The 57,671-nt window shown below is 65.0% G+C and carries 50 protein-coding genes (1 of these 50 running past the window's edge); 32 read left to right on the plus strand and 18 right to left on the minus strand.

Going from position 1 to position 57,671, the window contains the following annotated elements:
- On the minus strand, positions 1–1,419 hold a 1,419-nt coding region (gene xseA, locus AX703_RS02220), incomplete at its 3' end, for an exodeoxyribonuclease VII large subunit (RefSeq protein ID WP_062342346.1).
- Here xseA and purD point away from each other — a divergent pair.
- Together purD and AX703_RS02230 are read left to right on the plus strand one after the other, a co-directional pair.
- On the plus strand, positions 1,418–2,704 hold the full coding sequence (purD, locus tag AX703_RS02225) for a phosphoribosylamine--glycine ligase (RefSeq protein WP_039333108.1): 1,287 nt from the start codon (positions 1,418–1,420) through the stop codon (positions 2,702–2,704). The two genes, xseA and purD, sit on opposite strands and share 2 nt — an antisense overlap.
- A 101-nt stretch (positions 2,705–2,805) precedes the next feature.
- Positions 2,806–3,768 carry a sugar phosphate isomerase/epimerase gene (locus tag AX703_RS02230; protein WP_062342349.1) on the plus strand — a complete coding sequence of 321 codons (963 nt, stop codon included), beginning with the start codon at positions 2,806–2,808 and terminating at the stop codon, positions 3,766–3,768.
- 17 nt (positions 3,769–3,785) lie between these two features.
- Here the strand turns inward: AX703_RS02230 and AX703_RS02235 are convergent, their stop codons facing one another.
- From AX703_RS02235 to AX703_RS02250, 4 genes are read right to left on the minus strand one after another with little or no spacing between them, the layout of a single operon-like run.
- Complete coding sequence (locus AX703_RS02235; protein ID WP_082734353.1) at positions 3,786–4,988, minus strand: CaiB/BaiF CoA-transferase family protein; 1,203 nt, start codon at positions 4,986–4,988, stop codon at positions 3,786–3,788.
- The gene (locus AX703_RS02240; protein ID WP_062342351.1) at positions 4,985–6,871 is read right to left on the minus strand and encodes a hydantoinase B/oxoprolinase family protein; all 1,887 of its coding nucleotides are present in this window, start codon (positions 6,869–6,871) and stop codon (positions 4,985–4,987) included. Before AX703_RS02240 ends, AX703_RS02235 begins: the two co-directional genes overlap by 4 nt.
- A 13-nt stretch (positions 6,872–6,884) precedes the next feature.
- Positions 6,885–8,933, minus strand: a complete 2,049-nt coding sequence (locus AX703_RS02245) for a hydantoinase/oxoprolinase family protein (RefSeq protein WP_062342353.1) — start codon at positions 8,931–8,933, stop codon at positions 6,885–6,887.
- A gap of 7 nt (positions 8,934–8,940) precedes the next feature.
- The gene (locus AX703_RS02250) at positions 8,941–9,855 is read right to left on the minus strand and encodes a hydroxymethylglutaryl-CoA lyase (RefSeq protein WP_062342355.1); all 915 of its coding nucleotides are present in this window, start codon (positions 9,853–9,855) and stop codon (positions 8,941–8,943) included.
- A gap of 255 nt (positions 9,856–10,110) precedes the next feature.
- Here AX703_RS02250 and AX703_RS02255 point away from each other — a divergent pair, with 255 nt between their 5' ends.
- Positions 10,111–12,651 (plus strand): TonB-dependent receptor, encoded by a 2,541-nt coding sequence (locus tag AX703_RS02255; protein WP_062342357.1) that lies wholly within the window; start codon positions 10,111–10,113, stop codon positions 12,649–12,651.
- Between the two features lie 97 nt (positions 12,652–12,748).
- On the plus strand, positions 12,749–13,417 hold the full coding sequence (locus AX703_RS02260) for a GntR family transcriptional regulator (protein WP_039333097.1): 669 nt from the start codon (positions 12,749–12,751) through the stop codon (positions 13,415–13,417).
- Here AX703_RS02260 and AX703_RS02265 read toward each other — a convergent pair.
- On the minus strand, positions 13,402–13,908 hold the full coding sequence (locus AX703_RS02265; RefSeq protein WP_039333096.1) for a hemerythrin domain-containing protein: 507 nt from the start codon (positions 13,906–13,908) through the stop codon (positions 13,402–13,404). The two genes, AX703_RS02260 and AX703_RS02265, sit on opposite strands and share 16 nt — an antisense overlap.
- Before the next feature lie 97 nt (positions 13,909–14,005).
- On the opposite strand from AX703_RS02265, the gene AX703_RS02270 reads away from it, so the two are divergent.
- Both AX703_RS02270 and AX703_RS02275 read left to right on the plus strand, forming a co-directional pair.
- Entirely contained in the window at positions 14,006–14,797 is a 792-nt protein-coding gene (locus tag AX703_RS02270) for a histidine phosphatase family protein (RefSeq protein WP_062342359.1), read from the plus strand.
- Positions 14,790–15,671 (plus strand): NAD(P)H-hydrate dehydratase, encoded by an 882-nt coding sequence (locus AX703_RS02275; protein WP_062342361.1) that lies wholly within the window; start codon positions 14,790–14,792, stop codon positions 15,669–15,671. The genes AX703_RS02270 and AX703_RS02275 overlap by 8 nt, the downstream gene beginning before the upstream one ends.
- Here the strand turns inward: AX703_RS02275 and AX703_RS02280 are convergent.
- Genes AX703_RS02280 through AX703_RS02300 form a run of 5 tightly spaced genes read right to left on the minus strand, consistent with a single transcriptional unit; the run spans position 15,640 to position 20,695 of the window.
- On the minus strand, positions 15,640–16,026 hold the full coding sequence (locus AX703_RS02280; protein WP_039333092.1) for a ferredoxin: 387 nt from the start codon (positions 16,024–16,026) through the stop codon (positions 15,640–15,642). The two genes, AX703_RS02275 and AX703_RS02280, sit on opposite strands and share 32 nt — an antisense overlap.
- Complete coding sequence (locus AX703_RS02285) at positions 16,023–18,131, minus strand: S9 family peptidase (RefSeq protein ID WP_062342363.1); 2,109 nt, start codon at positions 18,129–18,131, stop codon at positions 16,023–16,025. The genes AX703_RS02280 and AX703_RS02285 overlap by 4 nt, the downstream gene beginning before the upstream one ends.
- Before the next feature lie 58 nt (positions 18,132–18,189).
- Entirely contained in the window at positions 18,190–18,600 is a 411-nt protein-coding gene (locus AX703_RS02290; RefSeq protein ID WP_039333087.1) for a DUF2497 domain-containing protein, read from the minus strand.
- A gap of 41 nt (positions 18,601–18,641) precedes the next feature.
- A complete protein-coding gene (locus tag AX703_RS02295) occupies positions 18,642–20,096 on the minus strand; it encodes a TolC family outer membrane protein (protein ID WP_062342365.1) in 1,455 nt (484 codons plus the stop codon).
- A gap of 5 nt (positions 20,097–20,101) precedes the next feature.
- Positions 20,102–20,695, minus strand: a complete 594-nt coding sequence (locus tag AX703_RS02300; RefSeq protein ID WP_062342367.1) for a protein-L-isoaspartate O-methyltransferase — start codon at positions 20,693–20,695, stop codon at positions 20,102–20,104.
- Positions 20,696–20,860: 165 nt separating this feature from the next.
- On the opposite strand from AX703_RS02300, the gene AX703_RS02305 reads away from it, so the two are divergent.
- The 3 genes from AX703_RS02305 to AX703_RS02315 all read left to right on the plus strand — a co-directional run bounded on the left by AX703_RS02305 (position 20,861) and on the right by AX703_RS02315 (position 25,244).
- Complete coding sequence (locus tag AX703_RS02305) at positions 20,861–22,384, plus strand: fumarate hydratase (protein ID WP_369820979.1); 1,524 nt, start codon at positions 20,861–20,863, stop codon at positions 22,382–22,384.
- A 218-nt stretch (positions 22,385–22,602) separates the two neighbouring features.
- Entirely contained in the window at positions 22,603–24,498 is a 1,896-nt protein-coding gene (locus AX703_RS28785) for a histidine kinase (RefSeq protein WP_369820980.1), read from the plus strand.
- Between the two features lie 56 nt (positions 24,499–24,554).
- Positions 24,555–25,244, plus strand: coding sequence for a LytTR family DNA-binding domain-containing protein (locus tag AX703_RS02315; RefSeq protein WP_230487868.1), 690 nt, complete (start codon positions 24,555–24,557; stop codon positions 25,242–25,244).
- Between the two features lie 4 nt (positions 25,245–25,248).
- On the opposite strand, the gene AX703_RS02320 is transcribed toward AX703_RS02315, so the two are convergent.
- The 3 genes from AX703_RS02320 to AX703_RS02330 all read right to left on the minus strand — a co-directional run bounded on the left by AX703_RS02320 (position 25,249) and on the right by AX703_RS02330 (position 30,030).
- Positions 25,249–27,066, minus strand: a complete 1,818-nt coding sequence (locus AX703_RS02320; RefSeq protein WP_039333081.1) for a long-chain fatty acid--CoA ligase — start codon at positions 27,064–27,066, stop codon at positions 25,249–25,251.
- A 138-nt stretch (positions 27,067–27,204) separates the two neighbouring features.
- On the minus strand, positions 27,205–28,971 hold the full coding sequence (gene ggt, locus AX703_RS02325) for a gamma-glutamyltransferase (RefSeq protein ID WP_039333078.1): 1,767 nt from the start codon (positions 28,969–28,971) through the stop codon (positions 27,205–27,207).
- A 9-nt stretch (positions 28,972–28,980) separates the two neighbouring features.
- A complete protein-coding gene (locus AX703_RS02330; protein WP_039333077.1) occupies positions 28,981–30,030 on the minus strand; it encodes a quinone-dependent dihydroorotate dehydrogenase in 1,050 nt (349 codons plus the stop codon).
- Positions 30,031–30,475: 445 nt separating this feature from the next.
- Between AX703_RS02330 and AX703_RS02335 the strand changes: the two genes are divergently transcribed.
- From AX703_RS02335 to AX703_RS02375, 9 genes are all read left to right on the plus strand, one after another.
- A complete protein-coding gene (locus AX703_RS02335) occupies positions 30,476–30,907 on the plus strand; it encodes an SUF system Fe-S cluster assembly regulator (protein ID WP_039333076.1) in 432 nt (143 codons plus the stop codon).
- A complete protein-coding gene (gene sufB, locus AX703_RS02340) occupies positions 30,904–32,385 on the plus strand; it encodes a Fe-S cluster assembly protein SufB (protein WP_039333074.1) in 1,482 nt (493 codons plus the stop codon). Before AX703_RS02335 ends, sufB begins: the two co-directional genes overlap by 4 nt.
- A 161-nt stretch (positions 32,386–32,546) precedes the next feature.
- Positions 32,547–33,158, plus strand: a complete 612-nt coding sequence (locus AX703_RS02345) for an endonuclease NucS domain-containing protein (protein WP_197423583.1) — start codon at positions 32,547–32,549, stop codon at positions 33,156–33,158.
- A gap of 63 nt (positions 33,159–33,221) precedes the next feature.
- A complete protein-coding gene (locus AX703_RS02350; protein WP_062342495.1) occupies positions 33,222–33,743 on the plus strand; it encodes an endonuclease domain-containing protein in 522 nt (173 codons plus the stop codon).
- An 11-nt stretch (positions 33,744–33,754) separates the two neighbouring features.
- The gene (sufC, locus tag AX703_RS02355; protein WP_062342371.1) at positions 33,755–34,498 is read left to right on the plus strand and encodes a Fe-S cluster assembly ATPase SufC; all 744 of its coding nucleotides are present in this window, start codon (positions 33,755–33,757) and stop codon (positions 34,496–34,498) included.
- Positions 34,495–35,223 (plus strand): SufD family Fe-S cluster assembly protein, encoded by a 729-nt coding sequence (locus tag AX703_RS02360; RefSeq protein WP_062342373.1) that lies wholly within the window; start codon positions 34,495–34,497, stop codon positions 35,221–35,223. The genes sufC and AX703_RS02360 overlap by 4 nt, the downstream gene beginning before the upstream one ends.
- Positions 35,220–36,431, plus strand: coding sequence for a cysteine desulfurase (locus AX703_RS02365; RefSeq protein ID WP_062342375.1), 1,212 nt, complete (start codon positions 35,220–35,222; stop codon positions 36,429–36,431). Before AX703_RS02360 ends, AX703_RS02365 begins: the two co-directional genes overlap by 4 nt.
- A complete protein-coding gene (locus AX703_RS02370) occupies positions 36,428–36,928 on the plus strand; it encodes an SUF system Fe-S cluster assembly protein (RefSeq protein ID WP_062342377.1) in 501 nt (166 codons plus the stop codon). Before AX703_RS02365 ends, AX703_RS02370 begins: the two co-directional genes overlap by 4 nt.
- 23 nt (positions 36,929–36,951) lie before the next feature.
- Positions 36,952–37,320 (plus strand): iron-sulfur cluster assembly accessory protein, encoded by a 369-nt coding sequence (locus tag AX703_RS02375; RefSeq protein WP_039333062.1) that lies wholly within the window; start codon positions 36,952–36,954, stop codon positions 37,318–37,320.
- Here the strand turns inward: AX703_RS02375 and AX703_RS02380 are convergent.
- From AX703_RS02380 to thrS, 3 genes are read right to left on the minus strand one after another with little or no spacing between them, the layout of a single operon-like run.
- Positions 37,317–38,258, minus strand: a complete 942-nt coding sequence (locus tag AX703_RS02380) for a hypothetical protein (protein WP_062342379.1) — start codon at positions 38,256–38,258, stop codon at positions 37,317–37,319. The genes AX703_RS02375 and AX703_RS02380 overlap by 4 nt on opposite strands.
- A 52-nt stretch (positions 38,259–38,310) precedes the next feature.
- The gene (locus tag AX703_RS02385; RefSeq protein WP_062342382.1) at positions 38,311–39,060 is read right to left on the minus strand and encodes a sulfite exporter TauE/SafE family protein; all 750 of its coding nucleotides are present in this window, start codon (positions 39,058–39,060) and stop codon (positions 38,311–38,313) included.
- Complete coding sequence (gene thrS / locus AX703_RS02390; RefSeq protein WP_062342384.1) at positions 39,057–41,051, minus strand: threonine--tRNA ligase; 1,995 nt, start codon at positions 41,049–41,051, stop codon at positions 39,057–39,059. Before thrS ends, AX703_RS02385 begins: the two co-directional genes overlap by 4 nt.
- A gap of 348 nt (positions 41,052–41,399) precedes the next feature.
- Here thrS and AX703_RS27155 point away from each other — a divergent pair, with 348 nt between their 5' ends.
- The 11 genes from AX703_RS27155 to AX703_RS02440 all read left to right on the plus strand — a co-directional run bounded on the left by AX703_RS27155 (position 41,400) and on the right by AX703_RS02440 (position 53,298).
- Positions 41,400–41,570 (plus strand): hypothetical protein, encoded by a 171-nt coding sequence (locus AX703_RS27155; RefSeq protein WP_156135734.1) that lies wholly within the window; start codon positions 41,400–41,402, stop codon positions 41,568–41,570.
- A 3-nt stretch (positions 41,571–41,573) separates the two neighbouring features.
- Entirely contained in the window at positions 41,574–41,990 is a 417-nt protein-coding gene (locus AX703_RS02395; RefSeq protein ID WP_062342386.1) for a hypothetical protein, read from the plus strand.
- A complete protein-coding gene (locus tag AX703_RS02400; RefSeq protein ID WP_039333055.1) occupies positions 41,987–42,181 on the plus strand; it encodes a helix-turn-helix transcriptional regulator in 195 nt (64 codons plus the stop codon). The genes AX703_RS02395 and AX703_RS02400 overlap by 4 nt, the downstream gene beginning before the upstream one ends.
- 83 nt (positions 42,182–42,264) lie before the next feature.
- Positions 42,265–43,011 (plus strand): alpha/beta fold hydrolase, encoded by a 747-nt coding sequence (locus AX703_RS02405; RefSeq protein WP_039333053.1) that lies wholly within the window; start codon positions 42,265–42,267, stop codon positions 43,009–43,011.
- Between the two features lie 22 nt (positions 43,012–43,033).
- Positions 43,034–43,960 carry a tetratricopeptide repeat protein gene (locus AX703_RS02410; RefSeq protein ID WP_156451873.1) on the plus strand — a complete coding sequence of 309 codons (927 nt, stop codon included), beginning with the start codon at positions 43,034–43,036 and terminating at the stop codon, positions 43,958–43,960.
- Positions 43,957–44,949, plus strand: coding sequence for an LLM class flavin-dependent oxidoreductase (locus AX703_RS02415; protein WP_062342390.1), 993 nt, complete (start codon positions 43,957–43,959; stop codon positions 44,947–44,949). Before AX703_RS02410 ends, AX703_RS02415 begins: the two co-directional genes overlap by 4 nt.
- 196 nt (positions 44,950–45,145) lie before the next feature.
- The gene (locus AX703_RS02420) at positions 45,146–49,843 is read left to right on the plus strand and encodes an NAD-glutamate dehydrogenase domain-containing protein (protein ID WP_062342392.1); all 4,698 of its coding nucleotides are present in this window, start codon (positions 45,146–45,148) and stop codon (positions 49,841–49,843) included.
- 73 nt (positions 49,844–49,916) lie between these two features.
- Complete coding sequence (modA, locus tag AX703_RS02425) at positions 49,917–50,690, plus strand: molybdate ABC transporter substrate-binding protein (RefSeq protein WP_062342394.1); 774 nt, start codon at positions 49,917–49,919, stop codon at positions 50,688–50,690.
- The gene (gene modB / locus AX703_RS02430; RefSeq protein ID WP_062342396.1) at positions 50,687–51,373 is read left to right on the plus strand and encodes a molybdate ABC transporter permease subunit; all 687 of its coding nucleotides are present in this window, start codon (positions 50,687–50,689) and stop codon (positions 51,371–51,373) included. Before modA ends, modB begins: the two co-directional genes overlap by 4 nt.
- A complete protein-coding gene (locus tag AX703_RS02435; protein ID WP_062342398.1) occupies positions 51,363–51,971 on the plus strand; it encodes a molybdenum ABC transporter ATP-binding protein in 609 nt (202 codons plus the stop codon). Before modB ends, AX703_RS02435 begins: the two co-directional genes overlap by 11 nt.
- Before the next feature lie 100 nt (positions 51,972–52,071).
- Complete coding sequence (locus AX703_RS02440; protein ID WP_062342401.1) at positions 52,072–53,298, plus strand: NAD(P)/FAD-dependent oxidoreductase; 1,227 nt, start codon at positions 52,072–52,074, stop codon at positions 53,296–53,298.
- On the opposite strand, the gene queG is transcribed toward AX703_RS02440, so the two are convergent.
- Positions 53,295–54,326 (minus strand): tRNA epoxyqueuosine(34) reductase QueG, encoded by a 1,032-nt coding sequence (gene queG / locus AX703_RS02445; RefSeq protein WP_062342496.1) that lies wholly within the window; start codon positions 54,324–54,326, stop codon positions 53,295–53,297. The two genes, AX703_RS02440 and queG, sit on opposite strands and share 4 nt — an antisense overlap.
- Before the next feature lie 124 nt (positions 54,327–54,450).
- Here queG and AX703_RS02450 point away from each other — a divergent pair, with 124 nt between their 5' ends.
- The 3 genes from AX703_RS02450 to AX703_RS02460 form a co-directional block, all read left to right on the plus strand.
- Positions 54,451–55,440, plus strand: a complete 990-nt coding sequence (locus AX703_RS02450) for an ABC transporter ATP-binding protein (RefSeq protein WP_062342404.1) — start codon at positions 54,451–54,453, stop codon at positions 55,438–55,440.
- Positions 55,437–56,666 (plus strand): ABC transporter permease, encoded by a 1,230-nt coding sequence (locus tag AX703_RS02455; RefSeq protein ID WP_062342406.1) that lies wholly within the window; start codon positions 55,437–55,439, stop codon positions 56,664–56,666. The genes AX703_RS02450 and AX703_RS02455 overlap by 4 nt, the downstream gene beginning before the upstream one ends.
- A 77-nt stretch (positions 56,667–56,743) precedes the next feature.
- Positions 56,744–57,671, plus strand: the 5' portion of a protein-coding gene (locus AX703_RS02460; protein ID WP_062342408.1) for a cytochrome P450. 410 nt of this gene lie beyond the right edge of the window; only the first 928 of its 1,338 coding nucleotides appear in the window; it begins with the start codon at positions 56,744–56,746; its stop codon lies off the right edge, out of view.

The raw sequence follows: 57,671 nt of genomic DNA on the forward strand, positions 1-57,671 counted from the left end.
GGACGGGGGCGGCGCAGCGATGCCGGTGCTGACGTCGAGCGTGCCGTCGGCGAATTCGAGCCGCAACGCCGGACGTGCCTGCGCATCCTCGCGCATCCGCACGACATGGCCGTCTGGCGCAGTAACCAGCACGTAGCCGCGCTGGAGAGGAGCTTTGGGGTCAAGCGAGCGGCGCAGGCGATCAAGCGCCTCCACCTTGCCGCGCGCGTGCTCGATGCGCTGCAGCAGCATTTCGGGGCGCAGCCGCCGGGCGGCAAGGCGCTCCGCTTCGCGTTCGACCCGCGCCATCAACAAGGCAGGGCGCAAGGCTCCTGCATGGCGGGCGAGGACCGATCCGGCGATCTCGGTGCGGTGGACGAGGGCGCGGCGCAAGCGCTCCCCAAGATCATCGACGCGCTGGGTCTGGCCCTGAAGGAGCGCCTGCGGTTGGGGCAGGCGCTGGCTGCGGGCTTCGAGGCGTTCCTTGGCCTGGGCGAGCTGGCGGGCGAGGGCGCGTCGCTGGCGGGCGTTGAGATCGGCTACAAAGGCGGCAAGTTCCGCCTGCACCGGCACCGCAAGTTCAGCGGCGGCAGTGGGCGTCGGAGCGCGCAGGTCGGCGGCGAAGTCACACAGGGTGGTGTCGGTCTCGTGACCAACTGCGCTGATGATCGGGATGGTGCAATCCGCCACGGCGCGGACGACCTCTTCCTCGTTGAACGACCACAGGTCTTCGATCGATCCGCCACCGCGCGCCACGATGACGAGGTCCGGGCGCGGGATCGGTCCGTCGGGCATCATATCGCTGAACCCGCGCACGGCGTTGGCGACCTGCGTTGCCGCACCCTGACCCTGGACCAGCACCGGCCACACGATGACGCGGCTGGGAAAGCGATCTGACAGGCGGTGGAGGATGTCGCGGATCACGGCGCCAGTGGGCGAGGTGACGACGCCAATGGTGCGCGGCAGGAACGGCAAGGGCTTCTTGCGGGCGGGATCGAACAATCCTTCGCCTTCCAGCCGGGCTTTCAGCTTGGCGAGGAGCGCGAGCAGCGCGCCTTCGCCGGCGATCTCCATCCGCTCGATCACGATCTGGTAGTTCGAGCGGCCCGGGTAAGTCGTCAGCTTGCCGGTGGCGATGACCTCGACGCCGTCCTCGGGCCGGAAGTTCAGGCGCTGCACGCCGCCGCGCCACATCACGCCATCCAGCCGCGCGTTCTCGTCCTTGAGGCAGAGGTAGAGGTGGCCCGAGGCCGCGCGCTTCACGCCTGAAAGCTCGCCACGCACCCGGACGAAGCCGAAGCGATCCTCGACGGTGCGCTTGAGCAGGGCGGAAATCTCGGAGATCGAGAGGGCCGGGGCGTTGTCGCCTGCCGATTCCCTCGCTAGGAGCCCGCCCGAGCCGTTGTTATCGTCGTCATAAGGCGCGGAAGGGAAAGCCATGAATATCCTGCTGCTGGGATCGGGTGGGCGCGAACATGCCCTCAGCTGGAAACTGGCCCAATCGCCGCTTCTGGACAAGCTCTATGCGGCACCCGGGAATCCGGGCATTGCGGAAAACGCCGAGCTGGTGGCGCTGGATCTGACCGATCACGCCAGTGTGGTGACCTTCTGCGAAACAAACCGCATCGGCCTCATCGTGGTGGGGCCGGAAGCGCCGCTGGTCGACGGCCTGACGGATTCACTGCGTGCAGCAGGCTTTTCCGTGTTCGGGCCGAGCCGTGCGGCAGCGCAGCTCGAAGGGTCGAAAGGTTTTACCAAGGATCTGTGCGCACGGGCCAACATCCCGACCGCCGGCTATGTTCGCGCCAAGTCGCTCGAGGAGGCCCGCACCGCGCTCAAGGACTTCGGTGCGCCGGTGGTGATCAAGGCCGATGGCCTTGCTGCGGGCAAGGGCGTCGTCGTGGCGATGACGATGGCAGAGGCCGAGGCCGCGGTTGACGACATGTTTGACGGCGCCTTCGGCTCTGCCGGTGCGGAGGTGGTCGTCGAGGAGTTCCTCACCGGAGAAGAGGCGAGCTTTTTCGCCCTGACCGATGGCGCAACTATCGTGCCGTTCGGATCGGCACAGGACCACAAGCGCGTCGGCGATGGCGATACCGGCCCCAATACGGGCGGCATGGGCGCCTACAGCCCGGCGCGCGTGCTGACGCCTGAACTCGAGGCGCAGGCGCTCTCGCAGATCATAGCGCCGACGGTGAAGGCCATGGCCGATGAGGGCATGCCCTATTCCGGCGTGCTTTATGCAGGTCTCATGCTGACCGAGCAGGGGCCGAAGCTGATCGAATACAATGCCCGCTTCGGCGATCCCGAATGCCAGGTGCTGATGCTGCGGCTGGAAAGCGACCTGGTAGAGCTGCTGCTGGCCTGCGCCGACAACAAGTTGTCGAGCATCCAGCCGCCGCGCTTTTCCAGCGACGTGGCGATGACCGTGGTCATGGCTGCCGAGGGTTATCCCGGTACGCCGAAGAAGGGGGGGCGCATTGACCATATCCCTGCCGCCGAGGCAGGTGGGGCAAAGGTATTCCACGCGGGCACTGCCCTCTCGGCAGACGGCGTGCTTTCGGCAAATGGCGGGCGCGTGCTCAACGTGACTGCCAGGGGGGGCAGCGTGAAGGCTGCGCGGGATGCGGCCTATGCTGCAGTGGACGCGATCGTCTTTCCGGAAGGGTTCTGCCGTCGCGATATCGGCTGGCGCGAGATCGAGCGGGAAGAAGCGGACGCCTGACGGCACCGCTTTTCGCTCGACAGGTCTTGACCGCATCGGCAAAGCGGGCACAAAGTTGTGTGACAGCGCAGGACAAGACGCGCTGAACCGGGAGCCGATGCATGAACCGCCGCACTTTCATCACCACCGCCGGAACCGCAACGATGGCGGGGCTGGCTCTGGCCAATGCTCCCTTGCGGGCGCTCGACAGCAAGCGCCGGTTCGGCATCCAGTTGTGGTCCGTTGCCAAAATGCTGAGCGAGGACTTCTCCGGAACCATCGCCCTGCTGGCAAAGCTGGGTTACCGCGAGATTGAGACCTACGGGCCTTATACCTTCAGCGACCAGCGCCAGATCGATGGCTGGAAGAACACGGCCAAGATGCTGGGCTTCTCAGGCAGCGGCTTCTTTGGGCAGAGCGCCGCGCAGATCAAGGCCGTGTTCGATTCGCATGGAATGACAGTGCCCTCGATGCACACCGACCTGTTCACACTGCAGACCCGGATGGGCGAACTGGCCGAGGCCACGCGCGCCTTGGGGGCGACCTATGTCACCTTGCCTGCGATTCCGGCCGAGGAGCGCAAGACGCTCGACGATTACAAGCGCATGGCCGACGTCTTCAACGCTATAGGGCAGAGCGCCACGCGACATGGGGTTCGCTTTGCCTATCACAACCATGGCTACGGCTTCGCACCGATGGACGGCAAGGTGCCGATCGACACGCTGCTGGACGCGACCGATCCTGCGCACGTGTTCCTCGAGATGGACACCTACTGGACTACGGCGGGCGGCGCCGATCCGAAGGAGTATCTGGCGCGGTACAAGGGCCGCTACCGGATGATGCACCTCAAGGACATGAAGGGTCAGCAGCGTTTCGCCGGAGACGGTGGCGCTCCGGCTGACTGGATCGCGCTGTTCCCTTACCTGACCTGGCTTGGTGACGGCTCGCTCGACATGGCCGGCATCATCGAGGCGGCCAAGGCTTCGGGGGTAGAGCATTTCTTCGTGGAGCAGGACCGGGCTGACGACCTCAAGGTCGCCATTGCCGGCAGCGCCGCCTACATGAAGAAGATCGGCTTCGAGTAAGCCGCCAAGGCAGGGCGTCAGATGACGCCCTGCTCTGCCATCTGCGCCAGTTCGGCTTCGCCAAGCCCAAGCAGTTCGCCGTACACTTCGGCATTGTGCTGCCCGACCTTTGACGGTGCCGGGCGGCGCACCGATCCGGGTGTGGCGGACAGCTTGGGGAAGCTGGACTGCATCTTGAGCGGACCGAAGCGCTCGGTCTCGACTTCGATGATGGCTTCGCGTGCCTGGAAATGCGGATCGGCAAGCATGTCGGGGGCTCGGTAGACGCGGCCTGCGGGGATCGAATGCTCGATCATCAGCGCGTCGACCTCGTCCACGGTCAGCGTGCGGGTCCACTGGTTGATCAAGTCATCGAGCTCGTCCTGGTTCTCGCCGCGGGCAAGATGCGTGGCATAGCGCGGATCGTCGCCCAGTTCTGGCCTGCCCATCGCTGTCGCGAGACGCTTCCACAGCGAATCCTTGTTCGCGCCAATCATGAACTCGCCGTCCTTGCACTTGTAGACGTTGGACGGTGCGATGCCCTTGAGGACCGAGCCCGAGCGTTCGCGGATGTAGCCGGTGCGGTCGTACTCCGGGACGAGGCCTTCCATGACCTGCAGGACGGATTCGTAGAGCGCCGCATCGATCACCTGGCCGCGCCCGGTGCGCTCGCGCTCGTGCAGAGCCGCCAGAACGCCCATGCAGCCGTAAGTGGCCGTCAGGGTGTCGCCGATGGAAATGCCCATGCGGCTGGGTGCACGGTCGGGCTCGCCGACGATGTAGCGCCAGCCACCCATTGCCTCGCCGATGCCGCCAAATCCTGCGCGGTCGGAATAGGGTCCGGTCTGGCCGTATCCCGACATGCGGGCGATGATCAGGCTGGGCTTTTCGGCAAGGAGCACGTCAGGGCCAAGGCCCCACTTCTCCATCGTGCCCGGCTTGAAGTTCTCGATCACCACGTCGGCATGGGCGATCAGGCGCTTTACCAACGCCTGCCCCTCGGGCACGCGCAAGTTGGCGCTGACCGAACGCTTGTTGCGCGCGATCACTTCCCATTGGACCTTTTCCGAACCCTGGCCCCAATCGCGCATCGGATCACCGGTGACGGGTGGTTCGACCTTGATCACGTCGGCGCCCATGTCGCCCAGCAGCTGGCCGCAGAACGGGCCTGCAAGCAACTGGCCGAGTTCCAGCACGCGAATGTCTCTGAGAGGTCCGGGATTGGTGGTTGTCATGATCATTCTGCCGCCTCCAGTAGCGGCCATTCGGGTTGGATCGGTGCGGGCAGTCCGGTTTCCGCTTCGCAGTTTGCGCGCAGTACTTCGATGCCCGGACCGTAATTGAACAACGGCAGCTCGCCCCGCTCCTCGCGCAGGCGCGCGCGCAGGGCTTCGGTCTCGGCGAGATTGACCGCACCACGATCATCGGCGACCACGCCATAAGCCCGTGCGCCTTCCACCGTAACCAGCCCCTGCACGATTTCCTTGCCGACAAGGGCGGGATCGCGGGCCAGCGGATCCCCCCAGCCGCCGCCGCCCCAGGTGATGAAGTGGAGCATGTCGCCCGCTTCGACTTCGAGATCCTCGACCTTGTTGCCGACGATGGTCTGCGTGCCATCGGGCTTTTCAAGGATCTTGCGCGCCCGTGCGCCCGGTTCGCCACCGTTCACGCCCCAGGGCGGCACGAACCAGCGGTCGTCGTGGATCGCGATCGTGCCCTTGGAAAGAAAGCGATAGGTCATGCGGATCCCGTTGCCGCCACGATGGAGGCCGGCGCCGCCCGAATCCGGCTCGCACTCATAGCGCTCGATCATCATCGGGAAGTAACGCTCGAGGAACTCGTTGGGGACGTTGGTAAAGCCCGGCCACAGCGAATGGCCGTCGGGTCCATCACCCATCGGGCGGCCGGGGATGCCGCCGAAGCCGATCTGGAAGAGCTGGAACCAGTCGCCGTTCTTGCCGGGGCGCTCATCGTTGCCGGCGTAGAACAAGTGTGGTGACGAGGAGAAGCCGGCGGCGTTGAGGAATTCCGGCGTCTTCTGGCCAAGAAGGCCGCCAAGGATATCGAAGATGCGGCCCAGCGCATGGGTGCGGCCCGAGAGCGCGGCCGGGAACTTCGGCTTGAGCAGCGAGCCTTCGGGAATGCGCACGTCGATCAGATCGTAGAACCCGTCGTTGAACAGGATCTGCGGGTCGAAGACCATGATCATGTAGATGCCGAAGAACATCTTGAACATGTTCTCGTTGAGGAAGAAGTTGATCGAAGCGACCGACTGCGGATCGGTGCCTGCGAAATCGAGGATCACCTTCTCCCCTTCGCGCCACATCGTGCATTTGATCTTGTAGGGGCCGAAGCCCATGCCATCGTCGCAGATGTAGTCCTCGAAGCTCACCGGCTCCTCGGCAATCGCCATGCCGACAAGCGCCTTCATGGCACGGTGGTTGCGGGCAAGCAGTTCCTGCGTCGCCGAAACATAGACGTCGTCGCCGAAGCGCTCGGCCATCTCGATCACGCGGCGAGCGGCGACGCGGCAGGCAGCGATGAGCGCATTGAGGTCTGCCGCGCACCAGTCGGGCTTGCGGGTCTGGTGCATGACAAGCCGGATCAGATCGGCGTTGTATTCGCCGCGTTTCCAGATCTTCACCGGCGGGATGCGCACGCCTTCCTCGAAGATCGAGCGCGCATTGATCGGCATCGAGCCGACGACCTTGCCACCGATGTCGGACTGGTGACCGAACATTGATGTGTAGGCAATCAGGCGGCCGTCCTTGAACACTGGCAGCAGCACCAGCCAGTCGTTCGAGTGGCTTATCGCCCCGCCTACAGAGTAGGGATCGGACAGGAAGATCATGTCTCCGTCTTCGAGCGTGCCCTCGTAATTTTCGAGGAAGCCGCCAATGAAGGAGCCGAACTGGCCGACGATCATCTTGCCGGTGTGGTCGGCAATCAGCGGGAAGGCATCACCCTGTTCGCGGATGCCCGGAGACATCGCGGTGCGCACGAGCGTTGCGTCCATCTCGATGCGCGCATTGCGCAGGGCGTTCTCGATGATGTCGAGAGTTACCGGGTCGATGGCGACACGTTCGAACGGCTTGTCGTTGGTCTGGACGATGGTTGCAGGCATGGTTCGCGCCTCCTCAGGCCAGATTGATCAGGATATTGCCGACGTGGTCGACGGTGCCGATGCAGCCGCTTTCGATCAGGGTCGTGGAATCCATTTCGCAGACGATGGCCGGGCCGGGGATCACGTCTCCGGCGCGCAACTTGGCGCGATCATAGATCACGGCGGCCTGCTCTCGCCCGTCCATCCACAAGGTGTGGTCGCGCATCCTGGCGGCGATGGGGTTGCCGTCGCCCTTCTCGAGTTCGGCGGCTGGCAGGTCGAGAGCGCGACCCATGGCCACGGCGCGCAGGTTCACGATCTCGTGCGGGGTGTCCATGTTGAAGGTGAACAGGCGCTTGTGTTCGGCATCGAAGCGGGCGAGGATTCCGGCGATGCCATCGGTGGTCAGCACATCGGGAGTAATCGTCAGCGGCACTTCGAAGGCTTGCCCGGCATAGCGCACGTCCACTTCGAAAGCCGTGCTGATCTCGTCTTCGGGCACGCCATCGGCAAGCAGTTCGGCGCGGGTTTGGGCGGCCATTTCTTCAAGGATGGCAATGAGGTCTGCCGCTTCGGTCTGGCTGGCGAGACGGCTGAACGAGCGCGCGGTTTCGGTGCGCATTCGTGTCGTCGCATCGCCAAGGGCGCAGAGCACGCCGGGGCTGACCGGCGAGATCGCGGGCCAGCTGCCCATCAGGCGGGCCACGGCATTGACGTGGAGCGGGCCTGCGCCGCCGAAGCCCATCAGCGCAAAGTCGCGCGGGTCATACCCCTGCTGGACCGAGATCATCCGCAGCGCGCCGAACATGTTCTCGTTGACGATGTCGATGATGCCGCGCGCGGCGGCCATCAGGTCGATGCCTAGCGCGTCGGCGATGGTCTGCACCGCCTTCTTGGCGCCCTCGCGATCAAGATTGAACGTGCCGCCGAGCAGGTTCTCGGGCAAGTAACCTAGCACGACATTGGCATCGGTCACCGTGGGCAAGGTTCCGCCTTTTCCATAGGCGACCGGCCCCGGCACGGCTCCTGCGCTCTGCGGCCCGACCCGAAGGGCTCTTGTCAGCTCAGGAACATAGGCGATCGAACCGCCGCCTGCGCCCACCGTCTTCACGTCGAGCGCCGAAGCACGAACGGAGAGGTGGCCGACTTCGGTGGTGCGCTGGCGGCGGGCTTCGAGATTTTCGATAAGCGCAACGTCGGTGCTGGTGCCGCCGACGTCGAGGGTCAGAATATTTCTGATCCCGGCATTGCGGCCGACCCAGATCGCGCCCGTCACGCCACCGGCAGGGCCGGACATCAGGATGTTGACCGGATGCTCCTCGGCCTTCTGCGCACTCATCAGACCGCCGTCCGAGCGCAGCAGCGAGAGCTTGCCGTTCATCCCCGCCTCGGCAAGGCGCGAGCGCAGGTTGGAGACATACTTGCCGACGACCGGGCGCACCGCCGCGTTGGCCACTGTCGTCAGGGTGCGCTCGTACTCCTGCATTTCAGGCAGGACTTCGTGGCTCAGCGAGACCGGCACGCCCGGCATGATCTCTGCCGCCAGTTCACCCACGCGCTTCTCGTGCGCGCCGTTGGTGTAGGCGTTGATCAGGCTCACGGTGATCGCTTCGACGCCATTGTCCTTGAGCACGCCCAGTTGCGCGCGGATGTCGGCATCGTCGATCGGGCGGATTTCCGAGCCTTCGGCGCTCATGCGGCCCTTGATCGTGACGGTATCCTCGAGCGCTGCCAGCGGCTGGGGCTTGGGCCAGACGATCCAGCCAGCCAGCCCGCCCGGCACGAAGCTGCGCGCGATCTGCATGATGTGGCGATAGCCCTCCGTCGTGACCAGGCCGACGCGCGAGCCCTTGCCTTCGAGCACGGCATTGGTCGCGACCGTGGTGCCGTGGAGGAAGAATTCGACGTCTCCAGGCGTTATGCCGGCCTTCTCGCAGATTGCGGTTACGCCATTGAGGATGCCCTCCGAGCTGTCGTGCGGGGTCGATGGCGTCTTGTGGCGCCAGAACGCGCTCGACGAGGTGTCAAACAGCAGGAGGTCGGTGAAAGTGCCGCCGACGTCCACGCCAAGGCGATAGCCCATTGCTCGATTACTCCTGAACGATCTTGGGGAACGGTGGCGCTTTGGCCACCATTGAAGGAAGTTCGCGGGCCATTACGCCGGATAGCCAGCGGTTGGCTTCGATCAACTGAGACAGGTCCATGCCGGTCTCCACGCCCGCGCGGTGGAGCATGTAGACGACATCTTCGCTCGACACGTTGCCTGCGGCTCCGGGCGCGAAGGGACAGCCGCCGAGGCCACCCAGCGCCGCGTCGACCACTGTCGCCCCGGCCTCGACCGCAGCCCAGACATTGGCGATGCCGGTGCCTCTGGTGTTGTGGAAATGTACTCGGACCGGCAACGGCGACACTGCTGCGACCACACGGCGGACAAGGCGCGAGACGTGGGCAGGGTCGGCAACGCCGATGGTGTCGGCAAGCGCGACCTCGACAGGTTCTCCCTCGGCCAGCGCCGCCGCCATGGCGACGACGCGATCCTCTGACACCTCGCCCTCGAACGGGCAGCCGAATGATGCGCCGATGGTCGCCTGGCCCTTCAGGCCTGCGCCCTTCGCCATGGCAACGATGGCCTTTGCAGCGGCAACTGACTCGTCGCTGGTCTGGCCCTGGTTGGCGATGGCAAAGCCGTCGGTAGCAACGCAAACCGCACCAAGTTCATGCAGGCGCCCGGTGGCAATGGCGCGCTCGGCACCCCTGGCGTTGAGGACGAGGCCGATGAAGCTGACGTCGCCCGTTAGCGGGAGGCCAGCGCAGACCTCTTCCGCGTCGGCCATCTGAGGCACGCGCTTGGGATTGACGAAGCTCGTCACCTCGATGCGGCGCGCGCCCGCGGCAATGCTGCGCCGGATCAGTTCGAGCTTGTCCGCCGTGGACACGATCGCCTTCTCGTTCTGCAGCCCGTCGCGCGGGCCGACTTCGACGAACGAAATCGCGCGCGCGGTCATGCGGCTTCTCCGCAAGTGGGGTTGGGCATGCAGAAGGTCATCAATCTAGGTCTCTCTTCGTATGCAATATCACTGTGCGGTCATTGCAGGAGGTGCCGAAACCTGCCCGTAGGTGCAGGTTCGCTAGCACCTTGACCGATCAAGTTTGTATACAATAAGCTGCCTTCCCGGAAAGCGAGCGTCAAGAGGGGGGCGAAAGCCCGTGCGCTCGCAGCATCGATAGCGTCGCGACCGAACCAACAGGGAGGTTTGAGAATGCGTGCCACCCGTCTCCTATTGAACACCGCAGTGCTTGGCCTGATCGCCAGTGCAGCCCCGTCCTTCGCCCAGGAAGCGCCACAGGATGCCGCGCAAGCGGCTGACGACGGTGATAGCATCATTGTCACGGCCCGCCGCCAGAACGAGCGCCTGCAGGACGTACCGGCGTCGGTATCGGTCCTGACGGCCACTGCGCTGCAGAACACCGGGGCGGTCAAGGCAGAGGACTTCACCCAGCTTACGCCCGGCGTGACGATCGTGACAGGCACGGCTGAGGCCGGCGACACGCAGATCAACATTCGCGGGATCAACGGTGCGCGCGATGCTGAAAGTTCGGTCGCGCTGGTGGTCGACGGCATTCTCAAGACCAACACCGCGCAGCTCAACCAGCCGCAGGGCACATTGTCGCAGGTCGAGGTGCTGAAGGGACCGCAGGGCGCGCTCTACGGCCGCAACGCCGCGGCAGGTGCGATCGTGCTGCAGACCCTCAAGCCCACCGACACGCTGACGGGCGGCCTGCGCGCCTCCTATGCGAACGAAGCGACTTACGAAGCCACTGCACACATTGCCGGGCCGCTGGGCGAAAACGTCGGCTTTGTAGCCTCGGGCTATTACTTCACCACCGACGGATGGTGGCGCAACAAGTTCCTGAGCAACTCCAAGACCGTTGACGACAAGGAAAACTGGGCGCTCGACGGCCGGGTGATGATCGGCAAGGGCACCGCTACCCAACTTGACGTCAAGGCGCGCTATGCCGAGTTCCATGGCGCATCGCTGCCGTTCAACGCTTCGTTCCACCTGCCCCAATTCGGTGCGGTGAACCCTGCGTTCTACGAGGACGTGAACAAGCACCAGTTCAACTTCTACAACAACATCCGCGCCACCAACGACCAGAAGAGCTTCGATGCTTCGATCAAGCTCGACCAGGAGTTCGGCAACGGCATGAAGCTGGTGGCCTGGGCGCTCTACTCCGACGTCAAGCAGGACCTTGTCGCCGATGGCACTTCGGCCGATTTCGCGCGCTACATCACCAACACCGACCCTCGCGTAGCCAGCACCGTCGCCAAGTGCTTCTCCAGCACCGCGGCGCTCACCGGCTACCCGGTCAACCAGCCCGGCGGGATCGGCGCTATCCCCGTGCCGTTCCTGTTTGCCCCGGCCAACGGTTCGACCTTTGGCCCCTACAGCCCGACGACCTGCGACGGCATCCAGTACCAGCTGCGCAACCAGAAGGATTTCAGCACCGAGATCCGGCTGCTGTCGAACACCGATGGCGCGCTGACCTGGCAACTCGGGGCCTACTACCTGCACATCGATCGCAAGACCGGCGTCAGTCTTGGTGGCGATACCGGGCAGGGCGTGATCAAGCAGCTCTACAACGCGCCGGACACCACGAACCCGACCTCGCTGCTCTTGGCCGACAAGTTCCGCACCAACGTCTACGCGGCGTTCGGTTCAGCCGAGTGGAAGCCTTCGGATGTGTTCACCGGTGGCATCGCGCTGCGCTATGACATCGAGGATCGCGCCGCCAATTCGCTCGTCCCCAATGCGACCGATCCCTTCACCGGTGGCCCCATCAATCCGGGCCTCGCCTTCGGTGCCTTCACGCCGCAAAACGCCACGTTCAAGCAGCTTCAGCCCAAGGTGACGTTGAGCTTCCACCCCAGCAACCAGCTGAATCTCTATGCCAACTGGGGCATCGGCTTCAAATCGGGGGGCTTCAACAACCAGGGCTCTTCGGCCGTGGTCAACACCCGCTTCAACAACGGCGTCACACCGGGCACGATCAACGCGGGCGTCACCATCAACGACCAGTACCGCAAGGAACGCTCCAGCGCCTTCGAAGCCGGCGTGAAGGGCGAGCTGTTCGACGGCCGCATCACCTACGACCTTGCCGGCTACTACACTCGCGTCACCGACATGCAGTTCTTCGAATTCTTCGTCGGCGACTTCGGCCTGCTCCGCGTTGTCTCGAACATCGATCGCGTCGACATCAAGGGTGCCGAGATCAACCTGACCGGCAAGGTGGTCGATGGCTGGAAGGTGTTCGGCTCGTTCAACGTCACCGACAGCGAGATCAAGAAGAACCGCTCGCGCCCCTACACCGTCGGCAACAAGTCGCCCTATACAGCCGACTGGACGCTCAACCTCGGTTCCGAAATCACCGCGCCGTTGACCGACAACGCCAAGCTGCTGTTCCGCGCCGACTATCGCGTGACCGGCCCGACGTGGTTCCATTCGGTGCAGGATCAGGAGCGCCCGACCATCTTCTCAGGGCTGCTGCCGATCTCGCAGCTGCCGTTCCTGCCCCCCTCGTTCGGCAACGCACGCTACGACGTTGCCAAGCGCGATGCTTTCGGCGTGCTCAACCTGCGCGCCGGGATCACCACGCCGAACTACCGGATCGCGGTGTTCGCGGACAATCTGCTCGACCGCAAGTACATCGCCGAGGCGATCCCGGCGATCGAGTTCGGGGGTTCCTTCATCTCGCCGGGCGCGCGTCGCCTGATAGGGGTTGAAGTGGGCGCATCGTTCTGATGAGGGCTTCAGGATAAATCCGGCGGGGAGCGGGTTCTGCCTGCTCCCCCTGAAGATACAGGCCCGGCGATACAGGCCCGGCAATACAGGAGCGTACGTGTCCAAAGCCTCGCAGGAAGCCTACCGCAAGATCCGCGCAGGGATCCTGTCAGGGCACTTCCCTGCCGGACAGTTCGTGCCCGAGGACGAATTCGCGCAGTACTGCGGATTGTCCCGCACCCCGGTGCGCGAGGCTATCGCGGAACTGGTGGCCGAGATGCTGTTGCAGCGCTCGGGCACCAACCGCGTGTTCGTGCCGGTCTGGTCGGACGAGGACGAGGAAGAGCTGTTCACCTTGCGCGCAATGCTCGAAAGCCATTGCGCCACGCGCGCCGCGCGGCTCATTACCGACGAACAGATCGCCGAGCTCAAGGTCCATTGTGATTTCATCGACGACGCGATCTCGGCCCCCGACGGTCCGGACGTCTCCGGATTTGTCGAGGGCAACCGCCATTTCCACGCCGTCATCCTCGCGGCTGCGCAATCGGACCGGCTGGCCCAGCTGATGAAGTTCGTCGTCAGCCAGATCGTCGTGCACCGCACGGCGGAACAGTATAGCCGGGCGGACATGGAGCAGAGCCAGCGCGACCATCGTGACCTCGTCAGCGCATTCGAGATGCGTGACGAGGACTGGGCGGGCGCAGTGGCAAACACGCATATCCGGCGCGCGGCCAACGCCTACCGCACGATGCGGCAGGGCAGCGAGGCAGCTCAGGCCGAGGCTTGAAGCACCCGCAATTCGGCCTCGGGCAGGACTTCGGTCTTTGCCTGGGCCATCAGTTCCTGCTTGCGCGCCAGCATCGCATCTCGCAGCGCGACCATGTCGAGGCCGGCTTCGCGTGCCTGCGAGAACATGCCTTCCGAGCGTGCTTCTTCCTCGTGGACATGGTGCTTGATCTCTTCGCTGAGCACCTTGACCTTGGCCTCGAAGAACTCGTCCTCCGGCGAAGTCACCATGATGTCGTTGATCAGCAGCTTTGCAGCATCATGCTCGACATAGGCCTCGGTATAGGTCTCTTCCTCGATCTTGCCCTTGAGGGCGGGGTAGAAGATCTCTTCCTCGATGATCGTGTGGATCTTCAGCTCGTTGCAGATCTGCAGAGCCAGCGCCTGCTTGCGGTCCGAGCGGGCGCTTTCGAACTTCTCGAACAGCGCCTCGACATTGCGGTGGTCGGCCTTGAGCAGGGCAATGGCATCGGTGAACTTCGCTTGAGCCATGGGTCTAAGTCCTTGAAAATGAGTCGGTTGATCGCTCAATCCTTCAAGGGCAGCGAATGTTCCGGAACCAACCTGTGTGCCTCGCGCTTGGCTTTTCATGACTGGACTTCGCACGCTGCCGCAACCGCACGAACGCTGGCCCGAGGTGCTGTGGCTGATCCGTCACGGCCAGAGCGCAGGCAACGTCGCGCGCGATGCCGCGGACGCTGCGGGCGACCTGCGCATTGCGCTCGACCATCGCGATGTCGATGTGCCGCTTTCCGCGCTCGGCTGCGAACAAGCCCGCGCCCTCGGGCACTGGTTCGCCAGTGGGGAAGAAGGTGCGCGGCCGGAGGTCATCCTGGCCAGCCCCTATGTCCGCGCCGTGCAAACGGCGGAGGTCTTTCGCGAGGCAGGGGGCTGTGATCCAGACTTGCGCATCTGCATCGACGAACGCCTGCGGGAAAAGGAGTTCGGCATCCTCGACGGGCTGACGACGCTTGGCATCCACCATTACCAGCCAGATCAGGCCGAGTTCCGCCGCGTGCTGGGCAAGTTCTACCACCGCCCTCCCGGGGGCGAGAGCTGGGTCGACGTGATCTTCCGCCTGCGCGCGCTGCTCGACACGGTCTCGCTGCACTACGCCGGCAAGCGCGTGATGATCGTCGCGCATCAGGTTGTCGTGCTGTGCATGCGCTACATCGTCGAGCATCTCTCCGAAGCGGAGATCCTTGCCATCGACAAGGCCGGCGACATCGCCAACTGTGCGATCACGCAATACCGGCTTGACCGTTCCGGCAGGGGCGACGGCGAACTCGTGCTCGATCATTACAATATGGTCGCGCCGATGGTCCGCGAAGGTACTGAACCGACCCGCGAGCCCGACCGCATGGTGGCGGCCCGTGGCTGAAGCGCGAACTCTCGACGGCGCGTGGTTGCGCCAGCATCCGTTGCCGCAGCCGCACGAGGAAAGCGACAAGAACGCGCGCGGTCGCGTGCTCGTTGTCGGCGGTTGCACCATGGTTCCGGGCGGGGTGCGCCTCACCGCCGAGGCCGCCCTGCGCGCTGGTGCGGGCAAGGTGCGCATCGCGACAGTCGAATCGACCGCGATAATGATCGGCATAGTGATGCCGGAAGTGGCCGTCCTGCCGCTGGCACCCGATCCCAAGGGCGAGATCGACGCCACCCGCACGAGTTTGGAACGAGAAGTGGACAAGAGCGATTGCCTGGTTCTAGGCCCCGCGATGAGCTGTGCGGAACAGGCCTCGGCGTTGGTCGGCAGGCTGATGCAGGCCGTGGATGAAACGCCACTGGTGCTCGACGCCGCAGCGCTCATGGCGATCTGCGATCATGCAGGGCGCTTGCGCGAGCGACGCTTACCGGCTGTCCTGACCCCCCACATCGGCGAGATTGCCGCGCTGCTCGGCGATGATGCCGACGCGATCGAGCAGGACCGCGCCGCCGCCGTGCGCCGTTGTGCCGAACGCTTCGGGTCCGTCGTCGTCCTGAAAGGTGCAGTCAGTCTGGTTGCGGCTCCTACAGGCGAGCTGTTCAGCTATAGCGGCGGCAACGTCGGATTGGCCACTGGCGGATCGGGCGACGTCATGGCGGGAATTGCCGCAGCCCTGCTGGCACGCGGAGCAGCGCCGCTTCAGGCAGCCTTGTGGTCCGTCTGGCTGCATGGCGAGGCCGGGCGCCGTTGTGCCGAAGCGATCGGCCCGCTGGGCTACCTTGCCAGTGAGCTTCTCGGCTTCATTCCGCGGGTGATGGAACGGGCTGCCTGAGCCGGTAGTCCTCGACCGGAACGCCGCCGATCACATGCTCCTGGATGATCCGCTCCAGCACGGGCGGGGTGCAGGAATGGTACCAGACATTGTCCGGGTAGACGACTGCGACCGGCCCGACCATGCACACCCGCAGACAGCCGACCTTGTTGCGCAGCACCCCTTGCGCCCCGCCGAGCTTCAGCTCGCCAAGGCGCTTCTTGAGGTAGTTCCACGCCTCGTCCCCTACGTCGCGCGGGGCGCACTTGTCCTTTTCCGGCCCGGCGCAGAGCAGGATGTGGCGCTGCGGATTGAACCCGCCGAGCTTTTCCAGGGCTATTTCAGCCAGAGCAATTTCAGCGGAATCGGGCGTCATTCGGCCTTGCCGTCCTTTTTCAACCAGCGGTTGAGCCAGTTGAACGAGGTCTGGTGCCACTGCAAAGAGTTCTTGGGCTTGAGCACCCAGTGGTTCTCGTCCGGGAAGACCAGCAGTTCGGAAGGGACGCCGCGACGCTGCAGCGCCGTAAATGCGGCCAGGCCTTGCGTATAGGGAATGCGGAAGTCCTTCTCGCCCGTGATCACCAGCATCGGCGTCTTCCACTTGACGACGTGGTTGACCGGGTTCCACTTCTCGAACTCTTGCGGAGCCTCGTAATAGGGGTGCCCGCCGTGCTCCCACTCGTCGAACCACAGCTCTTCGGTCTCGTAGGCCATGGCGCGGGCATCGAACACACCGTCATGCTGCACGAGGCACTTGAAGCGGTCCGGCCATACGCCGGCGATCCAGTTCATCATATAGCCGCCATAGGAAGCACCTGCCGCGCACGCATTGTTGCCGTCGATCTGCCCATCGAGCGCGATCGCAGCGGCAAAGCCCTTCTGCAGGTCTTCCAGTGGCTTGCCGCCCCACTGGCGGTTGATGGCGTCGGTAAAGGCCTGGCCATATCCGGTGGAACCGTGGAAATCGACCGAGACGATGGCGTAACCCTGGCTCGCCCAGACGCGCGGATTCCAGCGGTTGGACCAGCTATCGTTGTACGACCCCTGCGGCCCGCCGTGGACGAACAGGACCGACGGCATCCTGCCCTTGATCCAGCTCGGCTTGGTGATCTGGCCCCAGACCGTATCGCCATCCGCGCCCTTGAAGCTGAACCGCTGCGTGACGACCGGCGCGCGCTGGGCCAGCGCCGAAGTGGCAACGTCGGTCAGCCGCATTCCGGCCTTGCCCGGCTTGCCGATAAACAGTTCGGCCGGAGCATCGATCGAATCGCGGGTATAGACCAGGCGGCCGTCCTTGAGGGGCACGACATTGCCGATGTGCCCTTCGCGGCCAGGGTTGAGGACGAGGCGGGTGACCTTGCCGTTTAGCGGATCGATGCGGAACGCGGGCGTATCAAGGACATCCTCTGCCGTCGCGATGAGGGCCTTGCTGTCCGGCGTCCACGTCAGCGAGGCGACCGAGCGATCCCAGCCGCCGGTCAGTTCGCGTTTCTCGCCGGTCTGCAGGTTGATGAGGTGGACGACCAGACGGTCCGCCTCGTAACCGGGGCGCGCCATTGCGGCATAGGCCAGCCACTTGCCATCGGGCGAGGGGGCGGGGGTGTTGTCGGTGGCCTTGTTGGCTTCCGTGAGGTTCTTGGGGGCCGTGCCGTCCAGGCTGGATTGCCAGATGTCGAGATTGGTCGAAGTCGGCTCGTTGCGGTCTGCCTGCCGCGCGACGAAGAACAGCGATTGCGAATCCGCGGCCCAGGCGACGTCTTCGCCGCCGCCGAAGGGCTTGCCCGGGCTGTCGCCGGTGAGCGTCCCGACGGGGCCATCGGCAGCCTTGCCATCGCCGACGACCTTGCCATCGGCGTCGAGATCGAAGGCAAAGACCCGGCTGTAGTTGCCGGGCGTTTCCCACGCGTCCCAGTGGCGCACGAAGCCCGCACCGTCCTTGTAATGACGGCCTGTGCCAGGTCCTGGGAGGGCGGTGTTGCCGTCGCTGTCGCAGCCGAAGGTCGGGCAATCGCGTGCGATATCGCCCCACACGGCGACGCGTTTGCCATCGGGAGACAATTCGAACCCGGATACCTCTGCCTTGAAGGCAGTGACCTGGGTCGTCACGCCCGAGGCGACGTCCACTTTCCAGACCTGCGTCGTCTCGGCTTCACCGACCTTGCGGTCTGAAAGGTAGTAGAGGGCGCCGTCGGCGGCGAAGGCAGGATCGCTGGCGCTGCCGCCGGTGTCGACGCGGCGCGGCTGGCCCCTGCCGTCGGCACTGCGCACCCACAATGTCGGCGTGCGTTTGTAACTGCCCGGATCGGTGGTGGTGACGATATAGGCCACTGTCTTGCCGTCGGGCGAAACCGCCGTGCCGCCAAGGCGGCTGAGCGTGACCAGATCCTGCGGGGAGAACGGCGCCCCCTGCTGGGCGGAAGCGGGTGCGGCATAGACGACAGCAAGCGGAGCGACCGCCAGCAACAGCGAGTTGGTTTTCATGGAAACCGGATTAGCGCCGTAAGCCTACGGCGCAAACCGCAAAATCAGCCGCGCCTGATTACCCGCGCTTACCCGCGATGCGCGCGATTTCAGCCGCGACCATCTTTTCGACCATGGCGGGCAGGTTCCTGTCGAGCCATTCGGCCAGCATCGGCTTGAGCAGTTCGCGCACCAGCCCTTCGAGCGAGGTCTCGCCCGAGCGCACGATCTGTGGCGCAACACCCGGCTGCGCCAGCATCGAAAGCGCCGCCAGCGATTCGCGCATCGAGGCGGCTGCCGCGTCGGCGATCAGGCCGCCCGCAGGCTCGGCCTCGTCCTCCTCGGCAGGGTCGGTCAGTTCGAGCACGTCCGGGCGCGGGGCGGGCTTGGGCTGCAGGCGCGCCTGCGCCTCGGCCTTGTTGTCGCGCGCGATCACTTTCTTGATCGATTCGAGGATTTCCTCGACGGACGGTTCACCGGCCTGACGCATCGCAACTTTTACCCCCAAATGCCCCTGCTGCACCGATTCTCTCAAGGAAGCGGCGTTTGCGGAATTGTCGCATCCTGCGCGGGCGTGTCAACGGTGCGCGTCGACACCGCCGCAGGCTTGGGATCGCGGTCCCAGTCCCAGAAGCGCCCCTTCACGCGGTCATAGTTGATCTGCGGATCATACAGCGCGCCGCCATCGAGGCCGAGGTCATTGGCATCGGCCTTGCCCATTGCCGACAGCAGGTTGAACCCGGCGACATAGGCATTGCGCCGCGCGGCCACGAGTTGCACCTGCGCGCGCAGCAGTTCCTGCTCGGCATCGAGGATGTTGAGGATAGTGCGATTGCCGACGGTGTTCTCGGCACGGACGCCCTCGAGGCTCAGCGCCGCAGCATCGACTGCGGTCTGGTTCATCGCGATGATCTCGTTGGCGGCAAGCCAGGAAGCGTAGGCCGAGCGAACGGTGGCGATGACCTCGCGCTCGACGCCGATTTCCTGCTCGAGCGTGGCAGTTTCACGCGCCTGCGCCTGACGGGTCTGCGCGGCAGGTCCGCCGCCCTGATAGAGCGGAATCGAGACGCTGACACCGGCCTGGGCGGTGGTGTTCGCCTGCTGCAAGGTCTGGCTCGAACCCTGGAAAGTCCCCTTGAAGGCCTGACGGCTGCCGTTCGTGGAGAGCGATACCGTGGGCAGCTTTGCCGCGTCGGCAACCTTCACGTCAAAGGCAGCGGCCTTGCTCCGCTCGCGCGCGGCCATGAGATCGGGATTGTTTTCGAGTGCGAAGTCGACGGCATCATCCGGATTGGCAGGAAGGCCGGGCAGCGGCGGCGGAGGCTGCAGATCGGTTGGCGCCTTGCCGACAACCTGAATATACCGCTCACGGCTGGCGATCAGGTTGGCCTGTGCGGTGCGCAGATCGCCACGGGCGAGAGCGAGGCGCGAGTTGGACTGGGCAACGTCCGTGCGGGTCACGTCGCCGATCTCGAAGCGGTCGCTGGTGGCCTTGAGGTTCACTTCCAGAACCTCGACGTTGCTCTTGTTGAGCCCGACGATCGCGGAATCGCGGATCACGTCCATGTAGGCCGCCACGACTTGCGAGAACACGCCCGACTCGGTGGCGCGGAGGTCTTCCTGCCCGGCTTCGACGCGCGTCTTGGCGGCACGGATTGAATTCTTGACCGATCCGCCGGAATAGACTGGCACCCCGAGGCTCAGGTCGACGCTGTTCGACCAGTCCGTGATCAGGAACGAATTGGGGTTGGCGCGCAGCACTTTCGTGTAGCTGGCCTGCCCCTGCAAGCTTGGCAAGCCGCGGGCGCGGGCCAGTGGCACGCCTTCGTCGGTCGCCCGCTGCGTCGCGCGTGCGGCCTGAAGCGTGGGATTGGTGTTGTAGGCGCTGGTCAGCGCCTCGCGCAGGTCATCGGCCAGAGCGGGAGTGACAGCGAGGCTTGCGGCGCTGGCCGCCAGAATGAGGCGTAGCGCCTTGCCGGTGGCCATGGGGCTCAGAAGCTCCACGTCTTCGGTGCGGCAAACTCTGCCAGAACGGCGAAATCGGCCTCGGCAAGCGGGGTGGCGACCACCTTGCCCAAGGCCTTGCGAGCCATGGCGAGGCGGGTGACGCCACGATCCGCGATGCCGGTGACGATCCGGCCATCTTCGGCCAGCAGTCCAGCGAGCGAGTCCGGCAGCACTTCGGCGGCGCCATCGATCAGGATCAGCGAATACGGCCCGCCCTGAGCCGACGCCAGCGATTCGGCGCGGGTCACGCTGTCGGCAAGCTGCGCGGCCAGAGCCGCGAGGTAGCCGTTCGGAGAGATCACGAGGACGTTATCCTCGCGCCCGGTCTGCGCCGCTTCGAGCATCTGGCCGTAAGTCAGCGCCGGGGAGAGCGAGCGACCACCCCCGAGTGGAACCGCCCGGTCGATGTAGGCAACCGCGCGTCGTTCCGCAGGGACGAAGTCCTCGCGCGGCACGGCGTTGAAAGCATTGAGGATTGCCGGCGAATTGACGCCGCTCACGCGAAGCTGGCTATCGATCATCGCACGACGGGCAACCAGCATTTCATCCGCTGCCGGGCGATCTTCAACCACGGTCATTCGAAACCCTCATATTCGCTAGGGGCTTCCACCCGCACCCGGGGAAGCCTGAATGTTGCCAAGTGCCTGTAGATTATCGATCTGCTGTTTCCAAGGGATTTGCTTGTCGCAAATTGCCGCGTAATGCGCCCCACGAAACCAAGGCCTCTGGAGGGAGTCGGCAACATGGCAGAAATGGTCACGATCCGGGAAGCGGACCTTATCGAGAGCGTCGCAGACGCTCTGCAGTACATCAGCTACTTCCACCCGATGGACTACATCCGCGCGCTGGGCGAGGCCTACAAGGCCGAACAGGGCCCGGCGGCCAAGGACGCGATTGCGCAGATCCTCACCAACAGCCGCATGTGCGCCGAGGGCCACCGGCCGATCTGCCAGGATACCGGCATCGTCAACGTCTTCATCGAATGGGGGCAGGACTGCCGCCTCGAATCCGACATGAGCCTGCAAGACGTGGTCGATGAAGGCGTACGCCGCGCCTACAACAACCCCGACAACAAGCTGCGCGCCTCGGTGCTGGCCGACCCTGCCTTCACCCGCCGCAACACCCGCGACAACACGCCCTGCGTACTCCACGTCGAGATGGTCAAGGGCAACAAGGTCACGGTCGACGTCGCGGCCAAAGGCGGCGGCTCGGAAAACAAGTCGAAGTTCAAGATGATGAACCCTAGCGAGAACATCGTCGACTGGGTGATCGAGATGCTGCCGCAGATGGGCGCCGGCTGGTGCCCGCCCGGCATGCTCGGCATCGGCATCGGCGGCACAGCAGAACATTGCGTGCTGCTCGCCAAGAAGGCGCTGATGGAGCCGATCGACATGGCCCAGCTCAAGGAGCGCGGCCCGCAGACCGATATCGAGCGCATGCGCATCGAGATCTTCGACAAGGTCAACGCGCTCGGCATCGGCGCGCAGGGGCTGGGCGGTCTTTCGACGATCCTCGACGTCAAGATCATGGACGCGCCGTGCCATGCTGCGGGCAAGCCGGTGGCGATGATTCCCAACTGCGCCGCCACCCGCCACGCCCACTTCACGCTCGACGGTTCGGGTCCGAGCTATCTTGAACGTCCGAAGCTCGACGAATGGCCCCAGGTCCACTGGGCGCCGGATTCGGCGGCCAAGCGCGTCAATCTTGATACCCTGACCCAGGCCGAAGTCGAAGGCTGGAAGGCGGGCGATCGCCTGCTGCTGAACGGCAAGATGCTGACCGGTCGCGATGCCGCGCACAAGCGCATCAAGGACATGCTGGCCAAGGGTGAGGAACTGCCGGTCGATTTCAAGGGCCGCGTGATCTACTATGTCGGCCCGGTCGATCCGGTGCGCGATGAAGTCGTCGGCCCGGCTGGCCCGACCACTGCCACGCGGATGGACAGCTTCTCGGACACCATGCTCGACCTCGGCCTGCTGGCAAGCGTCGGCAAGGCCGAGCGCGGCCCCGCTGCCACCAAGTCGATCGCCAATCACAAGAGTGCCTATCTGATGGCTGTGGGCGGCGCGGCCTATCTTGTCGCGCGCGCGATCAAGGAAGCTAGGGTGGTCGGGTTCGAGGACCTCGGCATGGAAGCGATCTACGAATTCACCGTCGAGGACATGCCGGTCACCGTTGCGGTCGACAGTTCGGGTGAAAACGTTCACCAGGCCGCACCGCTGGTGTGGAAGAAGAAGATCGCGGACGAAGGCCTGTTGCCTGTTTGAGGGTAGGAAAGCCCATCCGGGCTATCCTTGACGGCACCGGCCCGCCCCCGCCCGGCCACCCGTTCACGGTACTCTCGTGGGTGGCCGGGCGGGGGAGCGGCCCGGTGCCGCAAGCCTTTGACGGATGTCAGAGGCGCACCCGATAAATTCCATGAACGCCTTATGCCGCCCGACCGCCGTTATGGCGTGTCGGGCGGTTCGCGTTTAGGGTCGGCGGGATGACGTCGTCGCAAATCGATCCCGGTATCCCCCGCGTTCCGGCCCGGCAGGTGATCCTGTCGGCCGTGGCGTTGTGGCTGTGCTACTTCCTTCTGATCACGGTCCGCGGGCTGGTGGTGGAGCTGGGTGATTTTACCGATCTGCTCTGGCGCCGTGCGCTGGTAACCTTCGCCGGCATTGTCGTCACGGTTGCCTGCTGGCCACTGCTCCGCCGCTTCGATGCGCGCCCCCTTGCCACGCGCGTTGCCGCAGCCCTGGTCATCATGCTGCCTGCAGCACTCGCTCTGGCAGCGGTAAACCAGTGGGCCTTTGCTCCGGTCGAGAAGCGCATGATCGAGCGGATCAGCACCACTCCGGGGCAGCAGGAAAACGGTGAGGCGACGACGACGACCCAGACCACCGTGACCACCGGCCAAGGCAAGCCCGGGGTGAAGATCCGCCACGACATGGCCGGCAACGTCCTGGTCGACGTGCTTGACGAAGGGTTCATCCCTCCGGCGCCACCCGAGCCCGACTTGCCGGAACCGCCGCCCCAACCGGAGATCCCCCCCGCTCCCAAGGCCGCTCCGTCGATGGAGCCCTTGCTCAGCGCTGAGGACATTGCCGAGCTGCGCAAGGTCGGCGACGAAGCGACGATCCAGGCGCTCAAGAACTTCGGCATCAAGCAGGACGCCGATGGCAGCATGGTCATTTCCCAGCCCGGCCTGTTTGTCCGCCAATATGCCGATGGACGCTCGGAAGTGCGAACCGGGGGCAAGGTCTACACCGTCGACGAGGACGGTGAGGTCGAGAGCATCAGCAACGCAGCAGAACCGCCGGCCTCGGCAGCTTCGGCGGCGCCCCCGGCACCACCAGTCCCGCCGATGCTGTCCGCCGCGGAAAGGGAGAAAATCCGCGAAACGGCCCGCCGCGAGGCTGACAAGGCTCTCAGGAGGGCGCAAGCGGCACGAAAGCTGGCGCTGGAGAAGGCACAGGCCGTGCGGGCACGTGAGGTCGCCACAGCCCGGACAGCTGCTGAGCAGCGGAAAGCGGAATCAGCCAGGGCAGGGGATGAAAAGGTGGCAAACGCGCCGCAGCCAAGCCCGTCCGAGACTGTTACTGAAGACCTGCGCGGTCCCGATCATGTCACCATCATTCGCCAGACGGTGGAGAATGAAGGGCTCTGGCGTCAGCTGACCGATGTGGCGCTTGGCCGCTACTTCCTGCTGATTGCCTGGGCTGCGCTCTATCTTGCGCTCGGCAATGGCGAACAGCTGCGCGCGGCGGAGTATCGCGAAGGGCAATATGCGCGGGCTGCGAAAGCTGCCGAGCTGCGGTCGCTGCGTTATCAGGTGAACCCGCACTTCCTGTTCAACACGTTGAATTCCCTGTCGGCTTTGGTCATGGTCGGGCGAACCGAACAGGCCGAGCGGATGATCCAGTCAATCTCGCGTTTCTATCGCCACAGCCTTGCCGGCGACCCCACGGCAGACATGCCACTGGAAGACGAGATCGCCTTGCAGCGCCATTACCTCGACATCGAAGCGGTGCGCTTTCCAGAGCGTTTGCGCTGCGAGTTCGACATTCCGGACGATCTGATGACCGCCTGCGTACCGGGCATGATCCTGCAGCCGCTGGTCGAAAATTCGATCAAGTATGCTGTCTCGACCACCATCCGACCAGTGACCATCCGCATCACCGCCCGCGAGGCCGGGGGCTTTCTCATCCTGACGGTGGCGGATGACGGACCTGGTGAGGGCTTTGCCAATGGTGGTACCGGCATCGGCATCGCCAATGTCAGAAGCCGGCTTGCTGCCCGTTTCGGTGAGGATGGAGCCGGCGTGGAAAGCGGGCCGCTTCCCGCTGGCGGTTATGCAACGGTGCTGACCATGCCGGTCGTCCGGAACGAGTGCTGAGGGGACTTGAGTTGCGCACGCTGATTGTTGACGACGAACCGCTGGCTGTCGAGCGGATGCAGATCCTGTGCGCGCGTATACCGGCGTTGCAGGTGGTGGGGACGGCCAGCGATGGCGCTGCAGCCCTGCGCCTGATCGAAGCGCTCAATCCCGATCTCGTCCTGCTCGACATGACCATGCCCGAGGTCGATGGGCTCGGCGTGGCGAGGGCGCTGGCGGGACTGGCCAACCGGCCTGCGGTCGTGTTCGTAACGGCGCATGACGATTTTGCGGTCGAGGCATTTGATTGCGATGCCGTGGACTACGTGCTCAAACCTGTCGCGCAGGAGCGGCTGGAGCGGGCGGTAGAGCGCGCGCAGACGCGCCGCAGCACGTCGGCCGAAGCGACTCAGGCACCGGAAAAGACGCCGAGCGAGTGGATCGAGGAGTTCTGGGTGCCGCACCGCTCCGAACTGATCCGCGTCGCCGCGTCGGACCTCGAACGGATCGATGCCGAGCGTGACTATGTCCGGCTCCACGCGGGACAGCGCAGTTACATGATGCTTCATACCATTGCGGGGCTCGAAGCGCGCCTCGATCCCGATCGGTTCATCCGCCTGCACCGTTCGACCATCGTTCGGCGCGACCGTATCGCCGGGCTCAAGCACGATGGCCTTGGCGTGTGGTCCGCCGAACTGGTCGATGGCTCGGTCCAGCGGATTGGCCGCACCTATCTCGCGCGGGTCAAGGCCATGGCGGGGCGCTAAGCGGCTAGCTCTTGTAAAGCGCGTCCACCCGCGCGCCGTAGCGCTCCCGGATCTTGTGGCGGCGGATCTTGAGGCTCGGCGTCATCTCGCCATTGTCGATGCTGAAGGCCTCGTCGGCAAAGGTGAACTGGCGGACCTTCTCGATCACCGACAGGTCCTTGTTCACCCGGTCCACCGCCGCGCGGATCGCATTCCTGAACGCTGGCAGGTCCTGCAATTCCTTGAAGTCGAAATGTTCGCCCTGCGCGCGGGACCACTCCAGCGCCCATTCCGGATCGGGCACGACCAGGCCGACGATGTAGGGCCGCTTGTCGCCAGAAACCATCGCCTGCGCGATCTCCGGCTGCAGCGTCAACATGCCCTCGATCTTTTGCGGAGAGACGTTGTCGCCCTTGTCGTTGACAATCATGTCCTTCTTGCGGTCGGTGATGACGATGCGGCCCTTATCGTCGAGATGGCCGATATCACCGGTGTGCAGCCAGCCCGCATTGGGGCCTTCGGGCGGTATCGCGCGCGCGGTCTCGGCATCGTTGTGCCAGTAGCCGTGCATGACAAGCTCGCCCTTGACGAGGATCTCGCCGTCTTCGGCGATCTTCACCTCGACGCCCTTCATCGGCGGGCCGACGGTGTCCATCTTCAGGCCGACCTTTGGCCGATTGCACGAGATCACCGGCCCCGCTTCGGTCTGGCCGTAGCCCTGCAGCATGGTCAGCCCCATGGCATCGAAAAACACGCCGACGTCAGGGTTGAGCGGCGCGCCGCCCGAAACCATCGCCTTCATCCGCCCGCCAAAGCGCGCGCGGATCTTCGGGCGCAGGGTTCGCTCCAGGATCAGGTTCATCGGAGCATCGATGATCCGCCCTTTGCCGGCCGCCTTGCGTCCGCCGATGGAAAGGGCGCGGTCCATCAGGTAGTTCGCCACCTTCCCCTGCTTCTCCACCTGCTTCATGATCCGCGTGCGCAGCACTTCGAACAGGCGCGGCACCACCACCATTATCGTCGGGCGAACTTCCTCGATGTTCGAGGCGAGCTTTTCGAGGCCTTCGGAATAGTAGATCTGGGCACCCATGCCGATCGGCAGGTACTGGCCGCCGGTATGCTCGTAGGCGTGGCTCAGCGGCAGGAACGAGAGAAACACTTCCTCCCCCCAACCGAAATCGTTGGCGAGAATCTCCGCCGCACCCTCGACATTGCACAGGATCGAACCGTGATGCAGGCGCACGCCGCGCGGGGAACCACCGGTGCCGCTGGTGTAGATGATGCAGGCCAGGTCATCGCGGCCCATGGTCCTGAGCCGCTCGTCCACGGCCGCCCGCGCCGCTGTTCCATCGCCGCTGGTCATCGACTGCCACTCGTGGAATGCCAGTTTGCCGGCCTGCATCTGGCGTAGCGGTTCCATCCCGATCACATGCTCGACGCAAGGCGCGGAAAGAGCCGCCGGCAACAGCGGCTGCGAAAGCTTCGCGGTCGAGACAATCACGGCCCGCGCACCGGAATTCTCGAGGATGTGCAGGTGATCACGCTCGGTATTGGTGATGTAGGTCGGCACGGTGACAAGGCCTGCCGCCATGATCGCATGATCGGCGATGCACCATTCCGGGCGGTTCTCCGATACCAGCGCCACCCGATCGCCCGGATTGAGCCCGAGCCCGCGCAGCGCCTCCGCCAGGACACAGACCTGCCGCGTCGCTTCAGTCCAACTCAGCGAGTTCCAATTGCCCTTGCTCTTGGCCCACAGAAACGGACCGTCCCCGCGCTTTGCCGCACGGTCGAGGAACATCGAAACGAGATTGGGAAACCCTGCGAAATCGGAAAGCAGCACGTCTTGACCCTCGCCCCTTCTGGCATGGCGGAGCAATCACCGCCTGCCGGTTAACGGGAACCTAGTGGCCTCGTTCCGTCACGGCAACCGCGCACGCCAGTCTGTTCCCCAATGGTCACGAACGCCGCATCAAGCCGCTCAAGGGGCGACGGCCGCGCCCTCGCTGCGGGGATCAGCTGCGCCCCGCCAACGGTCGCCAACGCGCTCTATGGCATTGGCCTTGAAAGACGGTGGCCGCGCCAGAACTTGCGCATGGCCAAGCTGCTGCAAGGTCGGGATCATCGCTTCAAGGCTCGTGCCCTTCTCGACGAAGACCATGTCGCCGCCCGGCGCAAAGATCACCGGCAGCGCAATCGCGTCGCGGGCCGAGAGGTTCCAGTCGAGCACGCCAATGATCGCCTTGGCCACTTGCGCGGGGATCGTCACGCCACCGGCCGCGCCGATGGCAAGGCGCAATTTGCCGTCCGGCCCATAGATCAGCGTCGGCGACATCGAACTGCGCGGTCGCTTTCCCGCCTCAATGCGATTGGCGGTCGGCTTGCCGTCCTTGTCCGGCACGATGTTGAAATCGGTCAGCTCGTTGTTGAGATAATAGCCGCCCACCATCAGACCCGACCCGAACGGACCTTCGATGGTCGATGTATAGCTTGCGGCATTGCCCCAGCGATCGACCGCCACGAAGTGCGTCGTGCCGTTCTCTTCCTGCGGATCGGCCTTGGCGAAGGCCAACCTGGCTCCCGGCGGGGTGCCCGGCGTCACGAGTCCGAGCGATGTGGTTTCGGAAATCAGGGCCGAGCGCGAGGCGAGATAGGCAGGATCGGTCAGCCCTGAGACCGGGACCGAAACGAAATCGCTGTCGGCCAGATACTGGTCGCGGTCAGCATAGGCGAGGCGCTGCGACTCCGCGATCAGGTGCCATGAAACCGGGTTGGCTGGCCCGAGCGCCTTCATGTCGAAGCGTTCGAGCTGCTTCAGGATGGCGAAAACGGTGGTCGCGCCCGAGGAAGGCGGCCCCATTCCGCAGATGCGCCAGACGCGATACTGGCCGCAGACAGGCGGCCGGGCGATGGCCCTGTATCCAGCGATGTCGGCTGTCGTCATCGGTGATGGATTGCGCGGCGCCGTGCCCACCTTGGACGCAATCAGGGTGGCGTTCTCGCCTGCATAGAAGCTGTCGGCACCGCGTGCTGCAACCGTTTCGAGTGTGGCGGCCAGCGCAGGGTTGCGCACAAGTGTGCCGACCGCGAGCGGCTGCCCGTCCGAGCCATAGTACAAGGCACTTGCCTCCGGATCGAGCGCGCCGGTGCGGCTGGCCGCAGCCAGGATGGTCCGCAGGCGCGGCGTGATCTCAAACCCTTCGCGGGCCAGGCGGATCGCCGGCTGGAACAGTGTTCGCCACGACAGCCTGCCTTTGCCGTTATGCGCCAGCGCGGCGAGTCGCAAGTTCCCCGGCACGCCGACGCTGCGACCACCCGGTATTGCGTCGCGGTAAGCCAGCGGCTTGCCATCGGCATAGAACCACTGAGGAGTCGCCGCCTTCGGAGCCGTTTCGCGGCCATCGATCGTCTCGACCTGCCCTGCAGCATCGCCCAGCACGAGGAAGCCGCCGCCACCGATGCCGGAACTCTGCGGTTCTACCACGGTCAGCGCCAGCATGGTGGCTATGGCAGCGTCGGTTGCGCTGCCACCAAGGCGGAGCATCTGCACGCCAGCTTCGGCAGCGCGCGGATCTGCAGCGGACACGAGGCCCGCGCTGTCCACCGGGATACCATCTGCCGCAGCCGCCAGCGGCGCCGTTCGAGGTGGAGCAACTGTCGCGCTGGGTGGCGGAACGCAGCCGCTGACGAGCAATGCAGCGAGCGGCGTGGCCAAGCTGGCGGATTTAAGGAGGCGGGGGACTGACATGCCCCCTTGCTATTCGGTGCCGACCGCCTCGGCAATGGACGTCATGCCGGCTTCGCGGACCTTCCGTTCAAGTCCTGCGACCAGGCGCCTGGCAAGACCGGGGCCCTCGAAGACCATTGCGCTGTAGATCTGGATCAGGCTGGCACCGGCCCGGATGCGGGCCCAGGCATCATCAACCGTTGCAATACCGCCCACGCCGATCAGGGGAATCGCGCCGCCACTTGCCTTGCGGAAATCGCGCAGACGCTGCAGCGCAAGTTCGCGCAGCGGTTCGCCCGAGAGGCCGCCAGCTTCCCCGGCATGGGCCGAGCGCAAAGCCGGCCGGGTAATCGTGGTATTCGAAACGATCAATGCGGCGAGCCGCTTTTCAAGAGCGATGCGGCAGATCGCATCGATGTCCGACGGTTCGAGATCGGGTGCAAGCTTCAGGAAGATCGGCACGTTCATGTTGCCGCGAGCCTCGATCACGCCGTCGAGCAGAGCCGAAAGGGCACCTTCATCCTGCAGCGCCCGAAGGCCCGGCGTGTTGGGCGACGAGATGTTGACGGTGAGATACGATGCCAGCGGGGCCATCAGCCGGGTCATCTGAGCATAGTCGGCAATGCGGTCGGCCGAATCCTTGTTTGCGCCGATGTTCACGCCAACGATGCCCGGCAGTCCGTGCTTGCCCGTCTCACGGCGTCGGATCAGGCGGTTGGTCACGGCCTGCGCGCCTTCGTTGTTGAAGCCCATCCGATTGATCACGGCCCGATCTTCGATCAGGCGGAACAGCCGCGGCTTGGGATTGCCTTCCTGCGGCAGGGGCGTGACCGTGCCCACTTCGACAAAGCCGAACCCCAGCCCGAGCATGGCGTCGGGCACTTCGGCGTTCTTGTCGAACCCCGGGGCCATGCCCAGCGGGTTGGGGAAGGCGATGCCGGCGATGCGCTGGGCGAGATTGGGCGTGGGGGCCAGTCTGCCCGAAGGCGGATTGATCGCGAGTGCGCGGATGGTCAGGCGATGCGCAGGTTCGGCAGGGATCCGGAAAATCAGGGGGCGCAGCAGCGAATATGGCGTCACGGGCAAACGGTTCCGGGTTCTGCGAATGGTGAAGGTCGAATCGGGGGCAATTCCGATGCGCCATGCCGCCGGACCACCCCGGCGAGTCTTTGCGACGTTATCTTCTGTCGGCCAAGCCTGTTCTTCTCGAATCTGACAGCAATTGTAATTGATTGCGCTTGGTATGTTGCGCATTTGCCACCGGAATTGTCGAATCCATACAATTCTCTGCAAGGGCTTCTGCTTAGTAAGGCGCTGCGACCCGAAGGGCTCGGTGCAGTTATGCAACGAGTTCTCGACTTTGAGGCGGCCGATGACCCATTGGGCTCGGCCGCCCTTTTTTTGCCGCCCATTTTTTTCCGCTCTCTTTTTGGACGAGCGCCCGCTTGTGCAGGGAAGGCACCGCGCCTAGATAACCGGAGTGATTCGGTCCGATTTGCGCGGGCCGCAACCGGGACCCTTGCAGATGCGCCTTTCGAGCATGGCCGATTACGCCGTTGTCACGATGACCGCCGCTGCGCGCCATTGCGGGCAGAGCCGCGTCTGTGCGCAACAACTCGCCGATGAAACCGGCCTGCCGGCGCCGACCGTGCAGAAGCTGGTCAGCAAGCTTTCGGCCGCAGGGCTGCTGAAGTCTGTCCGTGGAGCGCGCGGCGGGCTGAAGCTGGCACGCCCGGCAGCAGCTATCACTTTGGCCGATATCGTCGAAGCCGTGGAAGGCCCCATTGCGCTCACGCCCTGCAGCGAGCATGGGCGCCATGATTGCACGCTGGAATCCGCGTGCACCGTCCGTCCGCACTGGCCTGCCGTCGATGCCGCATTGCGCGGCGCGCTGGCGGGCATACCGCTCACCCAATTGTCCCGTCCTGCCGCAGCGGTGACGGAGGTTATGGCATGACCGAGAACGTCGAAATCAAGGATCAGGCCGCGCGCGAGGCCGCCGCAAAGGTCGCCGAGTACGAGCACGGCTGGTCGTCCGATATCGAGCAGGAGTACGGGCCCAAGGGCCTGTCCGAGGACACCGTCCGCTACATCTCGGCCAAGAAGGACGAGCCGGAGTGGATGCTCGAATGGCGCCTCAAGGCCTATCGCCACTGGCTGACCATGCCCACGCCCGATTGGGCGAAGCTGAATATCCCGCCGATCGACTATCAGGACGCCTATTACTGGGCCGCGCCCAAGGCCAAGCCCAAGCTCGGCAGCCTTGACGAGGTCGATCCCGAGATCCTGCGCGTCTATGAAAAGCTCGGCATTCCGCTGGAAGAACAGAAGGTGCTCGCCGGTGTCGAAGGCGCGCGCAAGATCGCGGTCGATGCGGTGTTCGACAGCGTCAGCGTCGCCACCACCTTCCGCAAGGAGCTGGAAGCGGCAGGCGTGATCTTCCGCTCGATCTCCGAGGCGATCCGCGAATATCCGGACCTCGTGAAGAAGTGGCTCGGCAAGGTCGTGCCGATGCACGACAACTACTTTGCCACGCTCAATTGCGCGGTCTTCTCCGACGGCACCTTCGTCTACATCCCCGAAGGTGTGCGCTGCCCGATGGAGCTCTCGACCTATTTCCGCATCAACGCGGAAAACACGGGTCAGTTCGAACGCACCCTGATCGTCGCCGACAAGGGCAGTTACGTCTCCTACCTCGAAGGCTGCACCGCCCCGCAGCGCGATGAAAACCAGCTTCACGCCGCCGTCGTGGAACTCGTCGCGCTCGATGACGCCGAGATCAAATACTCGACCGTCCAGAACTGGTATCCCGGTGACGCGGAAGGCAAGGGCGGCATCTACAACTTCGTCACCAAGCGCGCGCTGTGCCAGGGTGCCCGCTCCAAGGTCTCGTGGACGCAGGTCGAAACCGGCTCGGCGATAACTTGGAAGTATCCGTCCTGCGTCCTGAACGGCGAGGATTCGGTGGGCGAGTTCTACTCGGTTGCCGTCACCAACAACTACCAGCAGGCCGATACCGGCACCAAGATGATCCACAACGGCAAGGGGTCGCGCTCGACGATCGTGTCGAAGGGTATCTCTGCGGGCAAGTCGAACAACACCTATCGCGGCCTCGTCCGCGTGGCCCCGCAGGCCGAAGGTGTGCGCAACTTCACGCAGTGCGACAGCCTGCTGCTCGGCGCAGAATGCGGCGCGCACACCGTGCCCTATATCGAAGTGCGCAACCCCAGCGCCACGATCGAACACGAAGCCACCACCAGCAAGATCAGCGACGACCAGCTGTTCTACGCCATGCAGCGCGGCCTCGATCAGGAAAGCGCCGTCGCCCTGATCGTCAACGGCTTCGCCCGTGAAGTGCTGCAGCAATTGCCGATGGAATTCGCAGTCGAAGCGCAGAAGCTGCTGGGAATTTCGCTCGAGGGGAGTGTAGGGTGATGGGACAGCCTTTGGGGCGAACCACCAAAGAGGTCATGGCAGAGTGGGCACATGCAAACCTAAAGCCCGGGCAACTTTACACCAAAAACCAGATAGTGGATTGGTTCTTGGCGTTTTGCTCTGACTTTAAGAGGAGCACAGTCGCGACCCACGTCTACTCAATGTCCGTGAATGTTCCAAACCGAAGCTTGAATTATAGAAACGTCAAGCCCGGTTCCGGGCACGATTTGTTTTTTAAGGTAGACAATAAGTTTCGGCTTTGGGACCCTGCGACAGACCCCGCACCGGTCTATGTCGGCGACAGCCAAGTGTCTGCTGAGACCTACGACTTAGCCGCCGATGATCATGCCCAAGATGAACCAAACGAGTCGGGCGGTGGAGATACCTTTGCCCTTGAAAAAGACCTTCAGAACTATCTGGTCAAGAACCTTTCGAAGCTTGAGGGTGGGTTAAAACTGTACGTTTCTGATGGCGTGTCGGGAATAGAGTACAACGCGGGTGGACGCTTTATCGACATTCTTGCTGTCGACGCGGAAGGCCGGTTTGTTGTGATCGAGCTAAAAGTTTCGCGGGGGTATGACCGCGTGATTGGCCAGTTGCAGCGATATATGGCTTGGGTTGCCACGCATTTGGCCGATGGAGGCCAAGTGCGCGGGATGATCGTTGCTAGCGAAATTACCGAGGATCTTGTTCTGGCGACAAGCCTCATATCTGATCGAGTTAAGCTGTTTGAGTACAGCCTTTCCTTCCGCATTGCCCAGAAGGAACGGTAAAATGCATTCGGCTTTAGCCCTTAGCATATCTTCAGACCTCCCATTTCCATGCCGAGTTCGCTGATGAAGAAAACTCTTACCCTCCGCCCCGTCGGCGAACGTGCTGAAGCGCCCAAGATCCAGAAGAAGGGTCGCGGCTGGGCCATTTCCGGTTCGCGCCTCGATGCGATTCACGACATGGCGCGCGAAATGCGTCGCGAGCCGGATGAGGCACACCTCGCCCTGGCCGACGAACTCGCCAGGCAAGACCTCGGCAAGTACAAGTTCAAGCGCTACGCCGTGATCGGTTCGGCCATCGTCGATTTCGCGAGCCAGTCGCTGAAGCTGGTCGTCGCGCTTGACCGTGGCGATGCGCCGGAGCTTGAGCGCCGCCGCGATGCCAGTCTTGCCGAAGTCGGCATCAAGGTCATCCGCTATGATGCTGCCGAAGTACTCGGCGATCCTGAAGGCGCCTGCGCTGCAGTCCTGCGCGAGATGAAGGCCCGGTACGACGAGTTGCGCGCTGCCTCGCGTCCTTCGCGTCCGTCCTATTCGCGCTCCGGCGCCCGCCCGCAGCGCAGCCCCCATACCCGGGCTCGCGACTGAGAGAGATGACCATGCTCGAAATCCAGAACCTCCAGGCCACCGTTGCCGACAAGCCGATCCTCAAGGGTCTGTCGCTCACCATCAACGCGGGTGAGATCCACGCGATCATGGGGCCGAACGGCGCGGGCAAGTCCACGCTCGGCTACACGCTCGGCGGGCGGCCCGGCTACGAAGTGACCGGCGGCACCGCCACATTGGATGGCACCGACCTGTTCGAACTCGAACCGCATGAACGCGCGGCGGCGGGCCTGTTTCTCGGCTTCCAGTACCCGGTCGAGATCCCCGGCGTGTCCTTCGTCCAGTTCCTGCGCGAATCCGCCAATGCCCAGCGCAAGGCTCGCGGCGAGGCACCGCTTTCGGGGGGCGAATTCCTCAAGCTGGCCAAGGAGAAGGCGGGCCTGCTGCGCATGGACATGGACATGCTCAAGCGCCCGGTGAACGTCGGCTTTTCGGGTGGTGAGAAGAAGCGCGCCGAAATGGTCCAGATGGGCATTCTCGATCCCAAGATCGCCATCCTCGATGAAACCGATTCCGGCCTCGACATCGACGCCCTGCGCATCTGCGGCGAAGGCATCAACGCGATCATGCGCAAGCCCGACAAGGCCGTGCTGCTGATCACCCACTACCAGCGCCTGCTCGATTACGTGAAGCCCGATTTCGTCCACGTCCTGGCCGGTGGCCGCATCGTCAAGAGCGGCGGGCCTGAACTGGCGCTCGAACTCGAAGAGCACGGCTACGAGGCCGTCGCGGCATGACCGCGCTGCCCACCCGCAGGCAAGAGGCCTTCCGCTACGCCGATCTTGCGGCGCTGGAAGCGCTCTGGCCGCTGCCGGTGCAAGATATCCGCGTCGCTGCGGGTGAGACTGGCGCAAGCGCCGTCGTGCTCGATGGCGCGAACGATGCGGCGCAGGACATCGCGATCACGCTGGAAGATGGCGCGGAATATGACCTGCGCCTGCTCAACGCCGGGTCCGCCTATGGCCGCATTGCGGTCAAGGTCACGCTTGGCAAGGGCGCGAAGTTCCATCTCGGCGCGGCACAGATCGCCGGCGGCGAACAGACCGCCGAGATCGTCACCGAGGTCGTCCATGCCGAGCCTGACGCGGTCTCCAGCCAGGTCGTTCGCTCGGTCCTCGGCGGCAAGGCCACGGGCACGTATCTCGGCCGCGTCGTTGTGGCGCGCGGGGCGATCGGCACCGACGGCGAACAGTCGATCCGGGCGATGCTGCTGGATCGCACTGCCACTGCCAATGCCCGCCCAGAGCTGGAAATCTACGCCGACGACGTCAAGTGCGCCCACGGCTGCGCGGTCGGCGAGCTCGATCCGCAGGGGCTGTTCTACCTCGCCCAGCGCGGCCTTCCACCAGCCGAGGCGAAGAAGCTCATGCTTCATGCCTTCATCGCCGAAGCCTTCGTCGGTGCCGCCGATGAAGAGTCGCTTACCGAAGCCGCGCTCAAGGCACTGGATGCCGTGCTGTGACCGTCGATGCCCTGACCCGCACCGCTGAATGGCCCGGCCTCGTCAATCCTGACGGCAGCCGCTGGCATTATCTCGATACCGCCGCCACCGCGCAGAAGCCGCAAGTGGTGATCGATGCGATGGTGCGTGCCATGGGCCGCGACTACGCCACCGTTCATCGCGGCGTCTATGCCCGCTCGGCCGACATGACGCTGGCCTTCGAAGCTGCGCGCCGCAAGGTTGCTGCACTCGTCGGCGGCGCCGAGAACGAGCTGGTCTTCACCCGCGGCGCGACCGAGGCGATCAACCTCGTCGCACAGACCTGGGGTGCAGCCAACCTCAAGGCGGGTGACCGCATCCTCATCTCCACGCTGGAGCACCACGCCAACATCGTGCCCTGGCAGATGCTGCGCAAGCGTACCGGAGTGGAGATCGACGTCTGCCCGCTGACCGAGGAAGGGCTGATCGATCTCGATGCCGCCGAACGCATGATCACGCCTGCGCACAAGCTGGTCGCTTTCGCGCACGTGTCCAACGTGCTCGGCTCCACGCTTGATGCAAAGCGCGCGGTCGCGATGGCCCGCAGCGTCGGCGCGAAGATCCTGCTCGATGGCTGCCAGTCGGTCGCGCGCCTCACCGTCGACGTGAAGGCGCTGGACGCGGACTTCTACGTCTTCTCGGCTCACAAGCTTTATGGCCCCACCGGCATCGGCGCGCTCTGGGCCAAGGGCGAGATTCTCGATGCCATGCCGCCGTGGCAGGGCGGCGGCGCAATGATCGACAGGGTCACTTTCGAGAAGACCACCTATGCCCCCGCACCCCAGCGGTTCGAGGCCGGCACGCCCGCCATTGTCGAGGCCATCGGCTTTGGCGCAGCAGTCGATTTCGTTCAGGCGCAAGGCCTCGCCACCATCCACGCCCACGAATGCGCGCTGGTGGCCAAGGCACGCGAGGCGCTCGGGCGCATGAACTCGGTCAAGCTGTTCGGCCCTGCGGAAAGCGCCGGCATCCTCAGCTTCGCGCTCGAAGGCGTGCACCCGCACGATCTCGGCACGATTCTGGACGAGGAAGGCGTCGCCATCCGCGCCGGGCATCACTGTGCCCAGCCGCTGATGGCGCATCTTGGCGTGCCCGCGACGGCGCGCGCGAGCTTCGGCATCTACAGCGATGAAAGCGATATCGCCGCGCTCGTGCGCGGCATCGAAAGGACCAAGAGGATTTTCGGATGAGCGAAAACGATCCCCAGACCCCCGCTGACGTAAAGTTCGCGGTCGAGGAAGTGGAAGCCGTCTCGGCACCGAAGCGCGCGTTCGTGGAGGACGCAGTGGAAGAAACGCCCGCCCAAAAGCTCGAGCGCAAGCGCGACTACCTCGAAGGCTTCCTCGCCGCCAAGCCTGAGGCCGTCTCGCCCGCCGAACCGGGCGGAGATATCTACGAAGGCGTGATTGCCGCGCTGAAGGAAATCTTCGACCCCGAAATTCCGGTCAATATCTATGACCTCGGCCTGATCTACGGCGTCGATGTCTCGGACGATTCCGATGTCACCGTCACCATGACGCTGACCACGCCGCATTGCCCGGTGGCCGAATCGATGCCGGGCGAGGTCGAGCTTCGTGTCTCGGCCGTGCCCGGCGTGCGCGATGCCGAGGTCAATCTTGTCTGGGACCCGGCATGGGACCCCGCCAAGATGAGCGACGAAGCCAAGCTTGAACTGGGAATGCTGTAACGCCTCCCCATATAGGTGTCACCATGACGACCGAAACGCAGACCAAGCCCCGCCGTCCCCGCCCCGCTGCGGTGATCCTCACGCCCTCGGCCGAGGCGCGCGTGGCGCATCTCATGGCCACGGCTCCCGAAGGCGCGATCGGCGTGAAGTTGTCGACGCCCCGTCGCGGCTGCTCAGGGTTGGCCTACTCGGTCGACTACGTGACCGAGGCCAACCCGCTTGATGAAAAGATCGAAACGCCGGGCGGTCTGTTCTTCATCGACAGCGCCTCGGTGCTCTACCTGATCGGCAGCACGATGGACTGGCAGGAAGACGATTTCACCGCCGGATTCGTGTTTCAGAACCCCAACGCCAAAGGCAGTTGCGGCTGCGGTGAAAGCTTTACCGTCTAGCCTTCGGCAAGGAACGCCAGCAGCGCCTTTTCCAGCGGATCGACCTGCTCGTCAGCGTCGATGCGCGCCTGCAGCCACAGGTTCTCGGCATCGGTCACGGCATGTTCTCGCGCAGCTTCGCCCGCAACATCGCGGCCGGGTTGCCTGCGCCCGAAGCCGACTTCGCGAACGGCCCGCACGAAGCTGCCAGTATCGACCCTTGCCATGCGACCAAAGAACCGGCCCAGATGGGTCGAGCGGTCGTCCATGAACGCTTCCAGCTCGCCCGCCCGCTCGCGCGTCATGCCCTTGGTGCCGTTCCAGCCCTGCAGGTAATTGCCCACGCCCTGCACGAACAGTCGCTCCCACGCAGAAGCGTTGTCCGCGCCCAACGTGGCATCCTTCAGGCGGAACAGCATTTCCGCCTCGCGCTGGCTTACCCCGGCAGGGCGATCCCCGCCGGAGGCAAAGATCGTGCGACGGATCAGGCTGCATTCGGCTTCGGTGATGCTGCCTGGAGCAAGCGTGCCGGCACAGCGCGTCGGGCCTTCCCCTGTCAGAACTTCGCGTTCGATCTGATCCAGCACGAACAAGCGCAAGTCATCGGGTGCGGACAGTGCCTTCTCCAGCACCCTGACCAGCAGTTCCAGCTCGGTCAGGCTTTCCACTTTGCCATCGTGCGAGACGCGCTCGATCAGCCAGCGCGCGTTCTCGTCCGAGACATAGCCTTTGGGCTCGGTTCCGTTGACCACGAATTCGACCAGAGCCTCGACGAAGAAGTCGGACCATTCGCGCGTGGGCTCGGCGATCTGGTCGTTAAGCAGGAAGATCGCTTCGGCTTCTTCGGGATCGATCCTGCCATCGGGCCATGCCGCGCGCCGCAATTCGAGGATTTCCTCTACGGAGATTGCGCTGTCCTTGGCGGCCTGCTCGGCCAAAGCGCGGAAGTGCAGGGTCATGCGTCTTCGGTCCCTCAAGCGTTCAATCGCAGGAGGGCATAAGGGAAAGCGCTTAACTTGGGGTTATCAGCCTGGCCACGGCCATCAGGCCGGACAAGGCAAGCAGGAAGCCGACGAAGCCGCGCCATGCCGCATCGCTGACCTTGCCGAAGGCAAGAGACCCCAAGTGGTTGCCGACCAGCACCGGCACGAACAGCAGCAAGGCGAAGAGCACATCGCGCCATGAGGCCAGCTTCAGCGCCAGCGCCGCAGCAGTGCTGGCGATCGACGTCAGCAGGAACACCGTCAGCATCGAGGCGCGGGCCACTTCGCGCGGGATGGGACGACGCAGGTAATAGGGGACGACCGGAGGCCCGGGCATGCCGGCAAATCCGGTGAGCAGGCCCGCTGCCGCTCCGGTAAGGCCCGTCTCTACCTTGCCCGGCGCATGACCGGGCCGGGCAGGAAGAAGCACCATCACGAACGCACCGATCGCCACCACGGCAATGAGCACGCGCGCCACTTCCGGCGGCGTTGCGAACAGGGCGAGCAGGCCGGCTGGCGTCAGCAACATGGCAAGACCGCCAATCGCCCCGGCGCTTTTCTCCCCGGCGGCCCACACCTTGCGCGCGCCGACCAGCCCGATCAGCAGCCCAAGCATGTTGGAAACGACCACCGCTTCGCCCGGCGGGATGACCAGTCCGATCAGCGGCACCAGCAGGATCGCCATGCCAAACCCCGCCAGCCCGCGCACGAAGGCAGCGACGAACGCCGCCAGTGCGCAAAGCCCGAGCGAAAGGATCGGCAGGTCGAGCGTGATCAGCTCCGCAGATCCGGCGGCGTCGCTTCGCTCTTGAGCAGCGCAATCGCCTCATCCAGCGATACCACCTTCTGGTGCTGTTCGCCCAAGGTGCGGATCGCCACGGTGCCTTCCTCGGCCTCGCGCTTGCCCACGACCAGCAGGAAGGGGACCTTCTGCAGCGAGTGTTCACGGACCTTGTAGTTGATCTTCTCGTTGCGCAGGTCCGTGTCGGCCCGGATGCCCGCCGCCTTCAGCTTGGCCAACGCATCCTTGGCATAGTCGTCAGCATCCGAAACGATCGTCGCGACAACGGCCTGCACTGGTGCCAGCCACGCGGGAAGGCGTCCGGCAAAGTGTTCGATCAGAATGCCGATGAAGCGCTCGTACGATCCGAAGATCGCGCGGTGCAACATCACCGGTCGGTGCTTCTCGCCATCCTCGCCGATGTAGGTTGCATCAAGCCGCTCGGGCAGGACGCGGTCGGACTGGATCGTGCCGACCTGCCAGGTGCGGCCGATCGCGTCGGTCAGGTGCCATTCCAGCTTGGGCGCATAGAACGCGCCTTCGCCCGGCAGTTCCTCCCAGCCATACTCTTCGGTGGCAAGCCCTGCGCGGACCACGGCGGCGCGCAGCTCTGCCTCGGCCTTGTCCCACATTTCCTCGGTGCCAAAGCGCTTTTCCGGGCGCAGCGCGAGCTTGATCGAGTAGGTGAAGCCGAAGTGCTTGTAGATGCGGTCGGCCAGTTCGCAGAACGCCTGCACTTCGGACACGATCTGGTCCTCGCGGCAGAAGATGTGCGCATCGTCCTGCGTGAACTGGCGCACGCGCATCAGCCCGTGCAGCGCGCCGTGCGGTTCGTTGCGGTGGCAGCAGCCGTTTTCATACAGGCGCAAGGGCAGTTCGCGGTATGACTTGATGCCCTGCCGGAAGATCAGCACATGCGCCGGGCAGTTCATCGGCTTCAGTGCCATCCAGTCGGCATCGTCCGAAACGATCGGGCCTTCGTCCTCGACGTTCGGCACTTCGTCGGGGATGACGAACATGTTCTCGCGGTACTTGCCCCAGTGGCCGGACTGCTCCCACTGGCGCGCATCCATGACCTGCGGCGTCTTGACCTCGCGATAGCCGGCGCCGTCGATGGCGCGGCGCATGTAGGCTTCCAGCTCGCGCCAGATCAGGTAGCCCTTGGGGTGCCAGAACACGCTGCCATGGGCTTCCTGCTGGAGATGGAACAGGTCCATCTCGTTGCCGAGCTTGCGATGGTCGCGCTTCGCCGCTTCTTCCAGCCGCATGAGGTGCGCATCGAGCTGCTTCTTGTTGAGCCAGCCGGTGCCATAGACGCGGGAAAGCATCGCGTTCTTCTGGTCGCCGCGCCAGTAGGCACCCGAAACGCGCGTCAGCTTGAACGCCGCCGGATCGAGCTTGCCGGTCGAGGGCAGGTGCGGGCCCCGGCACATGTCGAGCCAGTCGTCGCCCGACCAGTAGACCGTCAGTTCCTCGCCCTCGGGCAGTTCGGCGGCCCACTCGGCCTTGAAGCTCTCGCCCTGCTGCTTCCAGCGGCTGATCAGCTGTTCGCGGCTCCACACCTCGCGGCGCAGCGGCTTGTTGGCGGCGATGATCTTGCGCATCTCCGCCTCGATGGCAGGCAGGTCTTCATCCGTGAACGGGCGGCCCTTCGGGGCGAAGTCGTAATAGAAGCCGTCGTCGGTGCTCGGCCCGAAGGTGATCTGCGTACCCGGAAACAGCGCCTGCACCGCTTCGGCGAGCACGTGGGCATAGTCATGCCGCGCAAGGTCGAGCGCGTCCGCCTCGTCCTTGGCCGTCACCAGCGCCAGCTGCGCGTCAGCCGTGAAGGGACGCGAAAGGTCCACCAGCTCGCCATCGACCTTCGCCGCCAGCGCCGCCTTGGCGAGGCCGGGGCCAATCGCGGCGGCTATGTCGGCCGGAGTGCTGCCCGGCGCAACCTCGCGCACGGAACCGTCGGGCAGGGTGATCTTCAGCAACTCGGACATGCGGGTCTCTCTGCAATCTGTTGGCAGCGCTTTGGCACAGGTGCGCCGCCACCGGAAGGGCGCGCATCAGGCAAATCGGTCGGTTCGGGAGGCGATGCGCAAAGCCACCCGAACCGGGCGGCGGCATCGCAGCGGGCGCTAGGCCAGCAGCGACCGCCCCCGGCCCGCGGGGGTAGTGGTTGTAGTGCTGGTCGTCAGGCGTGCCATGTCGCCGGGCTTCTAGCGCGGAAAAAGTACCGAGTCATCAGGTCTATCAGGTCAAGTACCATTGCCACGATGACAATGATGCTTGACATCTCCGCGCAACAGGTCAAGTAACCTTGTCATATGATCAAGGAGGCTTGACCCATGATTCGCTTCGCTCTTCCCGCCGTGACCGCCCTCGTGATGGTCGTGATTGCCCTGCTCGATATCTTCGAAGTTCTGCCGAAGGGCTCCACCACCACTGCCGTGCTGTTCGTGCCGCTCAGCGCTGCGCTTTCGGGCACGCGCTGCCTGCGCCGCCAGCAGGAGGCTTGAACCATGGTCGCCCGGATGACGCCCGAACACCGCCGCTACACGCGCGCCGTTATGTTGCTGATGGGCGGCTACGTCGCCACGCTGGTCGGCGTGAACCTGTTCTTTAAGAACAGCGCCCCCACCGGCCTCAGCGCCTATGCTGCTGCGCTGCTTCCCGCGCTTCCAGTGATCGGCGTATTCGTGGCGATCGGGCGCCTGCTGACCTCGCTGCGCGATGAATACCAGCGCTACCTGATGACCCGGCAGATCCTCATCGCCACCGGCTTCACGTTGAGCGTGGCGACGGCATGGGGCTTCGTCGAAAGCTTCGGCCTGCTCCCTCACGTCCCGGCCTTCTACGCCACGGTCGTGTGGTTCGCCGGCCTGGGCCTCGGCGGCTGCATCAACGCGCTGCTGGAGCGGCACGGAGGTGGCGAATGAAGAACCGCCTCAAGGTCCTGCGCGCCGAGCGGAACTGGAGCCAGGCCGACCTTGCCGAAAAGCTCGAGGTCAGCCGCCAGTCGGTGAACGCGATCGAGACAGGCAAGTACGACCCCTCGCTCCCGCTCGCCTTCCGCATTGCCGATGTCTTCGCCCTTCCGATCGAAGATATCTTCCAGCGCGAAGATTGAACGGTATCCCCCGCCGCACGTCACCCTGATTTTTCCGCTGAACCGAGCTTGCCGCGCCGCCGCTTGCGGGCCATGTCCGGGACATGACTGAAATAGCGCGCTTTACCCTGCCTTCCGGCCAGCAGATGGCTTACCGCCACCTCGCCGGCACTTCTCCGACCATCGTGTTCCTCCCCGGCTACATGTCCGACATGGCCGGCGGCAAGGCGCAGGCCGTCCTCGAATGGGCGCGACAGCGGGGCCATGGCTGCCTGCTGCTCGACTATACCGGCTGCGGGATGAGCGACGGCGATTTCGCCGATGGTCGCCTTTCGAAATGGCGTGACGAGATCGTCGCCCTGATCGACCACCTCGGCATCGACAGCGTGCAACTCGTGGGCTCCAGCATGGGCGGATGGCTGATGCTCCTTCTCGCCGAAGCCTTGGGCGACAGGACCAGGGCGCTTGTCGGCATTGCGCCTGCGCCCGACTTCACCGAATGGGGCCTGTCGCAGTCACAGCGGATCGAGCTCGCCGCCGGGCGTACGATCTATGAAGACAACCCCTATGGCCCCGAGCCTACCCCGACTCACGCGGGGTTCTTTTCAGATGCCGAGCGTCACAAGCGCCTGGCCAGCGGCATTGCCTTTGAAGGACCGGTCCGCCTGATCCATGGCCAGGCAGATGCTGACGTGCCGTGGGAAATCTCTATCAACCTTGCCCGCGCCCTGCGTTCAGCCGATGTGCAGGTGCACCTGATCAAGGACGGCGATCACCGGCTGTCGCGCCCCGCCGATATCGCGCTGCTCCTGCGCGAACTCGCTGGGCTCGCTGCCGGACAAGCCGCCTGACGTGCCGAAGGAAAAGCCTGCCATGATCGATCTTCCCGCACCGCTATTCGCCGTGGAGCACCGGATCGAGCAACAGGCCTCCCTGATGCAGATTGGTCCCGCCACCATGCCGATGCGTCCGTCCGATTTACCGATCCCGCGCCGCCGCGATCCCGAAAAGCAGCGGCAGACTGAAAAGGAAGCGGGTCTAGAGCGGCCCGACCTGCCCGAACAGGACCGCCTCGCCTACTGCCTGCAAAAAGCGGCGACCGATCCCGATGCGGCGATGGTCGAGGTGCAGACATGGCTGGGCGAAAGCCGCGACTCTGGCCAGCAGGTCCGCGCCAACCAGTGCCTTGGCATGCTGCGCTCCAATGCCGGCGACTTTGATGGCGCGCTCGAAGCTTTCGCACAGGCCGTGTCTGGCGTGCCCAAGGAGCAGGAAGTCGCCGCCGTGCCGCTGATGGCGATGGCCGGCAACGCGGCTCTGGCCGGCGGCAAGGCCGAACAGGCGCTCGGCTGGTTCGACCGCGCTCTGGCAATCAAGGGTTTCGCCGACAACGCCGCGCTCGGCGCGATGCAGAGCGATCGTTCGCGCGCGCTCGTGGCGCTGGGCCGCCTCGCCGAGGCTGGCGGCGCACTCGATGAAGCGCATCGCCTCGCGCCGGAGGACCCTGAGGGCTGGCTGCTGTCTGCCACTCTTGCCCGCCGCAACGGCGAACTCGACCGGGCGCAGCGCGATATCGAAGTGGCAGCGAAATATGGCCCGCGCGATCCGCAGGTCGGCCTGGAAGCTGGCGTCATTGCCGTGCTGTCCGGCCGGGACGACGCCGCGCGCAAGTCGTGGGAATCGGTTGTTTCGGCGGACAAGGACGGCGAACCGGGCAAGACTGCCCGATCCTACCTTGAACAGCTGGGCCCTGCACCTAAATCGGTTTCACCCGAAACCGCAGGAAAGCCGGCGTCATGAAACTCTCCGTCCTCGATCTGGTCAGTGTGGTCGAGGGCGGGACAGCGCGGGCCGCGCTCGACAACTCCGCCGCCGCCGCGCGCGTGGCGGAGGAATGCGGCTACCAGCGCTATTGGGTTGCCGAACATCACGGCATGGAAGGTCTGGCTGGTGCCGCCACGGCTGTCGCCCTCGCGCACATCGGGCAGGCAACTTCAACGATCCGCATCGGTTCGGGCGGGATCATGCTGCCGAACCACAATCCGCTGGTGATCGCCGAACAGTTCGGCACGCTCGATGCCCTGTTTCCGGGCCGGATCGATCTCGGCCTTGGCCGCGCCCCTGGCGCTGACCAGCGCATCATGCGCGCCCTGCACAAGGACACCAACCGCGCCGCCGAGGACTTTCCGCAGGACGTGGTCGAACTCCAGCTTCAGTTCGCAGGCGATCCGCGCGTGCCGCTGCAGGCCTATCCGGCCAAGGGTGCAAGGCCGCAGCTGTGGATTCTCGGATCCAGCCTGTTCGGCGCGCAACTCGCCGCGATGCTCGGCCTGCCATATGCCTTCGCCTCGCACTTTGCCCCCGATCACCTCGACGCGGCGCTGAAGATCTATCGCGAACGCTTCCAGCCGTCGGCCGCGCTCAATGCACCCTACTGCGCTGCCGCCATCAATGTCGTTGCCGCCGAAAGTGACGAAGAAGGCCAGCTTCTCGCCTCCTCGATGGATCAGGCCTTCGTGGCGCTGCGCACCGGCACGCCGGGCAAGCTCAAGCCGCCCGTGACCGGTTACCGCGACACGCTGCCACCTTCCGCACTGGCCATGCTCGAACACGTCCGTCAGGTCAGCGCGTGCGGCTCGGTGGCAACGGTGCGCGCCGGGCTGGCGGCATTTGCCGAACGCACCGGGGCCGACGAGATCATCGTCGCAGCCTCGATCTACGACCAGCAGGCGCGCTTGCGATCCTTGCGCCTTACCGCCGAAGCCGCCCGCGAACTTGCCGTCGCTTGACGTAACCAGCGCGCAATCCTGCGGCACGAAAAGGTGCGCAAAGGGTTCACAACAGCGGGTTAAGCCGCCCATGTCGATGAACCGGACTTGAGGTCTCGCCACGGCTGGATTACCCTTTGGAATAATGATACGCTCGCGTATTCAATAATTACACGAGAGGGAAATATCCTCTCGCAAGGAGAGTCGGGAACACGCCATGGCGTCAACGTCCGCAAGCCGTCCGCAAGCCCCTGCCGCTTCCTCTTCGCAGCCCCCCTCCGATCAGCTTTCGTTGGCCTTGGCCGAGCGGTTTGCCGGCGCGCTGCTGCCCGACGAAGCGATGGATTTCGATGCTGCGCGCCTCGCCGAAGCGGCCCGTTTTGCCGCCGGCGCTGCTGCACAGCGCCAAGGCAGTGATCCTGCCATCGCCATCGAAAGCGTCAGCGGCTCGGATAGCGACGGTCGGCATCTGCGCCTCGCCGTGATCAACGACGACATGCCGTTTCTGGTCGATTCGATCACCTCGGCCATTACGGCGCAGGGCCTGGCGATCGACCGTCTCGTCCATCCGGTCGTTGCGGTGCGCCGCGACGGCGAAGGCAACCTCACCGAATTTCCGGCGGGCGACGCTTCGGGCGAACGCCGCGAATCCATCGTCTATCTCGAAACCGAACGCGCCGATGCCCGACAACGCCGCGGCCTTGTCGCCGCGCTCGAGGAAACGCTGCGAGACGTGCGCGCTGCGGTTACCGACTGGCCGTTGATGCAAGCGGCCATGCGTGATGATGCGGCTGGTCTTGCCGATCCCGAAGGCGCCGCACTTCTGCGCTGGCTCGCCGATGGGATGCTCACCCAGCTCGGCAGCGTCACGCGCAATCGCGATGGCAGCGAAGAGAAGGCGCTCGGCATCTGCCGCGCCAGCGACCGCAGCCTGCTTGCCGCAAGTTCCTTTGACCGCGCCTTTCGCTGGTTCGAAAGCGGAAAGGGCCGCGCGCCCCTGATCGTCAAGGCGAACCGTATCGCCAACGTTCACCGCCGCGTGCCGCTTGATCTGTTCATGGTCCCGCGCATTGAAGGTGGCAAGGTCGTGGCCCTGTCTGTCCATGCCGGGGTCTGGACCAGCGCCGCGCTTGCCGCAGCGCCAGATCGCGTCCCCCGCCTGCGCACGCAGCTTGCCGAGCTGATGGACAAGTTCGGCTTTGCCGCTAACGGCCACGCCGGCAAGGCGCTGGTCCATGCGCTCACTGCGCTGCCGCACGATCTTCTCGTCAGCTTCGACGATGCCGATCTCGAGCGAGTCTCGACCGCGATGATGAGCCTGGTCGATCGCCCGCGTCCGCGCCTTGCTCTGGTCGAAGCTCCGCTCGCACGGCACCTTTTCGCTTTCGTCTGGCTCCCGCGCGACGTGCTGTCGACCGAGGTTCGTCTCGCCATCCGCGACATGCTCGAAGCGGCCGCCGGTGCGCAGGTGATCGACTGGTCGCTGCAGGTAGAGGGCAGCACCTTGGCGATGCTGCGCTTCGTGCTCGATGTGCGCGATCAGGATGGGCAGGTCGATGAGGCGGCCCTCGATCTGCAATTGCAAGGCATGGTGCGTGGCTGGGCGGGCGCTGTCGAAGCCGAGCTGGCTGCCAGCGAAGAACCTTCGCGCGCTGCCGCGATCGCTGCGCGCTATGCCGATGCCTTCCCCTTGTCCTACCGCAACGCTTCGGGCGCTGCCGAGGCAGCACGCGATATCCGCGTCCTGCGCACGCTGGCGGGCAGCAAGGCCCCGCGCCGTGCCGTTCGCCTGCATCGCAACCCGGGCGAGGCCGTGCTGCGCCTCAAGCTCTATCAGCGCGAAGGCGCGATCGTCCTCTCCGATGCCGTGCCGGTGCTCGAAAACTTCGGTTTTCGCGTGCTCGAGGAAGTGCCCACCCCGCTCGACGGCGGCCGCCTTGGCTATATCCACGATTTCCTCGTCGCTCACCCGGCCGACAGCTCGATCGAAGACCTGCTATCGCGCGCAGCCTCGATCGAAAGCTCGCTCGCGGCCGTGATCAACGGCGCGGCAGAGGATGACGCATTCAACCGCCTGATCGTCGCCACCGGCCTCACCGCGGTCGAGGCGAACTGGCTCCGCGCCTTCTACCGTTACTTGCGCCAGGCCGGCATGACCTTCGGCATCCCCACCGTGGTCGAAGCGCTCAAGAACGCCCCCGCCGTCACCCGTGGCCTCGTCGCCGCCTTCGTCGCCCGCCACGACCCTGCTTTCACCGGCCAGCGCGATCAGGCCTTTGCCCAAGCCGAGGAGCGCATCAAGACCGGCCTCGCCGGCGTCGCGGCCATCAACGACGACCGCCTCCTGCGAAGCTTCCGCGCGCTGGTCGGCGCCATCCTGCGCACCAATGCCTTCGCGCCTGCTGCGGCAGAGGCAATGGCCTTCAAGATCGATTCCGCACTTGTTCCCGGCCTGCCCAAGCCGCTGCCGTGGCGGGAGATCTTCGTCTATTCACCGCGCGTCGAAGGCATCCACCTGCGCGCCGGCCCGGTCGCCCGCGGGGGCCTGCGCTGGTCCGACCGCCGGGACGACTTCCGCACCGAGATCCTCGGCCTGATGAAGGCGCAGCGGGTGAAGAATGCCGTCATCGTGCCCACCGGTGCCAAGGGCGGCTTCTATCCCAAGCAGCTCCCCGATCCTGCGAAGGACCGCGAAGGCTGGCTCGCCGAAGGCAAGGCCTCCTATCAGGTGTTCATCCGCACCCTGCTGTCGATCACCGACAACATCATCGAGGGCAAGGTCGTCCATCCCGCCCACGTCGTGATCCGGGATGGCGAGGACCCCTACTTCGTTGTCGCCGCCGACAAGGGCACTGCCTCCTTCTCCGACGTTGCCAACGCCATCGCCGAATCGAAGGACTTCTGGCTCGACGATGCCTTCGCCAGCGGCGGCTCGAAGGGCTACGATCACAAGGCCATGGGCATCACCGCGCGCGGTGCGTGGCTCTCGGTCCGCCGCCATTTCCTCGAACTGGGCGTCGATGTGCAGAGCGAGCCGATCCGCGTCGCTGGCTGCGGCGACATGTCGGGCGACGTGTTCGGCAACGGCATGCTGCTGTCAAAGGCGCTCAAGGTCGTGGCCGCGTTCGACCACCGCCACATCTTCCTCGATCCCGATCCCGATCCGGCGCGTAGCTGGGAAGAGCGCAACCGCATGTTCGCGCTGCCCCGCTCCAGCTGGGACGACTACGACAAGAGCCTGATCTCGGCAGGCGGCGGTGTCTTCCCGCGCTCGATGAAATCAATCCCGCTTTCAGCCGAAGTCCAGGCCCTGCTCGGCGTCGAACTGCCCGAGATCGATCCGGATTCGCTGATCTCCCTGATCCTGCAGAGCCCCGTGGACCTCCTGTGGTTCGGCGGCATCGGCACTTACGTGAAGGCGAGCACGCAGAACAACGTCGACGTCGGCGATCCTTCCAACGACTCCGTCCGCGTATCTGCCAACGAAGTCCGTGCCAAGGTCATCGGCGAGGGCGCCAATCTCGGCACCACCCAGGCCGCGCGCATCGAATTCTCGCTGCACGGCGGGCGCATCAACACCGACTTTATCGACAATTCCGCCGGCGTCGATTGCTCCGACAACGAGGTCAACATCAAGATCGCGCTCGCCGCGGCCAAGCGCTCGGGCAAGTTGACCGAGGACGCCCGCGTCGAGCTGCTGGCGGCGATGACCGACGAGGTTGCGCACCTCGTGCTCGAGGACAACCGCCTGCAGGCGCTGGCCCTCTCCATCGCCGAACGCGGTGGCGCTACGGCCATGCCGGCATGGTCGCGCCTGATCGACGTGCTTGAGGAAGGCGGTGATCTCGATCGCAAGACCGAGGGCCTCGCCGGCGCCGAAGACCTCGCCCGCCGTGCCGCGTCCGGGCAGGGCCTTACTCGCCCCGAACTCGCCGTCCTGCTCTCCAGCAGCAAGCTCGTCCTCCAGCGCGAACTGGAAGAGAGCAAGGTGGTCGATGACCCGGTGCTGGAAGAGGAACTCGTCGCAGCCTTCCCGCCGCAGATGCAGGAACCCTTCGAAAGCGAGATCGTCCACCACCGCCTGCGTCGCGAAATCATCGCCACCAAGCTCGCCAACCGCATCATCAACCGCATGGGGCCGGTCATCCCGTTCGAACTTTGCGAAGAGGAAGGCGTCTCGCTCGCGCAGGTCGCTGCGGCCTTCGTCGCGGCAGAGCGCCTGCTCGACTTGCGCAAGACCTGGGGCCTGCTCGATTCGGCGCAGATGCCCGAAACCCTCCGGCTCGACCTGTTCGACCGCGTGGCGCAAGGCCTGCGCGGCCATGTTGCCGATGTCCTGCGTGCGGGCCGCGGCACGCAATCGCCCGACGACCTGATCGAGGACCTGTTCGGCGGCGTCGCGCTGCTTTCGCATACCACCGCAGAACTGCTGCGCGGTGCCGCGCAGGCGCAAGCTCGCCGCATGGCGGACGACCTTGCCACCAGCGGCGTGCCCGCCGAAATCGCCGCGCGCCTTGTCCACCTCTACGACATGGACGGCGCCATCGGCCTCGCCCAGCTTGCAGGCGAACTCAATGTCGATGCCGCAGCCCTGACCGGTGCCTTCGCCGATCTCGGCGCGGCGCTCGGCATCGACTGGGCACAGCAGGCGGCGCGGCGGATGAACCCGTCAGACCCATGGGAGCGTCTGCTTGTCGCCGGCCTCGCCCGCGATTTCCAGCAGATGCGCCTCGATTTCCTCGCGCGCTCGAAGGGCGGTTCACCCGATGCCTTCGTCAGCGACTGGCTTACGGCCAATGCCGCGGCGGTGCGGCAGTTCCGCAGCCTCGTCGCCCGCGCTCAGGCCGCTCCGGTGGTGTCACCGGCCATGCTGGCGCAAGTGGCCAGCCAGGCAAGGACATTGCTCGGCCGGTAAGCTGTCCAAGCAGGACATTGCCGCAGCGGCATCATGGTATATACAGCCGAACATAGCTTGTTCCGGAACCGTGATGTCGCCGATTCTGCTGCGCGCCCTCTTTGCCCTGCTGATCGCGCTTGCGGGTGCCACTCCGGCGCTTGCGCAGGAGAAGGGGCCGCTGGTCCTCGCAGCCGCCAGCCTGCAGGAAGCGATGACCGATGCAGCCGCCGCCTGGGCCAGGAAGGGTCACCCGCGCCCCGTCCTGTCGTTCGCCGCTTCATCGGCATTGGCGCGTCAGGCCGAAGCGGGCGCCCGCGCCGATCTCTTCGCCTCTGCCGATGAGGAGTGGATGAACTACCTTCAGGGCAAGTCCCTGCTCAAGTCCGGCACCCGCGCCCGCCTGACCGAGAACCGCCTCGTCCTCGTTGCCCCGCTGCCAAGCCGCCTGAACCTGCAGATCACCCGCAACTTTCCGCTGGCCAAGGCGCTTGGGACCCGCCGCCTCGCCATGGCCGATCCGGCCGCCGTCCCCGCCGGACGTTACGGACGCGAAGCGCTCAGCAGGCTGGGCGTCTGGACCGGCGTCGCGGGCAAGGTCGCTGCCGCCGAGAACGTCCGCGCAGCCCTCGCGCTGGTTGAACGTGGCGCCGCCCCCCTCGGTATCGTCTACGCGACCGATGCCATGGCCTCGCGCCGCGTGCGAGTGGTCGGGACTTTCCCCGCAACAAGTCACCAGCCGATCACCTACCCTGTCGCCCTGCTTGCAACCTCGCGCCATGGCGATGCCGAAGCCTTCCGTCGCTTCCTGATCTCGCGCGAAGGTCGCGCCATCTTTCTCCGGCGCGGGTTCGGCCAGCGCCGATGACTCCCGAAGAGTTGGAGATCGTCCGGCTTTCGCTCAGGGTCGGCGCCGTCGCGGTCGCAACCTGCTTGCCTGTCGCTTTCGCTCTGGCATGGGCTCTGGCGCGAGGGCGATTTCCAGGCAAGGTCCTGCTCGATGCGCTGATCCACCTGCCGCTGGTCCTGCCCCCGGTCGTCACCGGCTGGCTGCTCCTGCTCGCCTTCGGACCGCAAGGCCCGATCGGCGCGTGGGTGGAGCAGGCGCTCGGCCTCACCTTCATGTTCCGCTGGACCGGGGCCGCGCTTGCCGCTGCCGTCATGGCGCTGCCTTTGATGGTCCGCGCCATGCGCCTGTCGATCGAAGCCGTCGACCAGCGCCTAGAAGCCGCTGCGATGACACTGGGCGCATCGCGCTGGCGCGTGTTCCGCACGATCACTGTTCCGCTCGCGCTGCCCGGCGTGATTGCCGGAACCGTGCTCGGCTTTGCCCGCTCGCTCGGCGAATTCGGCGCAACGATCACCTTCGTCAGCAACATTCCCGGCGAAACGCAGACCTTGCCGCTGGCCATCTACAGCGCCCTGCAAGTACCCGGCGGTGAAGATGCGGTGACCCGGCTGGCGGCCACGTCCGTGGCGCTGTCGCTGATCGCGCTGGTCGTATCCGAGATGCTTGCCCGGCGCATGGGGAGAAGCTCCCATGTCCTTTGAGGTGAAGGTATCGCGCCGGCTGGGCAAGGCGATGGTTGCCTGCAATTTCCTTGCCCCCAATGGATTGACCGCACTGTTCGGTCCTTCGGGCGCGGGCAAGAGCTCGGTGCTCAACATGGTTTCCGGTCTGCTGCGGCCCGATCACGGCCGGATCGTAGTCGGCGGCCAAGTCCTGTTCGACAGCGCCGCCGGAGTCGACATACCCGTCCAGCAGCGCCACTCGGGCTATGTCTTCCAGGACGCGCGCCTGTTCCCGCACATGCGGGTCCGTGCCAATCTTGCCTATGGCGCGCGTGGCGATGGACCGATGTCACAAGCCGATGTCATCGACTTCCTCGGGCTTGCCCATCTGCTCGATCGCTGGCCACGAAGCCTGTCGGGCGGAGAAGCCCAGCGGGTTGCCATCGGCCGGGCACTGCTGTCCAACCCGCGCTTCCTGCTGATGGACGAACCGTTGGCCTCGCTTGACCGCGCCCGCCGCGAAGAGGTCATGCGCACCATCGAGCGCCTGCGCGACGAAGTGGGTTTGCCCATCCTCTACGTCAGCCATGATCGCGCAGAAGTCGAACGGCTCGCCGGGGCGATCGTCGAAATCTGATCTGGGCAATCGGTTGGCTGAAACGGACTTTTCCGCGTCTGTCAGTTGACGAACGCGGGCTTTTGGCCAAACGCCCTCGCAACAGCCGGGAGGATTCGCAATGGAACAGGCAGACGTCATCATCGTGGGTGCCGGGCACGGCGGCGCGCAGGCCGCGATCGCGCTGCGCCAGAACGGCTTTGAAGGCCGCATCCTGGTGATCGGGCGCGAGCCGGAAATTCCCTACGAGCGTCCGCCGCTGTCCAAGGAATACCTCGCGCGCGAAAAGACCTTCGAGCGCATCTGCATCCGCCCGGCACAGTTCTGGGAGGACAAGGCCGTCGAGATGAAGCTCGGCGCCGAAGTCGTCTCGCTCGATCCCGCCGCACACACAGTGAAGCTCGGCGATGGCAGCGAGATCGGCTACGGCAAGCTGATCTGGGCCACTGGCGGCGATCCGCGCCGCCTGTCCTGCATGGGGGCAGACCTCAAAGGCGTCCACGCCGTCCGCACCAAGGAAGATGCCGACCGGCTGATGGCCGAACTCGATGCCGGTGCGAAACGCGCTGTGGTCGTCGGCGGGGGCTACATCGGCCTCGAAGCTGCCGCCGTGCTGACCAAGTTCGACGTTTCGGTCACCCTGCTCGAAGCCCTGCCGCGCGTGCTTGCGCGCGTCGCCGGTGAAGCGCTGTCCGAATTCTACCAGGCCGAACACCGCGCCCATGGCGTCGATCTGCGCACCGGCGCGGCGATGGATTGCATCGAAGGCGATGGAGTCAAGGCGACCGGCGTGAAGATGCAGGACGGGTCGGTCATCCCGGCCGACATCGTCATTGTCGGCATCGGCATCGTCCCGTGCGTGGGCCCGCTGCTGGCCGCTGGCGCTTCAGGCGGAAACGGCGTCGATGTCGACGAACTGTGCCGCACCTCGCTGCCCGATGTCTATGCGATCGGCGATTGCGCGGCTCACTCGAACGACTTCGCCGACGGCGCCGTGATCCGCCTCGAATCCGTCCAGAACGCCAATGACATGGCCACCACCGTTGCCAAGTGCATCTGCGGCACCGAAGCGCCCTACAAGGCGACGCCGTGGTTCTGGTCCAACCAGTATGACCTGCGCCTGCAGACGGTCGGCCTCTCCACCGGACATGACAACGCCGTGCTGCGTGGCGATCCGGCCACGCGCTCGTTCTCGGTGGTCTACCTCAAGAACGGCAAGGTCATCGCGCTCGATTGCGTGAACATGGTCAAGGACTACGTGCAGGGCAAGAAGCTGGTCGAAGCCCGCGCCCAGATCGCACCTGAAAAGCTCGCCGACGCCAGCGTTCCGCTCAAGGAAATGCTCTAGGCCAAACGGGCCACGGCCCAGCGGGCGGCATCTGCCACCGCCGGGTCGGGATCGTCGGCAAGGGCTGTCACGGCCGGGAGCAACGCCCGGTCACCGCTGTTGCCCGCCGCATAAAGGCAATTGCGCACCATCCGGTCCCGCCCGATCCGCTTGATCGGACTGCCGCTGAACACCTGCCGGAACGTGGCATCGTCCAGCGCCAGCAGTTCCTTGAGCTTCGGCGCGGTCAGTTCGGCGCGGGGCAGGAACGCCCGGTTGGCCTGCGCGGCCCTCGCAAAGCTGTTCCACGGACAGGCCGCCAGGCAATCGTCACAGCCATAGATGCGGTTGCCCAGCGCCTCGCGGAATTCCTCCGCCACCGGGCCCTTGTACTCGATCGTCAGGTAGGAAATGCACCGCCGCGCATCCAGTTGATAGGGCTTGGGAAAAGCATTCGTCGGACAGGCTGTCTGGCACGCCGTGCACGATCCGCAGCGGTCGGCATGCGGTGCATCGGGCGTCAGGTCCAGCGTGGTATAGATCGCGCCCAGGAACAGCCACGAACCATGGGTCCGGCTGACGAGGTTGGTATGCTTGCCCTGCCACCCGATCCCCGCTGCCTGCCCCAGCGGCTTTTCCATCACCGGCGCAGTATCGACGAAGACCTTGACCTCGGCCCCCGGCACCTCGGCCACCAGCCAGCGCGCCAGCGCCTTGAGATTGCGCTTCACCACGTCATGATAATCGCCGCCCTGGGCATAGACCGAAATGCGCCCGCGCTCCGGGTGCGCCTCCAGCGCGCGGGGGTCCGCCGCCGGGGCGTAGCTCATCCCCAGCGCGATCACGCTTCTCGCCGAGGGCCACAGGGATTGCGGCCCTCGGCGATGATGGAGCCGGGTTTCCATCCACTCCATCGATCCGTGGCATCCCTCGCCCAGCCACTGTTCGAGTCGGGCCGCTCTGAGGGGGTCGTCATGGGCAGGCGCGATGCCGCAGGCGGCAAAGCCCAGGCGCGTGGCTTCTGCTGCCAGTTTGCCCTCGAGAGTCAGGCGTTCGCTGCCGGGAGTTGCCCCTCTGCCCCCGGGAGTTGCCTCTCTGCCTTCGAGAGTTGGACTTGAGTTAACCACACTTGCTGCCCTGCTCGTTCATCGCCTATCGCTAGGGCGATGACCCATGAAGATCGAGCTAGGGGAATGGCCGGTGGCTGGCAACGCGGTTGACAGTGCCGGAGTGGAACTCGCCATCGAGGCGCGGGGTCTTATCAAGCGCTTCGACGGTTTCACGGCTGTCGATGGCGTGGACATATCCGTGCCCAAGGGCGCGATCTATGGCATTCTCGGCCCCAACGGCGCCGGCAAGACCACGACGCTGCGCATGTTGCTGGGCATCATCGATCCGGACGCGGGCTACCGCCGCGTGCTGGGCCACGAACGCCCGACCGAGGTCGCCCGGCGCATCGGATACCTGCCGGAGGAACGCGGCCTCTATCCCGCGATGAAGGCATACGAGGCAATCGGCTTCCTCGCCGCGCTGCGCGGCGTGCCGCTCAAGGAGGGACGCCGCCGCGGGCGCGAATTGCTGGAAGAACATGGTCTTGGCTATGCGGCCGATCGCCAGATCCGGCAGATGTCGAAAGGCATGGCGCAGACCGTCCAGCTGCTCGGCACGCTCGTCCACAAGCCCGATCTCGTCGTGCTGGACGAGCCCTTCTCCGGGCTCGACGCCCTCAACCAGGGCAAGCTCGAACGCATGATTCGCGCGCTGGCGGCCGGCGGCACCACGGTGATTTTCTCGACCCACGTCATCGCCCATGCCGAGCGCCTGTGCGACAGGATCGCGATCATCGCCGGCGGCAAGGTGCCCTTCGCCGGACCGGTCGATCTCGCCCGCGATCGCCTGCGCCCGCAAGTCCGGCTCGAGACGCGCTCGCAGGACGGACCCTGGCGCGCCGCGCTCCCCGTCGACGTGCGGCACGAAGGCGCGTTCTGGTATTTCACACTGCCCGAAACCGGTGTCGAGCCACTGCTGCGCGCGCTGATCGAAGGCGATGCCGGCATTCTCAGCCTGTCGATCGAGCGGGCGGGGCTGCACGATGCCTTCGTTGCCATCGCCGGCGAGGCAGCGGCCAAGGCGCTCGAGGAAAGCGAAGGAGAGGCGCGGTGAGCGGATTTGCCGAAAAGCTGCGCTGCGCGCTGGTCATCGCCCGGCGCGATTTCGTCGCGGTGGTGTTCTCCAAGACCTTCATCTTCTTCCTGATCGGCCCGGCTTTCCCGCTTGTCGTGGGTGGCCTTGCCGGAAACATTGGCGCCAAGGTCCAGCAGAACGTCGAGCGGCCGACCATCGGTCTTGCTATGAGCGCGGAGGACAACAGGCGCATGATGGCCGCGCGCGAAGAACTGGACGGGCGAATGGCCGGTGGCCTGCCCGACATGATCGAACTTGCCGCCGCCGCGCCAGGAAAGGCCTTCGATGCCCGGAGCGCCCTTGCCGATGGCAACCGCGAGGTGACTGCGGTGGTCGGCGGGACGCTCGATGGACCGACCCTGACCGCAACCGCCGACCGTGCACGCCAGTGGGTCGGCCTTGTTTCCAACCTTGCCGCGCGCGCCCGCGCCGAGGCGCCAACGGCCTATCCGGACGTGCAGGTCGAGGAGGTCAACACGTCGATTGCGAAGGTCCGCACCGGCCAGATCTACACGGCACAGGGCGCTCAGGTTCTGCTGTTCCTGCTGACCATGCTGCTGGCGGGCATGGTCCTGTCCAACCTTGTCGAGGAAAAGGGCAACAAGATCATCGAGGTGCTGGCTGCGGCCATCCCGATGGACGCCCTGTTCATGGGCAAGCTCTTTGCCATGCTTGCCGTCAGCCTTGTCGGCATTGCCGTGTGGGGTACGGCCATCGGCGCGATCGTGCTGGCCGGTTCTGAAAGCCTGCTCAGCCTGTCCGCCCCGGCAGTGGGCTGGCCACTGTTCCTGACCCTCGGTTTCCTCTACTTCGCGATGGCCTATCTGCTGATGGGATCCCTGTTCCTGTCGATCGGCGGCATGGCGGCCACGGTGCGGGAGGTGCAGACGCTTTCGATGCCCGTCTCGATGTTCCAGCTGATGGTGTTCTTCTTCTCGAGCTATGCGCTGACGATGCCGGGCACGTGGGTGGAATGGCTTTCGATAATCTTCCCGGTCAGTTCGCCCTACGCCATGCTGGCGCGCGCCGCGCAACAGCCCGAGGTGTGGCCGCACGTCCTTGCGCTGCTGTGGCAGGCGTTCTGGGTTGTCGTGATCGTGCGGGCCGGGGCACAGCTGTTCCGCCGGACGGTGATGAAGTCAGGCCCGGCGCGCGGCAAGGCCAAGGGCGGAGTGTTCGCACGGTTCAGGCGCAAACCTTATTGACACCCGTGTAGGTTGTGGCAAGCTACCAAAGTGACGAGGACCGTGCGGGCAACGTGCGGCCGTTCCGGAGGATAGCCATGGCCACGCAGCTTGCACCCGAAGCCCAGCAGTTCACCTACCGCAGCTCTCCCACCGCGATCGAGGCGTTCACCGCCTGGCTCAAGGAGAACCCGCAAGGCGCCCCGGTCCACAATCACAAGTGGGATGTCAGCCGATCGGACATCTATGTCGAGGATCGCTGGCAGCCGATCTTTGCAGAGATGCGTGCGCAAGCACCGGTCAACTTCATCCCCGAATCGCCCTACGGTGCCTACTGGAACGTGGTGAACCACAAGGCGATCCAGCACGTCGAATCGCTTCCCGAACTCTATTCCTCGTCATGGAAGCATGGCGGCATCACCATCGGCGATCCCCCGGCAGATACCGATCCTGCGCTGCTGGCCGAACGGCAGCTGCCGATGTTCATCGCCATGGACCGGCCCGAGCATACCGGCCAGCGCCGCACTGTCGCCCCCGCCTTCACCCCGGCCAAGATGGTCGAGATGGAGCGGGAGATCCGCCAGCGCACCGGCGAGGTGCTCGATTCGCTGCCGTGGGGCGAGAAGTTCGACTGGGTCGACAAGGTCTCGATCGAACTCACCACCGGCATGCTGGCGCTGCTGTTCGGCTTCCCGTGGAAGGATCGCCGATTGCTGACGTTCTGGTCGGACTGGGCCGGTGACGTCGAACTGATCCTCGCCCGCGAACTGTCCGACATGCGTTTCGGCTTCCTTGGCGAGATGGCGCACTATTTCCAGCGCCTGTGGGGCGAACGCATGCGCGCCGAGCCCTCTGGCGATCTCATCTCGATGATGATCCATTCCGAGGCAATGAACCACATGAGCCCGCAGGAGTTCATGGGCAACCTCGTGCTGCTGATCGTCGGCGGCAACGATACCACGCGCAACACGATGTCAGGCATCGTCCACGCGCTCGACCAGTTCCCCGACCAGCGTGACCTGCTCG

Source organism: Novosphingobium sp. CCH12-A3 (genome assembly GCF_001556015.1).
Lineage (GTDB): Bacteria > Pseudomonadota > Alphaproteobacteria > Sphingomonadales > Sphingomonadaceae > Novosphingobium > Novosphingobium subterraneum.

Excerpts from the sequence above, each read along its gene's own strand:
- purD (WP_039333108.1), top strand. The coding sequence starts at position 1,418 with ATGAATATCCTGCTGCTGGGATCGGGTGGGCGCGAACATGCCCTCAGC.
- AX703_RS02230 (WP_062342349.1), top strand. The coding sequence starts at position 2,806 with ATGAACCGCCGCACTTTCATCACCACCGCCGGAACCGCAACGATGGCG.
- AX703_RS02235 (WP_082734353.1), bottom strand. The coding sequence starts at position 4,988 with ATGATCATGACAACCACCAATCCCGGACCTCTCAGAGACATTCGCGTG.
- AX703_RS02240 (WP_062342351.1), bottom strand. The coding sequence starts at position 6,871 with ATGCCTGCAACCATCGTCCAGACCAACGACAAGCCGTTCGAACGTGTC.
- AX703_RS02245 (WP_062342353.1), bottom strand. The coding sequence starts at position 8,933 with ATGGGCTATCGCCTTGGCGTGGACGTCGGCGGCACTTTCACCGACCTC.
- AX703_RS02250 (WP_062342355.1), bottom strand. The coding sequence starts at position 9,855 with ATGACCGCGCGCGCGATTTCGTTCGTCGAAGTCGGCCCGCGCGACGGG.
- AX703_RS02255 (WP_062342357.1), top strand. The coding sequence starts at position 10,111 with ATGCGTGCCACCCGTCTCCTATTGAACACCGCAGTGCTTGGCCTGATC.
- AX703_RS02265 (WP_039333096.1), bottom strand. The coding sequence starts at position 13,908 with ATGGCTCAAGCGAAGTTCACCGATGCCATTGCCCTGCTCAAGGCCGAC.
- AX703_RS02270 (WP_062342359.1), top strand. The coding sequence starts at position 14,006 with ATGACTGGACTTCGCACGCTGCCGCAACCGCACGAACGCTGGCCCGAG.
- AX703_RS02280 (WP_039333092.1), bottom strand. The coding sequence starts at position 16,026 with ATGACGCCCGATTCCGCTGAAATTGCTCTGGCTGAAATAGCCCTGGAA.
- AX703_RS02285 (WP_062342363.1), bottom strand. The coding sequence starts at position 18,131 with ATGAAAACCAACTCGCTGTTGCTGGCGGTCGCTCCGCTTGCTGTCGTC.
- AX703_RS02290 (WP_039333087.1), bottom strand. The coding sequence starts at position 18,600 with ATGCGTCAGGCCGGTGAACCGTCCGTCGAGGAAATCCTCGAATCGATC.
- AX703_RS02295 (WP_062342365.1), bottom strand. The coding sequence starts at position 20,096 with ATGGCCACCGGCAAGGCGCTACGCCTCATTCTGGCGGCCAGCGCCGCA.
- AX703_RS02300 (WP_062342367.1), bottom strand. The coding sequence starts at position 20,695 with ATGACCGTGGTTGAAGATCGCCCGGCAGCGGATGAAATGCTGGTTGCC.
- AX703_RS02305 (WP_369820979.1), top strand. The coding sequence starts at position 20,861 with ATGGCAGAAATGGTCACGATCCGGGAAGCGGACCTTATCGAGAGCGTC.
- AX703_RS28785 (WP_369820980.1), top strand. The coding sequence starts at position 22,603 with ATGACGTCGTCGCAAATCGATCCCGGTATCCCCCGCGTTCCGGCCCGG.
- AX703_RS02315 (WP_230487868.1), top strand. The coding sequence starts at position 24,555 with ATGCAGATCCTGTGCGCGCGTATACCGGCGTTGCAGGTGGTGGGGACG.
- ggt (WP_039333078.1), bottom strand. The coding sequence starts at position 28,971 with ATGTCAGTCCCCCGCCTCCTTAAATCCGCCAGCTTGGCCACGCCGCTC.
- AX703_RS02335 (WP_039333076.1), top strand. The coding sequence starts at position 30,476 with ATGCGCCTTTCGAGCATGGCCGATTACGCCGTTGTCACGATGACCGCC.
- sufB (WP_039333074.1), top strand. The coding sequence starts at position 30,904 with ATGACCGAGAACGTCGAAATCAAGGATCAGGCCGCGCGCGAGGCCGCC.
- AX703_RS02345 (WP_197423583.1), top strand. The coding sequence starts at position 32,547 with ATGTCCGTGAATGTTCCAAACCGAAGCTTGAATTATAGAAACGTCAAG.
- AX703_RS02350 (WP_062342495.1), top strand. The coding sequence starts at position 33,222 with ATGAAGAAAACTCTTACCCTCCGCCCCGTCGGCGAACGTGCTGAAGCG.
- sufC (WP_062342371.1), top strand. The coding sequence starts at position 33,755 with ATGCTCGAAATCCAGAACCTCCAGGCCACCGTTGCCGACAAGCCGATC.
- AX703_RS02360 (WP_062342373.1), top strand. The coding sequence starts at position 34,495 with ATGACCGCGCTGCCCACCCGCAGGCAAGAGGCCTTCCGCTACGCCGAT.
- AX703_RS02370 (WP_062342377.1), top strand. The coding sequence starts at position 36,428 with ATGAGCGAAAACGATCCCCAGACCCCCGCTGACGTAAAGTTCGCGGTC.
- AX703_RS02375 (WP_039333062.1), top strand. The coding sequence starts at position 36,952 with ATGACGACCGAAACGCAGACCAAGCCCCGCCGTCCCCGCCCCGCTGCG.
- AX703_RS02380 (WP_062342379.1), bottom strand. The coding sequence starts at position 38,258 with ATGACCCTGCACTTCCGCGCTTTGGCCGAGCAGGCCGCCAAGGACAGC.
- thrS (WP_062342384.1), bottom strand. The coding sequence starts at position 41,051 with ATGTCCGAGTTGCTGAAGATCACCCTGCCCGACGGTTCCGTGCGCGAG.
- AX703_RS27155 (WP_156135734.1), top strand. The coding sequence starts at position 41,400 with ATGATTCGCTTCGCTCTTCCCGCCGTGACCGCCCTCGTGATGGTCGTG.
- AX703_RS02395 (WP_062342386.1), top strand. The coding sequence starts at position 41,574 with ATGGTCGCCCGGATGACGCCCGAACACCGCCGCTACACGCGCGCCGTT.
- AX703_RS02400 (WP_039333055.1), top strand. The coding sequence starts at position 41,987 with ATGAAGAACCGCCTCAAGGTCCTGCGCGCCGAGCGGAACTGGAGCCAG.
- AX703_RS02405 (WP_039333053.1), top strand. The coding sequence starts at position 42,265 with ATGACTGAAATAGCGCGCTTTACCCTGCCTTCCGGCCAGCAGATGGCT.
- AX703_RS02410 (WP_156451873.1), top strand. The coding sequence starts at position 43,034 with ATGATCGATCTTCCCGCACCGCTATTCGCCGTGGAGCACCGGATCGAG.
- AX703_RS02415 (WP_062342390.1), top strand. The coding sequence starts at position 43,957 with ATGAAACTCTCCGTCCTCGATCTGGTCAGTGTGGTCGAGGGCGGGACA.
- AX703_RS02420 (WP_062342392.1), top strand. The coding sequence starts at position 45,146 with ATGGCGTCAACGTCCGCAAGCCGTCCGCAAGCCCCTGCCGCTTCCTCT.
- modA (WP_062342394.1), top strand. The coding sequence starts at position 49,917 with ATGTCGCCGATTCTGCTGCGCGCCCTCTTTGCCCTGCTGATCGCGCTT.
- modB (WP_062342396.1), top strand. The coding sequence starts at position 50,687 with ATGACTCCCGAAGAGTTGGAGATCGTCCGGCTTTCGCTCAGGGTCGGC.
- AX703_RS02435 (WP_062342398.1), top strand. The coding sequence starts at position 51,363 with ATGTCCTTTGAGGTGAAGGTATCGCGCCGGCTGGGCAAGGCGATGGTT.
- AX703_RS02440 (WP_062342401.1), top strand. The coding sequence starts at position 52,072 with ATGGAACAGGCAGACGTCATCATCGTGGGTGCCGGGCACGGCGGCGCG.
- AX703_RS02450 (WP_062342404.1), top strand. The coding sequence starts at position 54,451 with ATGAAGATCGAGCTAGGGGAATGGCCGGTGGCTGGCAACGCGGTTGAC.